The 56,967-nt window shown below is 61.4% G+C and carries 52 protein-coding genes and 1 pseudogene (2 of these 53 only partly in view); 22 read left to right on the top strand and 31 right to left on the bottom strand.

Annotated elements, in window-relative coordinates:
• The 5 genes in view from ACM6UT_RS12395 to ACM6UT_RS12375 are tightly spaced (at most 15 nt apart) and all read left to right on the top strand, a layout consistent with a single transcriptional unit that may run on beyond the window.
• Positions 1-614: the 3' portion of a respiratory chain complex I subunit 1 family protein gene (locus tag ACM6UT_RS12395; RefSeq protein ID WP_416797654.1), read on the top strand. It extends 343 nt beyond the left edge of the window; 614 of the gene's 957 nt are visible here — the last part of the coding sequence; the start codon falls outside the window, past its left edge; the stop codon is at positions 612-614.
• Entirely contained in the window at positions 614-1,279 is a 666-nt protein-coding gene (locus ACM6UT_RS12390; RefSeq protein WP_416797653.1) for a hydrogenase-4 component E, read from the top strand. Before ACM6UT_RS12395 ends, ACM6UT_RS12390 begins: the two co-directional genes overlap by 1 nt.
• Entirely contained in the window at positions 1,276-2,739 is a 1,464-nt protein-coding gene (locus ACM6UT_RS12385) for a hydrogenase 4 subunit F (protein ID WP_416797652.1), read from the top strand. Before ACM6UT_RS12390 ends, ACM6UT_RS12385 begins: the two co-directional genes overlap by 4 nt.
• Positions 2,740-2,751: 12 nt before the next feature.
• A complete protein-coding gene (locus ACM6UT_RS12380) occupies positions 2,752-4,263 on the top strand; it encodes a hydrogenase large subunit (RefSeq protein WP_416797651.1) in 1,512 nt (503 codons plus the stop codon).
• A 15-nt stretch (positions 4,264-4,278) separates the two neighbouring features.
• On the top strand, positions 4,279-4,821 hold the full coding sequence (locus tag ACM6UT_RS12375) for an NADH-quinone oxidoreductase subunit B family protein (RefSeq protein ID WP_416797650.1): 543 nt from the start codon (positions 4,279-4,281) through the stop codon (positions 4,819-4,821).
• Positions 4,822-4,927: 106 nt separating this feature from the next.
• Here ACM6UT_RS12375 and ACM6UT_RS12370 read toward each other — a convergent pair whose 3' ends face one another.
• Positions 4,928-6,178 (bottom strand): D-amino acid dehydrogenase, encoded by a 1,251-nt coding sequence (locus tag ACM6UT_RS12370; protein ID WP_416797649.1) that lies wholly within the window; start codon positions 6,176-6,178, stop codon positions 4,928-4,930.
• 28 nt (positions 6,179-6,206) lie between these two features.
• Complete coding sequence (alr, locus tag ACM6UT_RS12365; RefSeq protein ID WP_416797648.1) at positions 6,207-7,337, bottom strand: alanine racemase; 1,131 nt, start codon at positions 7,335-7,337, stop codon at positions 6,207-6,209.
• Between the two features lie 127 nt (positions 7,338-7,464).
• Here alr and ACM6UT_RS12360 point away from each other — a divergent pair, with 127 nt between their 5' ends.
• The gene (locus tag ACM6UT_RS12360) at positions 7,465-7,935 is read left to right on the top strand and encodes an Lrp/AsnC family transcriptional regulator (RefSeq protein WP_416797647.1); all 471 of its coding nucleotides are present in this window, start codon (positions 7,465-7,467) and stop codon (positions 7,933-7,935) included.
• A 151-nt stretch (positions 7,936-8,086) separates the two neighbouring features.
• Here the strand turns inward: ACM6UT_RS12360 and ACM6UT_RS12355 are convergent, their stop codons facing one another.
• The gene (locus tag ACM6UT_RS12355) at positions 8,087-9,034 is read right to left on the bottom strand and encodes a LysR family transcriptional regulator (RefSeq protein WP_416797646.1); all 948 of its coding nucleotides are present in this window, start codon (positions 9,032-9,034) and stop codon (positions 8,087-8,089) included.
• A gap of 101 nt (positions 9,035-9,135) precedes the next feature.
• On the opposite strand from ACM6UT_RS12355, the gene ACM6UT_RS12350 reads away from it, so the two are divergent.
• The 5 genes and pseudogenes from ACM6UT_RS12350 to ACM6UT_RS12330 form a co-directional block, all read left to right on the top strand.
• Positions 9,136-9,582 carry a cupin domain-containing protein gene (locus ACM6UT_RS12350; RefSeq protein WP_416797645.1) on the top strand — a complete coding sequence of 149 codons (447 nt, stop codon included), beginning with the start codon at positions 9,136-9,138 and terminating at the stop codon, positions 9,580-9,582.
• Positions 9,583-9,611: 29 nt separating this feature from the next.
• The gene (locus ACM6UT_RS12345; protein ID WP_416797644.1) at positions 9,612-10,031 is read left to right on the top strand and encodes a hypothetical protein; all 420 of its coding nucleotides are present in this window, start codon (positions 9,612-9,614) and stop codon (positions 10,029-10,031) included.
• Between the two features lie 43 nt (positions 10,032-10,074).
• Positions 10,075-11,163, top strand: a complete 1,089-nt coding sequence (locus ACM6UT_RS12340; protein ID WP_416797643.1) for a fascin domain-containing protein — start codon at positions 10,075-10,077, stop codon at positions 11,161-11,163.
• Positions 11,164-11,663: 500 nt separating this feature from the next.
• Entirely contained in the window at positions 11,664-11,909 is a 246-nt protein-coding gene (locus ACM6UT_RS12335) for a type II toxin-antitoxin system Y4mF family antitoxin (protein WP_416797642.1), read from the top strand.
• A pseudogene (locus ACM6UT_RS12330) lies at positions 11,891-12,109 on the top strand (HipA N-terminal domain-containing protein); the annotation flags it as partial. The gene ACM6UT_RS12335 and the pseudogene ACM6UT_RS12330, both read left to right, overlap by 19 nt.
• A gap of 57 nt (positions 12,110-12,166) precedes the next feature.
• Here ACM6UT_RS12330 and ACM6UT_RS12325 read toward each other — a convergent pair.
• Positions 12,167-13,489, bottom strand: a complete 1,323-nt coding sequence (locus ACM6UT_RS12325; RefSeq protein WP_416797641.1) for a type II toxin-antitoxin system HipA family toxin — start codon at positions 13,487-13,489, stop codon at positions 12,167-12,169.
• On the bottom strand, positions 13,479-13,763 hold the full coding sequence (locus ACM6UT_RS12320; RefSeq protein WP_416797640.1) for a helix-turn-helix transcriptional regulator: 285 nt from the start codon (positions 13,761-13,763) through the stop codon (positions 13,479-13,481). Before ACM6UT_RS12320 ends, ACM6UT_RS12325 begins: the two co-directional genes overlap by 11 nt.
• Positions 13,764-14,014: 251 nt before the next feature.
• Here ACM6UT_RS12320 and ACM6UT_RS12315 point away from each other — a divergent pair, with 251 nt between their 5' ends.
• From ACM6UT_RS12315 to ACM6UT_RS12305, 3 genes are all read left to right on the top strand, one after another.
• Positions 14,015-14,320, top strand: a complete 306-nt coding sequence (locus tag ACM6UT_RS12315; RefSeq protein ID WP_416797639.1) for a hypothetical protein — start codon at positions 14,015-14,017, stop codon at positions 14,318-14,320.
• Positions 14,321-14,635: 315 nt separating this feature from the next.
• Entirely contained in the window at positions 14,636-15,643 is a 1,008-nt protein-coding gene (locus ACM6UT_RS12310; RefSeq protein WP_416797638.1) for a hypothetical protein, read from the top strand.
• Positions 15,637-16,401, top strand: a complete 765-nt coding sequence (locus ACM6UT_RS12305) for a hypothetical protein (RefSeq protein WP_416797637.1) — start codon at positions 15,637-15,639, stop codon at positions 16,399-16,401. Before ACM6UT_RS12310 ends, ACM6UT_RS12305 begins: the two co-directional genes overlap by 7 nt.
• Before the next feature lie 640 nt (positions 16,402-17,041).
• On the opposite strand, the gene ACM6UT_RS12300 is transcribed toward ACM6UT_RS12305, so the two are convergent.
• From ACM6UT_RS12300 to ACM6UT_RS12280, 5 genes are read right to left on the bottom strand one after another with little or no spacing between them, the layout of a single operon-like run.
• Entirely contained in the window at positions 17,042-18,769 is a 1,728-nt protein-coding gene (locus ACM6UT_RS12300) for an acetyl/propionyl/methylcrotonyl-CoA carboxylase subunit alpha (RefSeq protein ID WP_416797636.1), read from the bottom strand.
• Positions 18,770-18,779: 10 nt separating this feature from the next.
• Positions 18,780-20,411, bottom strand: a complete 1,632-nt coding sequence (locus ACM6UT_RS12295; protein WP_416797635.1) for a 5-oxoprolinase subunit B/C family protein — start codon at positions 20,409-20,411, stop codon at positions 18,780-18,782.
• A 7-nt stretch (positions 20,412-20,418) separates the two neighbouring features.
• Positions 20,419-21,225, bottom strand: coding sequence for a putative hydro-lyase (locus tag ACM6UT_RS12290; protein ID WP_416797634.1), 807 nt, complete (start codon positions 21,223-21,225; stop codon positions 20,419-20,421).
• Between the two features lie 15 nt (positions 21,226-21,240).
• The gene (locus ACM6UT_RS12285) at positions 21,241-22,005 is read right to left on the bottom strand and encodes a LamB/YcsF family protein (protein WP_416797633.1); all 765 of its coding nucleotides are present in this window, start codon (positions 22,003-22,005) and stop codon (positions 21,241-21,243) included.
• An 11-nt stretch (positions 22,006-22,016) separates the two neighbouring features.
• Positions 22,017-23,300 (bottom strand): NRAMP family divalent metal transporter, encoded by a 1,284-nt coding sequence (locus tag ACM6UT_RS12280; RefSeq protein ID WP_416797632.1) that lies wholly within the window; start codon positions 23,298-23,300, stop codon positions 22,017-22,019.
• 366 nt (positions 23,301-23,666) lie between these two features.
• Between ACM6UT_RS12280 and ACM6UT_RS12275 the strand changes: the two genes are divergently transcribed.
• Positions 23,667-24,329: a GntR family transcriptional regulator gene (locus ACM6UT_RS12275; protein WP_416797631.1), complete on the top strand. Its 663-nt coding sequence runs from the start codon at positions 23,667-23,669 to the stop codon at positions 24,327-24,329.
• Between the two features lie 136 nt (positions 24,330-24,465).
• Here ACM6UT_RS12275 and ACM6UT_RS12270 read toward each other — a convergent pair whose 3' ends face one another.
• Positions 24,466-25,173, bottom strand: a complete 708-nt coding sequence (locus ACM6UT_RS12270) for a glutathione S-transferase family protein (RefSeq protein ID WP_416797630.1) — start codon at positions 25,171-25,173, stop codon at positions 24,466-24,468.
• Positions 25,174-25,283: 110 nt separating this feature from the next.
• On the opposite strand from ACM6UT_RS12270, the gene ACM6UT_RS12265 reads away from it, so the two are divergent.
• Both ACM6UT_RS12265 and ACM6UT_RS12260 read left to right on the top strand, forming a co-directional pair.
• On the top strand, positions 25,284-25,643 hold the full coding sequence (locus tag ACM6UT_RS12265) for a winged helix-turn-helix transcriptional regulator (RefSeq protein ID WP_416797629.1): 360 nt from the start codon (positions 25,284-25,286) through the stop codon (positions 25,641-25,643).
• A gap of 432 nt (positions 25,644-26,075) precedes the next feature.
• Entirely contained in the window at positions 26,076-27,245 is a 1,170-nt protein-coding gene (locus ACM6UT_RS12260; RefSeq protein ID WP_416797743.1) for a polysaccharide biosynthesis/export family protein, read from the top strand.
• A gap of 94 nt (positions 27,246-27,339) precedes the next feature.
• Here ACM6UT_RS12260 and ACM6UT_RS12255 read toward each other — a convergent pair whose 3' ends face one another.
• From ACM6UT_RS12255 to ACM6UT_RS12200, 12 genes are all read right to left on the bottom strand, one after another.
• Positions 27,340-28,527 carry a M20 aminoacylase family protein gene (locus ACM6UT_RS12255; RefSeq protein ID WP_416797628.1) on the bottom strand — a complete coding sequence of 396 codons (1,188 nt, stop codon included), beginning with the start codon at positions 28,525-28,527 and terminating at the stop codon, positions 27,340-27,342.
• 148 nt (positions 28,528-28,675) lie between these two features.
• The gene (locus ACM6UT_RS12250; RefSeq protein WP_416797627.1) at positions 28,676-30,298 is read right to left on the bottom strand and encodes a dipeptide ABC transporter ATP-binding protein; all 1,623 of its coding nucleotides are present in this window, start codon (positions 30,296-30,298) and stop codon (positions 28,676-28,678) included.
• A complete protein-coding gene (locus tag ACM6UT_RS12245) occupies positions 30,295-31,134 on the bottom strand; it encodes an ABC transporter permease (RefSeq protein WP_416797626.1) in 840 nt (279 codons plus the stop codon). The genes ACM6UT_RS12250 and ACM6UT_RS12245 overlap by 4 nt, the downstream gene beginning before the upstream one ends.
• Before the next feature lie 11 nt (positions 31,135-31,145).
• A complete protein-coding gene (locus tag ACM6UT_RS12240) occupies positions 31,146-32,114 on the bottom strand; it encodes an ABC transporter permease (RefSeq protein ID WP_416797625.1) in 969 nt (322 codons plus the stop codon).
• A gap of 61 nt (positions 32,115-32,175) precedes the next feature.
• A complete protein-coding gene (locus ACM6UT_RS12235) occupies positions 32,176-33,726 on the bottom strand; it encodes an ABC transporter substrate-binding protein (protein ID WP_416797624.1) in 1,551 nt (516 codons plus the stop codon).
• A gap of 72 nt (positions 33,727-33,798) precedes the next feature.
• Positions 33,799-35,991, bottom strand: a complete 2,193-nt coding sequence (locus ACM6UT_RS12230; protein WP_416797623.1) for a N,N-dimethylformamidase beta subunit family domain-containing protein — start codon at positions 35,989-35,991, stop codon at positions 33,799-33,801.
• A gap of 7 nt (positions 35,992-35,998) precedes the next feature.
• Positions 35,999-36,622, bottom strand: coding sequence for a DJ-1/PfpI family protein (locus ACM6UT_RS12225; protein ID WP_416797622.1), 624 nt, complete (start codon positions 36,620-36,622; stop codon positions 35,999-36,001).
• A complete protein-coding gene (locus tag ACM6UT_RS12220; protein WP_416797621.1) occupies positions 36,619-37,131 on the bottom strand; it encodes a MaoC/PaaZ C-terminal domain-containing protein in 513 nt (170 codons plus the stop codon). Before ACM6UT_RS12220 ends, ACM6UT_RS12225 begins: the two co-directional genes overlap by 4 nt.
• Positions 37,132-37,140: 9 nt before the next feature.
• Entirely contained in the window at positions 37,141-38,430 is a 1,290-nt protein-coding gene (locus ACM6UT_RS12215; protein WP_416797620.1) for a TRAP transporter large permease, read from the bottom strand.
• Positions 38,427-39,050, bottom strand: coding sequence for a TRAP transporter small permease subunit (locus ACM6UT_RS12210; protein ID WP_416797619.1), 624 nt, complete (start codon positions 39,048-39,050; stop codon positions 38,427-38,429). The genes ACM6UT_RS12215 and ACM6UT_RS12210 overlap by 4 nt, the downstream gene beginning before the upstream one ends.
• A 45-nt stretch (positions 39,051-39,095) precedes the next feature.
• A complete protein-coding gene (locus ACM6UT_RS12205; RefSeq protein WP_416797618.1) occupies positions 39,096-40,139 on the bottom strand; it encodes a TRAP transporter substrate-binding protein in 1,044 nt (347 codons plus the stop codon).
• Positions 40,140-40,207: 68 nt separating this feature from the next.
• Complete coding sequence (locus ACM6UT_RS12200; protein WP_416797617.1) at positions 40,208-40,870, bottom strand: TetR/AcrR family transcriptional regulator; 663 nt, start codon at positions 40,868-40,870, stop codon at positions 40,208-40,210.
• Positions 40,871-40,976: 106 nt separating this feature from the next.
• Between ACM6UT_RS12200 and ACM6UT_RS12195 the strand changes: the two genes are divergently transcribed.
• Both ACM6UT_RS12195 and ACM6UT_RS12190 read left to right on the top strand, forming a co-directional pair.
• Positions 40,977-42,665, top strand: a complete 1,689-nt coding sequence (locus ACM6UT_RS12195; protein ID WP_416797616.1) for a class I adenylate-forming enzyme family protein — start codon at positions 40,977-40,979, stop codon at positions 42,663-42,665.
• Entirely contained in the window at positions 42,662-44,239 is a 1,578-nt protein-coding gene (locus ACM6UT_RS12190; protein WP_416797615.1) for a gamma-glutamyltransferase family protein, read from the top strand. The genes ACM6UT_RS12195 and ACM6UT_RS12190 overlap by 4 nt, the downstream gene beginning before the upstream one ends.
• Before the next feature lie 406 nt (positions 44,240-44,645).
• Here ACM6UT_RS12190 and ACM6UT_RS12185 read toward each other — a convergent pair whose 3' ends face one another.
• Both ACM6UT_RS12185 and ACM6UT_RS12180 read right to left on the bottom strand, forming a co-directional pair.
• Positions 44,646-45,797 (bottom strand): amidohydrolase, encoded by a 1,152-nt coding sequence (locus tag ACM6UT_RS12185; RefSeq protein ID WP_416797614.1) that lies wholly within the window; start codon positions 45,795-45,797, stop codon positions 44,646-44,648.
• Between the two features lie 182 nt (positions 45,798-45,979).
• Positions 45,980-46,792 carry an alpha/beta fold hydrolase gene (locus ACM6UT_RS12180; RefSeq protein ID WP_416797613.1) on the bottom strand — a complete coding sequence of 271 codons (813 nt, stop codon included), beginning with the start codon at positions 46,790-46,792 and terminating at the stop codon, positions 45,980-45,982.
• Between the two features lie 117 nt (positions 46,793-46,909).
• Between ACM6UT_RS12180 and ACM6UT_RS12175 the strand changes: the two genes are divergently transcribed.
• Complete coding sequence (locus ACM6UT_RS12175; RefSeq protein ID WP_416797612.1) at positions 46,910-48,421, top strand: class I adenylate-forming enzyme family protein; 1,512 nt, start codon at positions 46,910-46,912, stop codon at positions 48,419-48,421.
• 313 nt (positions 48,422-48,734) lie between these two features.
• Positions 48,735-49,856, top strand: coding sequence for a branched-chain amino acid ABC transporter substrate-binding protein (locus ACM6UT_RS12170; RefSeq protein ID WP_416797611.1), 1,122 nt, complete (start codon positions 48,735-48,737; stop codon positions 49,854-49,856).
• A 159-nt stretch (positions 49,857-50,015) separates the two neighbouring features.
• Here ACM6UT_RS12170 and ACM6UT_RS12165 read toward each other — a convergent pair whose 3' ends face one another.
• Entirely contained in the window at positions 50,016-50,291 is a 276-nt protein-coding gene (locus ACM6UT_RS12165) for a recombinase family protein (protein ID WP_416797610.1), read from the bottom strand.
• Positions 50,292-50,385: 94 nt separating this feature from the next.
• Positions 50,386-51,342 (bottom strand): bile acid:sodium symporter family protein, encoded by a 957-nt coding sequence (locus tag ACM6UT_RS12160; RefSeq protein WP_416797609.1) that lies wholly within the window; start codon positions 51,340-51,342, stop codon positions 50,386-50,388.
• 89 nt (positions 51,343-51,431) lie between these two features.
• Between ACM6UT_RS12160 and ACM6UT_RS12155 the strand changes: the two genes are divergently transcribed.
• Complete coding sequence (locus tag ACM6UT_RS12155; protein ID WP_416797608.1) at positions 51,432-52,292, top strand: LysR family transcriptional regulator; 861 nt, start codon at positions 51,432-51,434, stop codon at positions 52,290-52,292.
• Positions 52,293-52,436: 144 nt separating this feature from the next.
• Here ACM6UT_RS12155 and ACM6UT_RS12150 read toward each other — a convergent pair whose 3' ends face one another.
• The 4 genes from ACM6UT_RS12150 to ACM6UT_RS12135 all read right to left on the bottom strand — a co-directional run.
• Entirely contained in the window at positions 52,437-53,708 is a 1,272-nt protein-coding gene (locus ACM6UT_RS12150) for an ABC transporter permease (protein ID WP_416797607.1), read from the bottom strand.
• The gene (locus ACM6UT_RS12145) at positions 53,705-54,853 is read right to left on the bottom strand and encodes an ABC transporter permease (protein ID WP_416797606.1); all 1,149 of its coding nucleotides are present in this window, start codon (positions 54,851-54,853) and stop codon (positions 53,705-53,707) included. The genes ACM6UT_RS12150 and ACM6UT_RS12145 overlap by 4 nt, the downstream gene beginning before the upstream one ends.
• Positions 54,850-56,361: an ABC transporter ATP-binding protein gene (locus tag ACM6UT_RS12140; RefSeq protein WP_416797605.1), complete on the bottom strand. Its 1,512-nt coding sequence runs from the start codon at positions 56,359-56,361 to the stop codon at positions 54,850-54,852. The genes ACM6UT_RS12145 and ACM6UT_RS12140 overlap by 4 nt, the downstream gene beginning before the upstream one ends.
• Before the next feature lie 74 nt (positions 56,362-56,435).
• On the bottom strand, positions 56,436-56,967 hold the 3' portion of the coding sequence (locus ACM6UT_RS12135; RefSeq protein ID WP_416797604.1) for a BMP family lipoprotein. Its footprint extends 497 nt past the window's final position; 532 of the gene's 1,029 nt are visible here — the last part of the coding sequence; the start codon falls outside the window, past its right edge — the gene reads right to left on this strand; its stop codon occupies positions 56,436-56,438.

Below are 56,967 nucleotides of genomic sequence, written 5' to 3'. Positions count from 1 at the left end.
TCGCGCTGGCAGGCATGGATGTCGGGACAAGCTTCGGCGGGATCGGCTCGAGCCGCGAGATGATGATCGCGACGCTTGCCGAGCCGGCAATGCTGCTCATCATCTTCTCGCTGGCGCTCGTCGCTGGCTCGACGCAGCTTTCCAGCATCGCCGCCTTCGTCAATTCACCGGAGGTCGGCCTGCGCGTGTCGCTCGGTATCGCACTCGTCGCGATCGTCATGGTGGCGATCGCGGAGAATGCCCGCATCCCCGTCGACAATCCGGCGACGCACCTCGAGCTCACCATGGTGCATGAGGCGATGGTGCTCGAATATTCCGGCCGGCACCTTGCAATGATCGAGCTTGCCGCCTCGCTGAAACTCCTGCTCTACGTTTCGCTGATCGCCTGCATCTTCGTGCCGTTCCAGCTTGCCGGCCCCGGCGACGCACCGACGACTTACGTGATCGCGGCGCTCTCCTATCCCGTCAAGCTCGCCGTCGCCGGCGTCCTGCTCGCCGTCTTCGAGACCGCGACCGCCAAGATGCGGGTTTTCCGCGTTCCGGAATTCCTCGGGGCAGCCCTGATGCTCGGGCTGCTCGCGACCCTTCTGCGCTTCGTCTCGAGGAGCCTCTGATGCACGGTCTCGTCTTCGACATCGCACATCTTCTGGCCGGCGGTCTGGTCGTCGTCAGCATGATGATGCTCTACCAGGACCGGCTCTATGCGCTCCTTAACGTCTTTGCGCTGCATTCGCTGGTGCTGACACTCTCGGTCGCCTGGCAGGCCTATATCCAGGATGCGCCGCATCTTTATGTGACGGCAGCGATCGCGCTCGTCTTCAAGGCGATCGTCATTCCGGTCGTATTGCACCGGATGATCCGCCAGCTCGGCATTCACCGTGAGATCGAAACCGTGGTCGGTGTCGGGCCTACCATGCTTGCCGGTATCGGGCTCGTCGCACTGGCCATGTTCGTCATGCTCAGGGTCACCCCCGGGGCCAATCCGCTGGTCCGCGAAGACCTCGCCTTCGCGCTCTCGGTGCTGCTGATCAGCCTCCTGGTGATGGTGACGCGGCGGAATGCGGTCAGCCAGGTCGTCGGCTTCATGTCGCTCGAAAACAGCCTCGTACTGGCCGCGACCGGCGCCAAGGGCATGCCGCTCGTCGTGGAGATCAGCGTGGCGTTCTCGATCCTGATTGCCTTCATCGTCATCGGCGTCTTCCTCTTCCGCATCCGGGAGCGTTTCGACACCGTCGATGTCGCCGCCCTCGACGACTTCAAGGGGAGGATGCGCAAATGAACGCGCTCTCTCCCCTCCTCGCCTTCGACGCCGAACGCGCCGTCCTGGTCATCCCGATCGTCGCCGCGGTCGTGCTCGCGGTCCTGCCCGGCTATCGCCTCACCGCCCGGCTCAACGTGGTCGCGAGCCTGCTTACCCTTCTTTCCGCCCTTTCGCTCTTCATCACGCCGCGACCGGAGGCCGGGCAGTATCTCCTCGTAGACGACCTCAACATCGTCTTCATCGTGCTCAACACCTTCGTCGGATTCACGACCAGCGTGTTCAGCGCGAGCTACATCGCCCATGAGCTGGAGATCGGCCGGCTGACGCCGGCGAATTTGCGCTTCTACCACGCGATGTACCAGATCATGATGTTCGGCATGAACCTCGCCTTCGTCTCGAACAATATCGGGCTGATGTGGGTGGCGGTCGAACTGGCGACGCTGACCACCGTGCTGATGGTCGGGATCTACCGAACCCACGAGGCACTCGAAGCTGCGTGGAAGTATTTCATCCTCGGCAGCGTCGGCATCGCCTTTGCCCTTTTCGGGACGATCCTCGTCTATCTCGCGGCGCAGCCTGTGGTCGGCGAAGGCTATGACGCCATGGTCTGGACGATCCTGATCCAGCACGCCGCCGCCTTCGACCCGGCGCTCCTCAACATCGCCTTTGTCTTCCTCTTCCTCGGCTACGGCACCAAGGTGGGACTGGCACCCCTGCACGCCTGGCTGCCGGACGCTCATGCGGAAGGTCCGACACCGATTTCGGCGGTGCTTTCGGGCCTTCTCTTGAATGTCGCGCTCTATGCCGTGCTGCGCTTCAAGATGCTGCTTTCGGCAAGTCCCGAGGCGCTGGCGCCTGGACCGCTGATGATGACGATGGGGCTCGCCTCGCTGATCTTCGCCGGCTTCATGCTCTACCGGCGCCGCGACATCAAGCGGATGTTCGCCTATTCCTCGATCGAGCACATGGGCATCATCGTCTTTGCCTTCGGGCTCGGCGGGCCGCTCGCGAACTTCGCCGGCCTCCTGCACATGGTCATGCATTCGCTGACCAAATCAGCGATCTTCTTTGCCGTCGGCCATATCTCGCAGATCAAGGGAACGCAGCGGCTTTCGGCGATCCGGGGGCTGACCGAGACGCATCCGGGCCTCGGCTGGGGATTGCTCGCCGGGGTCGTCGCGATCGCCGGCCTGCCGCCCGGCGGCATCTTCATGAGCGAGTTCCTGATCGTGAGCTCGGCCTTCGCCAAGCAGCCCGCACTCGCCGTGTTGCTGGTGTTCGGGCTTCTCGTCGCCTTCGGCGCGCTCCTCCTGCGGCTGACCGGTGCGGCCTTCGGCCGGCCGCGCGGCAGCAGGGCGCCGGCGGAAGCCTCCTACCTGCCGATGTATGCCCATCTGGCGCTCGTGCTGATCGCCGGGATTTATCTGCCGCCACCGCTGGTCGCCTGGTTCCAGCACATCGCCAACCTACTTCGCTGACGGGAGGAGATCGTGACGACACTCGCCGAATTCCTCCTCGAAGGCCAACTGGTCGAACAGCATCGTCCGTTCGCGCGGACCGTCGTCGACGAAGCGGGCTGGATCGCCGCGGCCGAGGCACTCGCTGCGGGGCGCTGGACGCTGCTGGGCCTCTGGGGCGAGGCGACGTCGGTGCACATGGCGCTTTTCGAGGAGCCGGGAACGATCGGGGTGGTAAGCCTTCAAGGCCTGAGTGGGAGCTATCCTTCCGTTGCGCGCCACCATCTGCCGGCGTTGCGTCTCGAGCGTACGATCCGCGACCTGTTCGGACTGGAGCCGGTCGGACTGCCCGACCCACGCCCCTGGGTCGACCACGGCAGGTGGGGCATTCACGCACCTATCGGCGAAGCGGGGCCGGGAAGCGACACCGGCCGTGCCTATGCCTTCCTGTCTGCGGAGGGCGAAGGCCTGCACCAGGTTGCCGTCGGCCCCGTCCACGCCGGGATCATCGAACCGGGGCATTTCCGGTTTACCGTGAATGGCGAGACGATCGTCCGGCTGGAGGCGCGGCTCGGTTATGTTCATAAGGGTATCGAGGGGCTGATGGCCGGCGCGGATATCGGGCGGGCGGAGCAGCTTGCCGGGCGGACGTCCGGCGACAGCACGGTCGCCTACAGTCTTGCCTTTGCGAACGCCCTCGAGGCGGCGATCGGCTTCGAGGTCCCGCCTCGGGCCGTCTGGCTGCGGGCGCTGATGGCCGAGCTCGAGCGGCTGGCGAACCACCTCGGCGACATCGGGGCGATCTGCAACGACGCGGCCTTCGCGCTGATGCTCGCCCATTGCGGCGTGCTGCGCGAAAACGTGCTGCGTGCTGCCGACACCGCCTTCGGCCATCGACTGATGCGTGACCGGATCGCACCGGGCGGCGTGACCGTCGATCTCGAAGGCGCCGGCCTCGCAGCGATCCGGCAGGTCGTGGCGGACATCCGCCGGCGCTTCCCGCCCCTGGTCGAACTCTATGAGAACACCGCCTCGCTCCAGGACCGGACGGTGACGACAGGTGTCCTGACACCGGGACTGGCACGGCAGTACGGCACCGGCGGCTATGCCGGCCGCGCCTCGGGCCGCAGCTTCGATGCGCGCCATGTCGTGCGCTATGCGCCTTATGACCGGCTGATCTTCGACGTGCCGGTCTTTGCCGAGGGCGACGTCAACGCCCGTGTGTGGGTTCGCATCCGCGAAGTGGAGCAGAGCCTTTCGATGGTCGATCAATTGCTCGACCTTCTGCCCGACGGACCGACCGCCGTTCCGGTGCCGGACCTCGGCAGGACCTGCGAGGGCGCGGCCCTCGTCGAGGGTTTTCGCGGCGACATTTTTGTCTGGCTACGGCTTTCGGCGGACGGCACCGTCGAACGGTGTCACCTGCGCGACCCGTCCTGGTTCCAATGGCCAGTGGTCGAGGTCGCCATTGAGGGCAACATCGTCGCCGACTTCCCGCTCTGCAACAAGTCGTTCAACTGCTCCTATTCGGGCTCGGATCTTTAGGGAGGAACGGAGGCCATGCGCAAACTCCTCTTCGAGAGCCTCGTGCGGAAGCCACTGACGGAGAAGGGCCCGGCACCTTCCGATGCGGCGGTCGATGAGCTCGGCCGCGCCGTCGAGGAGCGCGCGCGGCGCAGGCTCGGTCGCAGCCTCTCGATCCGTGTGGTCGACGCCGGATCCTGCAACGGCTGCGAGCTCGAAATCCACGCGCTCAACAACGCCTTCTACGATGTCGAGCGTTTCGGCATCCGCTTCGTCGCCTCGCCGCGCCATGCGGACGTGCTTCTGGTCACCGGCCCCGTGACAAAAAACATGCGCGAGGCGCTCGAGCGGACCTATACCGCAATGCCCGCCCCGAAATGGGTGGTGGCTGTTGGCGATTGCGCCCGCGACGGCGGTTGCTTTGCCGGGAGCTATGCGGTCACGGGCGGCGTGTCGGAAGTCGTTCCGGTCGACCTTCACATCCCCGGCTGCCCACCGTCGCCAACCCGCCTCCTCGAGGGCCTGCTGGCTCTCCTTCAACGGGCAGAAGGAAAGGACGAAGCAGTGGGGAAGGATTGAGGGGCACGCTTTGCCACTCCACTCTGCGTCAGGAGAGGTTTCGGACGTCGCGGCTGTGGGTCGCAGGGACCAGATCGAGTGCCCGGCCTCTCCCGTTGAATGATGTTCAGTGATAGCGCGCAATCGCGAGATCGGTCGCGTCGATATCGGGTTTGCGACCGGACACGAGGTCGGCGATGACACGTGCGGAGCCCGAGCTCATGGTCCAGCCGAGCGTGCCGTGGCCAGTGTTGAGGTAGAGGCCGGAAACCTTGGTCGCGCCGATCACCGGTGTGCCATCCGGCGTCATCGGGCGAAGGCCGGACCAGAAGCTTGCTTTCGAGACATCCCCGCCGGGGAAGAGATCAGTGACGGAGTGCTGCAGCGTCAGGCGGCGGGGCTCGCCGAGATCGTTGGTATAGCCGGAGATTTCCGCCATGCCTCCGACGCGGATCCGGTCGCCGAGCCGCGTGATGGCGATTTTGAAGGTTTCGTCCATCACGGTCGAGACCGGTGCACGTGCCTCGTCGGTGATCGGGATGGTCAGCGAGTAGCCCTTGACGGGATAGACCGGCAGACGAATGCCATGCGGCCGAACCAGAAGCGGCGAGAAGCTGCCGAGTGCGACGACCACCGCATCGGCTTCCAGCCTGCCATGGGCAGTGATGACACCCCGCACACGGCCACCCTCGACATCGAGGCTGCGAATGATGCTGCTGTAGTTGAAGCGCACGCCAAGCTCCGCAGCCTTTGCCGCCAAGGCGTTGGAAAATTGGAAGCAGTCACCGGTTTCGTCCTTCGGTGTCAGCAGGCCGCCAACGATTTTTTCACGCACATGCTTCAGCGCCGGCTCGACGCGAATGCAGCCATCGGGATCAAGCACCTCATAGGGAATGCCGTCGGCCGCCAGCGCCTTGACGTCCTTGGCGGAGGCATCGAGCTGGGCCTCCGTCCGGAACAGCTGAAGTGTACCCTGCATTCGTTCGTCATAGGCAATGCCGGTTTCCTCGCGCAACGCGGCAAGCGAGATGCGGCTGTAGTCCGCCAGCCGCAACATGCGGCTCTTGTTGATGGCATAGCGCTTCGAGGTGCAATTGGAGAGCATCTTCAGCATCCATGAAATCATGGCGGCATCGATCTTCGGGCGCAGGATCAGCGGCGCGTGTTCCATGAACAGCCATTTCAGCGCCTTCATCGGAATGCCGGGGGCCGCCCAGGGTGAGCAATAGCCGAAGGAGACCTCGCCGGCATTGGCAAAGCTGGTCTCCAGCGCCGGGCTGGGCTGGCGGTCTACGACCGTGACCTCATGGCCGGCCTTTGCAAGCTGGTAGGCCGATGTGACGCCGACGATACCGGCGCCAAGAACGATAACTTTCATGATGTCCTCAATTGGGAGTAGAAAAGGTCTAGCGGTATTGCCGCTCGTAGCGCTGGCCGAGGCCGGTCAGAATTTCATAGGAAATGGTGCCGGCGTCGCGCGCGATGTCTTCGAGCGTCTGATTGGGCCCGAGCACTTCCACGAGACTGCCAAGGCGCAGGCGATCTTCCGGCAGAGTGGAGACGTCGACGATGATGCTGTCCATCGAGACGCGTCCGACGATTGGCAGGCGCACGCCGTCGCAATAGACGGCCCCGCGGCCGCCGAGGCTGCGCGGCAGGCCGTCGGCATAGCCGGCAGCAATCGTTGCAAGCCGCGTTTCGCCCGTCGTCACATGGGTTGCGCTATAACCGACCCGTGTTCCGGCAGGTACAGTGCGCACCTGCACCACGGCGACATCGAGGCGAACAACCGGCTCCATGGGATTTTCGGCGCCACTCGTCGGAGCGCTGCCATAGAGCGCGATGCCGGGGCGGGCGAGGATTCCGTGAAAGGTTTTGCCGAGGAAGATGCCGCCAGAATTGGCAAAACTGACCGGGAATTGCGGAAATTCGGCCGCGATGCATTCCATCTCCGCCTGCTGGTCTCCATTCTGGACGCTGTCGGGATCGTCGGCGGAGGCGAGGTGGCTCATGACGAAAAGTACATCGATGCCGTTTTCAGTCTTCAACAGTTCGGCAAGCACCGGCCGGTCTTCGGGCGCCAGGCCAAGGCGCGACATGCCAGTGTCGAACTGTAGCACGGCGGGCAATCGGCGGCCGACTTCCTTTGCCACAGCCGCCCAGCGCCGCCATTGCTCCAACGAATTGATGACCGGGATGATGCCGCCCCTCGCGCATGCCTGTTCATTGCCGGGCTGCAGCCCGTTCAGGACGAAGACCGCGGCATCGGCAGACAGACGTGGCCGCAAGGCCAAGGCTTCTGTGAACTGTGCGACGAAGAAATAGCGGCAACCATGCGCATACAATCTCCGAGCGACACGGTCCGCGCCAAGCCCATAGGCATCCGCCTTGACGACAGCCGCTGCCTTTGCCGGAGCAAGGTCGCCGGACAGCCGCTCGTAATTGCGCGCCAGTGCTGCGAGATCGATGGACAGAATGCCCGATGGGCCTGCGGCATCAGCTTGGCAGCTGGTCGTCTTTCGCAATACGCCGTCCATTTCGACCCCCCCTGTTGATCGCGGAAGCCTAGTGAAATGATCGTAAAATTGCCGACGAAAGAGTGCTTGATTATTGTGCCATTTGCTCGCTATTGAAGGAAATAATCAATTTTTGGAATAATCTGCGATGGCTGCCCTCGACGCAATCGACCGAAATATCCTGCGCCTGCTGAGGCTTGATGCGCGGATGAGCAATGCAAGCGTGGCGGCCGAAGTTGGCCTTTCCCAATCCGCCTGTCTCAGGCGGATCAAGCTCATGGAAAAGGGCGGTGTCATCCGCGGCTATACGGCGCTGGTGGATGCGGGAAACAGCGATGCGACGATCGCCGTGATCATCAACATCACGCTCGAACGGCAGACTGAAGATCATCTCGACCGCTTCGAGGCGGCGGTGCGCAAGCATCCGGAGATCCGCGAATGTTTCCTGATGACCGGCGGATCGGACTACCTGCTACGGGTCGAGGTCGACAATGCCGGCGAATTTGAACGCATCCACAAGGAAATCCTGTCCAAGCTTCCCGGCGTACTCAGGATCCATTCGAGCTTTGCGATCCGCAATGTCCTGGCAACGCGGACAAGATCCAGGCCGTCAAGCTAGCGATCTCTGTCTCATCACCCGCAATGCGTCATCATGGAGGCTGCGGGTCGCGGCCGGAGACCGCCCGCAGGCTTGAGATTGTGATCTCGCCGGTCACGGCACATTCATAAACTCGACAACGGGCAGGTCGTCGCCTTTGTCAAGCGCTGGTCTATGCCTGTCCTTCACCGTCGTTCAGCGGCGCGAGAAGCTCCAGAACCAGGTCCCGCAGCCAGCGGTGGGTCGGGTGATTGGTGTTGCGCCTGTGCCAGATCATGCAGATCAGAACCGGATTGATCGGCATGGGTGGCGTGTAGATGGCAAGGCCCAGTCGGGGAGCCATCTTGCGCGCGAGTTGTTCCGGCAAGAGCGCGACGAGGTCGCTTCCCGCGACCGCATTAACGACGCCTCCGAAGACCGGCATGGTCATCACGACGCGCCGCTCCCGCCCGATCCGGGCAAGTGCGGCATCGCCCATGGCCCTGAGTTTGCCTTCGGGCGAGAACACCACGTGGCCGAGATCGCAGAAGAGGTCGATCGGCACGATCTCGCCTTGCCGGACCTCCGCGCGTGCCAGCCTAGGATGCCCTATCCGCGCAATCATCACGAAGCGGGAGCGGAAGGCCGGTGCATTGTCGGTCCAGGTCGGGAAGTCGATCTTCGGCACAAGGGCGAGGTCGATGCCATGCCTCTCGAGTGTCCCGACATAATTGTCGGGTACCAGATCGACGAGTTGCACCTGGATCTTCGGCGCCAGTTGCGAGAGCGCGTTCGCAAGCGAGGGCATCAGCATTTCCGCGAAGAAGTCAGAGCCGGAGATCTTGAAGCTCTGCTCGGCTTTCGCCGGATCAAAGCTGCCAGGCCCGGCAAGGAGCGTTTCGACATCCTCCAGGATGTGACGGAGGGGGAATTCGAGACTTCTTGCGTATTTCGTCGGCACGAGGCGCTGCCCCTCGCGCACGAAAAGCGGATCGTTCAGGGCGTGCCGAAGACGGCCGAGCGCGGAGGAGACGGCCGGCTGCGAAAGGCCGATGCGTTCGCCGGCCTTCACGGTGGATTGCTCATGCAACAAGGCATCGAGCACCCGCAGAAGATTAAGGTCGAAGCTCGATAAATTCATTAAACGAATTTATTCTATAACAACTATCGATTTCAATTATAGATTCCGATCTGGCACGCTCTCCCGCATCGATCACGATGACACGATGGCGGGAGGCTTCGATGGTTGCGCGTTCGGTACCCTACAGCGTTGAGTGGCTCGGCACGAGCTACAGGATCTCCCTGACGGCGGCGCAGACGCAGGCGCGCGTCGGAATATTCGAAAGCCTCGATCAGCCGGGTTATGGCCCTCCCCGCCACATCCACAATCGCGAGGACGAGACCTTCCACATCCAGTCCGGCGAAGTGGAGTTCTGGATGAATGGCCAAAGACGACTGGAAGGTCCGGGCAGCGTCGTCTTCGTTCCGCGCGGAACGGAACACGCATTTCGAGTGGTCGGCGACCTGCCGGCCCGAATGCTGACCATCATGACCCCCGGCGGCTTCGAAGGCTTCTTTGCTGAAATGGCCGAACACAATTGCCGTATCCCCGAAGACATGGATCAGGTCGCCGCGATCGGTGCACGTTTCGGGCTGACATTCACCGGGCCGCCGCTTGGCACGGCCTGACCCTACCATCGCGAACAGGAGCAACGGACATGCGTGGCATCTCCTTCTGGTTCTTCATGACGGGGGTCATCTACGTGACGCTCGGAATGGTCTGGGGCATCGTCATGGCGGCGACCGGCGATCACAGGCTGGCGGCAGCCCACGCCCACCTCAATCTCGTCGGTTGGGTGACGCTGGCGCTCTTCGGCATCTATTACCACCTCGTTCCCCGGGCCGGCGAACACGTGCTCGCGAAGGTGCATTTCGCCGTGGCCACCGCCGGGGTGGTGCTGATCGTTCCGGGCATTGCCATGGCGCTCTCGGGCGCAGGCGAACTGTTGGCCAAGACCGGTTCGGTTCTCACCCTTGCATCGATGCTTCTGTTTGCGGTCGTGGTCTTCCGCAGTCGGAAAACGGCGGAAGTGCCTGAACGGACGACGGTCGAGCAAGGCCTTGTGCAATCCGCCTGACATGACGTGCGATGAGATATCCTGTTGAACGATGGAGGGACAAATGGTTCTCCGACCCATAGGGGCTGTCGAAGGACAGGTTGAAGGCCGCGGCAATCGCGGTCGGCCGATCGGGCGCGTCGAGGATCGTGTTCCCGATCTCGATCGGTCGCAAAGAGGGCTGCTGCTGCATGGCGGCGCATTCGATATCGACCACTTTCTGGCCGATCCCGAAACCTACAAGGCCATCCACGAGATCGTGCGGGAGGGACCGTCGGCCGGCGAGTTCAAGATGAAGGGTCCGGTGTGGACGCTGATCCTCGATCACGACCAGACGGCGAAGCTGAGCCAGGTTCTCATCGAAGGAGGGGGACCGCTCCTTGCTGCAGCCGGCGTCGCGGCTCCGGTGATTGCCGGCGCCCTCTTCGCCTCCATCGTCTACATCAACTTTGTGGATCGACTGGGCGGCAACAATGGCGTGGAGATCAATGGTGTCGTCGGCGTCCAGGGGATCCTCGTTCATCCCCGCCTGATGGGTGGCCGGTTTGAACTTCTCGCCGACAGCGCAAGGATCGGCGTCGCCGGGGTAACCATCACCGCCTGGCTCGTCGCGGCCATCTCGAAGTCACCGGCGCTTGCGACCGCGCTGCAGTTTGCGCCCTTGGCGGCGATCGCCAATGCGGTCTCGATCGGAACGCCGCTCGGCCTTGCAATTGGCGCGGCACTGGGCCTTGTGCTCGATGGCGAGCCAGACCCCAATACCTTCGGCCCCGTGGTCGCAAACCGCAACCAGGTCGGCGAATGGGAAGCGTTCGAGATCGGAACCTGCCGTGACAGCAGCGAAGTTTCGCTGATGTCGCACATGGGGCATTTCTCTGCCGTCGATGGGGGCGGAAAGGGTGTCTACGCGAACCGCCCGGAGGTGGGAGCGTGGGAGCGCTGGGGTTTGATCAAGCATGGCGACGGGACAGCGAGTTTTCTGACGGCCAACGGGCACCTGCTGACTGCCGAATCGGGAGGCGGGCGCGAGTGCAACGCAAATCGCACCACCATCGGACCCTGGGAGAAGTTCCATATCGAACCCCTTGCCGGCGGCAAGTTTGCGCTCAGGACCTTCGTCACCGGTCATTACGTCTGCGTGGAGCCGCGGTGACATCCACCACGACTTCCCGGATGCGACGGCAGGCTTGGGCGGCTTCGGCGACGGTCTTCTTTGTCATTCACGGCCGCAAGTCAAACCCTATGCGCCGAAGGGCGGCGGTGTCGCTCGCGTTGGCAGCACCACCTCGACCGGCATTACAGGCGTAGCTGCATGCTCGCGCCAGGTCCGTGTCACCCTCAGCCGGCTGAAACGGAAGCGCAACACGCGTCATCCGGGATGCGATGAGAACCCTGAGGAGAATCCGCTGGTGTGACCTGCGGGTTCAGGTTTCTCGATTGGGCGAGCGTTCCAATCAGTTCCAACCTCCGTCCCGTGAGCAGCGATTCCTAAACACGCCTGCAGCGGTGAGGATGTAACCGAGAGTTACCCGATCGGGAAATTTATCCCGCCAGACAACATCCAGCCAGACAACATCCAGCATCAACAATTTTACCGATCGGGAAAATTGACCCCGACAAGGCGCTGACATTTTCCTGAGCGGGAAAGCGATTATGGCAAAAAGGGTAAGAACTCCAGCCGATATCGGCACTTTGGTACGAAGCGCACGTAAGGAGCAACACTTGCGGCAGGACGAACTTGCCGGTGTTGCCGGCGTCGGGCTCCGGTTCATCGTCGGTCTCGAAGGGGGCAAGCCAACGGCGCAGATCGGGACGGTCCTGCAGGTTCTCCAAACGCTCGGGTGTTCCATCGACATTCTAGCTCCTGGCGAGCGCAGACCGTGGCTGACAAGGTTCTGAATGTCTGGTGGGATGGTCGCCTTGTCGGTCAATTCACGCAGGACAGGCATGGCGATATCGCCTTTGCCTATGCTCAGGCTTGGCTTGATGACGGTGAGACACTCCCGCTTTCCGCTTCGCTGCCGAAGCGATCGGACCGCTTTTCACGTCGGGAATGCCGACCCTTCGTCGGCGACCTCCTGCCCGAGGAAAGCCAGCGGCGTGAAGAGGAGCTCCCGGCCATGCGCGTCTTTTGCCCTGCGTGGGCGCCGTCATTTTCAGGCGCCTCCGCTGACAATCAATGTGTTTCGCGCGGTCTGGAAGGCGTCTCGCAGTGGCGTGTGGTTATTAAGCCCTTCGAGGGCATAGCTGTTGAGAAACTGGCGTCCGGCGAACAGTTTGCGTTCGACGGGGCTCAAATCTGCTTCGTCGCAGACCTCCTGCCAGCGCGTGGCGATGGTCGTGACCTGGTGTTCGATCAGGGCAGCGGCATCGGTTTCCTTTAGGTGATAATCCGGCGCGGCGGCAATCAATGTGGCGAGGGTGCTGGCGCGCCCAGCGCCCTTGATCAGCATCGCCTGTGTGGCTTCGTTGCCTGTGCGCGCTTGCGGGCAGATGTCGTAGGCGGGGGTGAGCGTGAGCATCTTGCCATCCCAGAAGGCAGCATGGTTGCGGGCGTGGTCGTCGGTATTGCCGCACAGCACGTTGAAGCAGATCCGCCCATAGAGTTCCTTCAGCGTGTCCTTGGGGTTCGTGAAGCGGTGGCGGATGAGTTCGGCCAAGTCTTCGTAGGAAGCGTAACGGGCCATCATCTCATCGAGCCCGAGCATGGTGAGGGTCGAGACCATGGCCTTGCGCGTCCAACCGTCTTTTGTGTGCGTGCGGTCGAAGCGCTCTATCAGCAGCACATCCTTGTGGGCGGCACGGGTCATTGACACGGGCGCGGCGTTGAGCCCGCAGGCAGATGCCAGCGTCATCGCGATGAATTCGGCCTTCACGACGCTGTAAGTGTCGTTGGCGGCCGAGAATTTGGCGATGAACTTCTTCGTGTCGTCTTCAATCAGCGCCTTGGGGCGCGCGCCGCCGATCGAGGTGGCGTGATTAAGGGCTTGATCGAGCGCCGGAGTAAGAGGGACACCCTTTTCGATGAGTTCGGCCGCTTCGAGGAGTTCATCGAGCGATGCCTGTGCGGGCAGGCGAGGGATATACTCTGTGGCCGATGCCTGGAAATCGAGGGCGCCGATGCGGTCGGAGCCCGACTGGAGCAGGAAGATCAGCTCGCTGATCTCCGGCACGCCAGCAGCGTCGGGCTTCTTGCCCGTCAGCCTGTTGATGATGACACGGCGGCCCCAGGCGTCCGGCGAGCCGTCGCGAATGCAACTGGCCATGGTCAGACCGTTGATCGGCGCAATGACGCCCTCCTGGAGGGGGAGCTCCGGCTCGTAGATGGGAATAGCGCTCTTACGACGGCGGTAGCTAGCGCCGTAGGTAAAGAGCAGGCGCTCGCCATCCTGGTCGAGGCGGCCGGCCACCACCGGTTCCGTCGCCCCGGGCAGCCACATCCAGACAAAGGCTTCTGTCGCATCCGTCTTAGAAGTCATCATCGACCTCCCTTACACTGTGGCGAACGCTCTTGGGCAGCAGGGTCAGTTTTTCGTCGAGGCGCGCATTGTGCAGCTGAAGCGTGCGCTCGTCATAGTCGAACAGGCGCACGCCGACGAGGGAGGCAACCTCGAAGACGATGCCGATTTCAGGACCGGGTGCGCCTTTCTCGATGCTGGACAGGGTGGTGCGGCTGATGCCGGCGCGATCTGCGAGTTCCTGCGCGGTCAGTCCGCGCTCGGCGCGGCCGACGCGGATCAGCTTGCCGAGCATGGCGAGCGCCTGGTGCGTGATTCTGGAGTAGCTTCTTTGACGGGGCACTTCTATACCTTGCTTTGTTCATTTAAGTGGACAGGAGACCTTCTCGCGTCCAGAATTTTGTACATTATGCCATGGCGCTTAAGGCAAAATCAAGTTTTGTTCATTTATTTGGTCGTAGGGGTGATTAATGACCAGAATTTTGTACATATTCGAATTTCAGTAGCCACATTAGTTGATTGCGGCATAAGGAAATTCGGGGCGCCATGAAGGCGGGGTATACGGAATTCTCTTTTAGCTACGCCTTCACGGAAAATCTGATCCGCGGTTCGGCCACGCCCCCCCCCAGCGGCGCGTCGGTCGTTCCCAACCTCGCGCAGGAGGCGACCTTGGGCTATGACGTCCAGATCGGCTTCCCCGCGTTTCCGCTATTCTTTCAGTACAAGCTACCGAAGCTGATGACGCGCGCCAGCGCCTTTGAGCTCGCCAATGGCCTGTGCCCTGGTCTGACGCTTGACTTTTTCAGATCTCGCTCATGCGCAGGGATGTGTCGGACCAGCATCGGCTGCTGATTGACTGGGAGGGACGCTATCCGGGTCAGGTCTTCTATACCGCGCCGTGTCTGCGCGACTATGCGGCGTTTAATACCGCGTACAACACGGCGAGCGTTGTCGGCAATTCCGTCTTGTTTTCGCCTGACGATATTGGGGCCGCTGCCGGACGACAAGGTCCATACAATCGCCTACACGCCCCGCCTGAACTATGGGTATTTTTGCACTGCGACACGGGAACCCCTCGTACCTCGGCCCAAACTCGACGTTTGCAACTGCCTCTTCCCATAACATTAAGATTGCACAATAACGCTATCAATGTTAGCGTGTGGGACAATGTTAAAAAGAGATGCCAACATCAACGATTCGCAGTTTCCGGAAGCGCTGGAGCGCTATCTGGGAGAACTGCTCCATGAGCGCATTGACGTTCGCCCGTTCGAGGGCACGCGCAGCTTGCCGTCCTTTATCGGACGAATCTACACCCTCTATGAAGCTCGCATCCTAGGTCGGCATTACATCATCGTCGCCAGGCTCGGAGACACGGGCACTCCCGCCGACATCGCCAAACACATCGACATCGTCGGTCATGCCACCAATGCGAAGGTGGCTTTCGCCACCATGACTATCAGTGCGCACAACCGGTCGCGGCTCATCGGTCAAGGTGTCCCCTTTATTGTTCCCGGCAACCAGCTCTACATACCCGACCTGGCAATCGACCTTCGCGAGCATTTCCGTGCCCCACGCCACCGGCAGTCGGACGACCTGTCCCCTGCCGCCCAAACCGTCCTTTTTCATCACATCCTGCATCCCAACCGGAACCTGACAACGCCATCCCTCCTGGCTGAACGTCTACATTACTCGGCTATGTCGATCGGCCGAGCATTCGACGATCTGGAAGCCGCCGGCCTCGCTGAAACCGTCAGGCACGGGAAAGAGAGACGCATTCACTTCAAGGCAGAAGGGCGACACCTCCTGGAGGAAGCCACGTCACTTCTGCGCAGTCCGGTTCGATCTCTGAAATTCGTGCGCGGAAACGCCTCCGGCGCGCACCTTAAGTTGGCCGGGGAAACGGCACTATCCCACCTAACGGAACTGGCTAGCCCTCGTATCGACACTTTCGCCGTCGCCGCCAGCGACTGGAAAGCGATTTCGCAAACTGCGAACCTGGCCGAAACCGACCGCGACGAAGCCAACTGCATCATCGAGACATGGTCCTACGATCCGGCCGCCTTGTCCGACACCCACATGGTGGACGTCCTGTCCTTGTACGCACAATTCCGGGGTCATCGCGACGAGCGTGTCGCCATGGCTGCGGATCGGCTTTTGGAGAACCTGACTTGGTAACCGGCATCGATAAATTTCGGAAACACTTCGCAGGCTATGAGGACCACTACGCTATCATCGGTGGCGCGGCCTGTGACCTCCTGTTCGATGAAGCTGGCCTCGATTTCAGGGCCACCAAGGATATCGACATGGTGCTCTGCGTTGAGGTGGTCGATGCCGCCTTCGGCACAGCTTTCAAAGAATTTCTGGAATCTGGCGGCTACCAGGCACGCGAACGTAGCACTGGCGATAAGGAATTCTACCGCTTCCACAAGCCTTCGGACCACGGCTTTCCCTTCATGATCGAGCTGTTTTCCCGCAAGCCCGGCACACTCGACCTTCCGGAAAATTCAGAACTCACCCCCATTCCGGTTGAGGAAGACATCATCAGCCTCTCGGCTATTCTGCTCGACGATGGATATTATGAAGCGTTGCAGTCCGCGAAGCGCACGATCGAGGGCGTGACTGTCATCGACGAAACACTCCTCATTCCCTTCAAAGCGCGGGCATTTCTCGATCTGTCCGCGAGAGCCGAAGCCGGGGAGAAGATCGACAGCAAAAACATCAAGAAGCACCGCAATGATGTGCTGCGCCTGACCCAGCTTCTGCGAAGCGATTCATCGATCACTTTGCCCGATCAAATTCGCAACGACATGCGCCGCTTCCTTGATCTGGCTGAGGCCGACGCAACTCTCGACCCGAAAGCTCTCAACATACCATTTACCCGTGACGAGGCGATCGCCCTTCTCAGGTCAGCTTATAAGCTGGCAGATGCATGAGCCGAACCTCCATCTACAGCTTTACTCCGCCATTGCTGGACCCAGCGCCTGGCGCAACCATGGGGCGGATGTCTCCGAAATCGAAGACGCCGGCATTCGCGAGGTGCTTCAAGCGCCGGGCGTCGCTTACGGAGCATGATCGATCCTAGATGCGCTGCTGTCACCGACCGGCGTGGGCACATCTTTCATCTTCAAACAACAGCCTGGGCGAGCTCGGGAAGTAATGGACGCGTTGTCGGGTCTGTTCGCCAAGTTCGTCGCTCGCGTCTCTCTGCTCATCTTCCGGAACCGGATCGCACATCACGAACCGATCTTATGCCGATACGCTCTTGCGGCACCTTCACCCACGATCTGCATGATCTGGCTGCCTGGTTCAGATCCTGCGGCGTCACGAGCGTGGCGATGGAGTCGACCGGCGTTTACCGGATACCGGCTTTCGAGATCCAAGGCGCTTGCCGAGCGCGTAGGATATATTCGTATCATGTTGAAATGTCTGAGCTATGGTCCCAGATCAATTGCGACTTCGATCTGAGCCCTGGTACAATTCGATCAGCGACCTCGGAAATGACGTGCCGAAGAACCAAACTGTTTGCCGCGATGGACCAGATCGGAGTGGGCGGCCCAAACCGCCGCCGGCCTTCTACTCCTCGTAGCGGCCGAGGGCGGCGCCCGCCTCCAGATAGCTGCCGGTTCCTGCGATGAGCCGGAAGGTGCCGCTGCGGGTCGCCGTCACCTGGGTCTCCATCTTCATCGCTTCCATCACGGCGATGAGGTCACCCTTTTCCACCTCGTCGCCGTCGCCGACCTTCCAGGCCTGCAGCGTCCCGGCGATCGGCGCCGAAAGGACGGCCGGATCCGCGGCCGGCGTGGCCTGAGGGACGTTTCCGGCGACGGGCGTAGCCGCAAGGCCCTGGAAGAGCAGCGCGGGAAGCGCAAGTTCGTGCCGCCGCCCGTCGATCTCGACGTGAGTGCGTATGAGCGCGGGCTCGGCGACCGGTTCCGGCCGGGGTTCGGCTTCCAGCCGCCCGGCGAACTCGTTCTCGATCCAGCGGGTATGGACCTTGAAGCCGTCCTCACCGACGAAATCCGCCGCCTCGATGGCCGCACGGTGGAAGGGAAGCACCGTCGTCACCCCTTCAATCCGGAATTCGGCGAGCGCGCGGCAGGCACGTTTGAGTGCCTCCTCGCGTGTCGCGCCGGTAACAATGAGCTTTGCCACCAGCGAATCGAACACGCCGGGGATCGAGGAACCGGTCTCGACGCCGCTGTCGAGACGAATGCCGGGGCCGGACGGCGGCACGAAGGCGCCGATGCGACCGGGGGTTGGCAGGAAGCCGCGGCCGGGATCCTCGGCATTGATGCGAAATTCGATCGCATGACCGCGCGGCGCCGGCGTTTCCGTCACGCGAAGCGGCAGGCCCTCGGCGACGCGAAACTGTTCAACCACAAGGTCGAGACCGGTCGTCTCTTCGGTCACCGGATGTTCGACCTGCAGGCGGGTGTTCACCTCGAGGAAGGAGATCGTGCCGTCGACGCCGAGCAGGAACTCGACCGTGCCGGCGCCGGAATAGCCGGCCGCGGCACAGATCCTGCGGGAAGCCTCGTGGATCGTCTGCCGCTGGGCGTCGGTGAGGAACGGTGCCGGCGCCTCCTCGACGAGCTTCTGGTTGCGCCGTTGCAGCGAGCAGTCTCGGGTTCCGAGCACGACAACATTGCCGAGCCGGTCAGCGATCACCTGCGCCTCGACGTGGCGCGGGCGGTCGAGGAAGCGTTCGAGGAAGCATTCGCCGCGGCCGAAGGCGGCGGTTGCCTCGCGAACAGCGGATTCGTAGAGTTCGGGGATCTCCTCCATCTTCCAGGCAACCTTCATGCCGCGGCCACCGCCGCCATGGGCTGCCTTGATGGCGACCGGCAGGCCGTGCGCTTCGGCAAAGGCGAGCACCTCCGCCGCCGAGGAGACAGGCCCGTCGCTGCCGGCGACGAGCGGTGCACCGACGCCTGTTGCGATCCGCCGCGCCTCCACCTTGTCGCCGAGCGCCTCGATCACCTGCGGGTCGGGACCGATCCAGGTGAGGCCGGCCTCGATCACGGCGCGCGCGAACTCTGCACGCTCCGAAAGAAAGCCGTAACCTGGATGGACCGCATCGGCGCCGGAGCGGCGGGCGACGGCGATCAGTTTTTCGATGTCGAGATAGGTTTCCGCCGGACGGACGCCGGAAAGCCCGTAGGCCTCGTCGGCGAGCCGCACGAAGAGCGCGTCCATATCGGGATCGGCATAGACGGCGACCGATTGCAGGCCGTAGTCGCGACAGGCGCGGATGATCCGCACGGCGATCTCGCCGCGGTTGGCGATCAGGACTTTTCTCACTTTGGTCTCCTCACTGTCTTTCCGCGGCGTCTCGGCCGGTCGACGGCGTGATCTCGGCAAATTGCGAAACCGGCCGGAATCTTATCTTCGCATTGGCCGGTATCTGTCCGGCGAGATCGAGATGGTATTCGGCGACCGCGCCGATCACCGGATAGCCGCCAGTAAGCGGATGGTCGGCGAGGAAGAGCACCGGCTGGCCGCTATGCGGCACCTGGATTGCTCCGGTTGCCGTCCCTTCGCTCGGGAGTTCGGCGCTGTCCCGACGCTCGATCGGCTGCTCGCCCGAAAGGCGAATACCGACGCGGCTCGACTGCGGGGTCACCGTCCAGAGCTGATCGGTGAGGCTCGCGAGACCGGCTTTCGTGAACCAGTCGGTGCGCGGCCCGAGAACGACGTCGAGCGTCACGATCTCTCCCGGTTTCGGTGCCGCAAAGGCCGGTGTCTCGGTGAGCGAGACGCTCGTCAGTCCCTCGCGATCGTCGGCAAGCGCAAGCACCGCACCTGCACCGACGGGCTCGGGTCCGATGACGGCCAGCGTGTCGGTCGAGGCGCTGCCGAGCACCGGCTTGACACTGAAGCCACCGCGCACCGCAAGATAGCTGCGCATGCCGGCCGGCGGATGGCCGAGGGTGACGACATCGCCCGGTTCGAGCGCGATCGGCTGGTAGCCGACGGCCTCGATCTCCCGGCCGGCGGCGTCGCGGACAAGGATCGGACACGGTGCGCCGGCGAAGGCGACGACGGCGCGGGCCCTTGCCTCGAAGGAGAAGCCGCCGAGCGTGATTTCGAGGCAGGGCCAGCCGGGCGGATTCCCGACGACGCGGTTCGCGGCCTTCAGTGCACCCTGGTCGAGGGCGCCCGACGCCGAAACCCCCTGCCCCGTCTGTCCGAACCGGCCCAAATCCTGTAAGAGCGCAGGGATCGGCGCAGCGAGGACCTTGAACACGGTCACCGTGTGACCGACCTCCCCCGCGTCCGACACGTTCTCCGCCGAGGCCGGCCGCGCCGCTGCGGTTGTGGTCAGCCCGCGCTTTTCGAGATCGACGAAGCGCACGCGGTAGCCGGGCTGGAAGAGTGCCGGCGGGTCGCGGGAAAGGTCCCACATCTTTTCCGGGGTGGTGCCGATGATCTGCCAGCCACCGGGGCTCGCCTGCGGATAGACGCCGGAAAAGGCGCCTGCAAGCGCGACGGAGCCCGCCGGAATGCGCATGCGCGGGCTTTGCCGCCGCGGCACCTGCAAGGCCGGATCGCCGCCGACGAGATAGCCGAAGCCCGGCGCAAAGCCGCAGAAGGCGACGGTGAATTCGCTCTCCGTATGCCGACGGATCACCTCCTCGACGGAGAGCCCGGTCAAGCGCGCGACCTCGTCCAGATCCTCGCCGTCGTAGCGTACGGGGATCTCGACGAGGTGTTCGGACGGCGCCGTGCGAACCGAAAGATCGCGTCCCGCAATCGCCGCGGCAAGCGTAGCCGCGCTCAGCCGCTCCGGTCGGAACCGGATCATCAGCGTGCGCGCGGCCGGCACCAGGTCTTCGACGCCGGGGACCGGATCAGCCTGAAGGGACGCGAAGAGGGCCAGCGTCTCGTCGAGGTCGGCAAGCTCGACCAGGATCGTCGTCAGGCTGACGGGCAGAAAGCGCATGCGGACCTCAGGCGTGATAGGCGGAATCGGGAATATCGGTGATGAACATGTGCCCGGGCGCGTGCGTGATCGCGAACGGCACGACGGAAGCCATGACGGCCGCCTGCGGCGTCACCCCGCAGGCCCAGAACACCGGCACTTCGCCCGGCTCGATACGCACCGGGTCGCCGAACTCCGGCTTCGAGAGATCTCGGATACCGATGAGCTCCGGCGCGCCGACATGCACCGGGGCGCCGTGAACGGCCGGGAAGCGGCCGGAGATCGTCGCGGCGTCCGCAACGCGGGAGGCTGGGATTGGCCGCATGGAGACGACCATGTTGCCCTTGAGCCGACCGGCAGGCCGGCACGGCTGGTCGGTCAGGTACATGGGCACATTGGTGCCGTCGGTGATATGACGGATCTCGATGCCGGCCTCGATCATCGGCGTTTCGAAGGTGAAGCTGCAGCCGATCAGGAAGCTCACGAGGTCGGGATGCTCGGCCCAGGCAGCCGTTGCATCCGGCGTCTCTTCGGCAAGCTTGCCGTCGCGCCAGATGCGGTAGAGCGGAATGTCCGTGCGCAGGTCCGCACCCGGCGCAAGCATGGTGTGATGCGAACCCGGATCGGAAACGTCGAGAACCGGGCAGGCCTTGGGATTGCGTTGCGCGTAGAGCAGAAAATCGAATGCCCAGTCCCGCGGTAGCACGATCATGTTCGCCTGGGTGAAACCGGGTGCCACCCCGGACGTCGACTCGACGGCACCGGCACGATAGCGTTCACGTGCGGCCCGTGCGCGGCCTGCATCGACATGGCGGAGGTATTCGGGAGCGATCATGCCGGTCTCCTCCGGTCAGCCTGCAAGGAAGGAGCGGACGCGAACACCATCGGCCTCGAAGGCACGGCGGATCTCCCGTGCAATGGCGACGGCGCCGGGGCTGTCCCCGTGAACGCAGATCGACTGCGCGTCGATCTTGATCGTCGAGCCGTCGGTCGCTTCCAGTGTACCCTGGTAGGCGAGCCGCAGCATGCGTCGGGCGATCAGTTGCGGGTCATGCAGCACGGCACCCGGCTCCCGGCGCGATACAAGCTGGCCGTCGGGCTGGTAGGCGCGGTCGGCAAAGGCTTCCGCCACGACCTGAAGCCCCGCCTCGCGGGCGAGATCGAGGATCGGGGAGCCGGCGAGCCCCATCAGGACGAGCGAGGAATCGACCGCCTTGATGCCATCGATCACAGCCTGTCCCTGCTTCGGATCATGGGCGATGCGATTATAGAGCGCCCCATGCGGCTTGACGTAGCCCACGGTCGTTCCGGCGGCGGTAGCAAGCCCCTTGAGGGCGCCGATCTGGTAGATGACGTCCGCGGTGAGCTCGCCGCTCGTCACGTCCATGTCGCGCCGGCCGAAGCCGACGCGATCGGGATAGGAGACATGCGCGCCGATCGAAACACCCTTCTCGGCCGCCGCCTTGACGGTATTCAGTATGCCGGCGGGATCTCCCGCATGGAAGCCACAGGCGACGTTGGCACTGGAGACGATGGCGAGCATCGCTTCGTCGTCTCCCATCTTCCAGGCGCCGTAGCCTTCGCCGAGATCGCTGTTGAGATCGATTGCCGTCATCGAAGGTCTCCTTATGCGCTTGCCGTCAGCAGTGCGAAGATCGGACCGATCGACTTGTAGCCCATGTACCAGGTGAGCGCACAGACCGCCGCGCCGAGAACGAGCAGCCAGCGCGGATACCGGTATCCGCCCATGAGGTCGGAACGGGCCCAGGCCGCATAGACGAAGATGGAAAGGCCGATCGGCAGGATGAGGCCGTTGAGGCCACCGACGAAGACCAGCATCTGCGCCGGCGGCGTGGTGATCACGACGTAGAAGAAGAGCGAGACGGCGATGAAGACGACGGTTGCAAGGTTGCGGCCCCGCTCGCTGATGTCCGGCTTGAAGGCGGTGAGGAAGGAGACCGAGGTATAGGCCGCGCCGATGACGGAGGTGATGGCGGCAAACCAGAGGACAGCGCCGAAGATGCGCAGTCCGACATTGCCGGCCGCGGCCTCGAAGGCCTGGGCCGCCGGGTTGGCACCCTTGCCGGAGATGTCGATGACGACACCGCTTGCGACGACGCCGAGGATCGCGAGGAAGAGCACGTAACGCATGAGGCCGGTCACCGCGATGCCGGAGAGTGCGGCCCGGTTCACAGCGCCGAGATTTTCGATGCCGACCGTTCCCTTGTCGAGCAGGCGATGTGCGCCGGAATAGGTGATGTAGCCGCCGACCGTACCGCCGACGATGGTGGTGATGGTGGCAAAATCGATCGTGGCCGGCAGGACAGTCTGGTAGAGCGCGTCGCCGACCGGCGGCCCGGAGACGATGGCGACGTAGAGCGTCAGCAGGATCATCATGACACCGGCGACGATGATCAGCCGGTCGATGGCGACGCCCGCGCGTTTCGAGAGGAAGATGCCGATCGCGATCAGCGCGCTGAGTGCCCCGCCCAGTTTCGGGTCGATGCCGAGCATGGCATTGAGGCCTAGTCCGGAGCCGCCGATATTGCCGATGTTGAAGAAGAGGCCGCCGACGATGACGAGCACCGCGAGCAGGTAGCCGGTTCCCGGAATGGCGGCATTGGCGATGTCGGAAGCGCGCATGCGCGTCAGCGTCACGATCCGCCAGATGTTGAGCTGGACGACAAAGTCGATGATGATCGAGGCGAGGATGGCGAAGGCGAAGGCCGCGCCGAGCTTGGACGTGAAGGTGGCCGTCTGGGTGATGAAGCCCGGACCGATTGCCGAGGTCGCCATCAGGAAGATGGCAGCGGTAAGCGACGCGCGGCGGGATTTGGCCGACTGGGTGGCGGGCGCAGAAGCGTCCTTCGTCGAACCTGCACTGCCTGGGGATATCGAATGCTGTTCCATGAACCCTCTCCTTATGATTGTGGCCCGTCCATGCACGAAGACGGGTCGTTCTGCTGCCTCCGATGGGCGCAGCGTCGCCGCGTTTCACAATTCTGTCAAGATTGTTGAACAATTTTTCTTGTTTGATTCCACCATTCTGTAATCTTGTAGAGCGTTGAAGTGTGGATATGTGCAGAACCTGGCTCCTTGCTGAGCATAATTGCCGCTGCCGCCGCGCGGACCTTGCCTCTCCTCCCGCTTCGGGGATATTGCGCAATGGGGTCGCCCGACGGCGCAGACCAGCAAGACGCGGATGCACGACATCCGGCAAGGGGCGGACTGACGGGGCTAGACGGAGAGACACGGCGCGCGCGCCAAAAGGGGCCGATGACACATCACGATCCAGCACTGACGCTCGCGCAACGGCTTGCCGAACAGATCCGCGCACGCCTGATCGACGGCGAGTTGAAGCCCGGCCAGCGGCTCTCGGAGGCGGCGCTGAGCGGCAATCTCGACGTTTCGCGCAACTCGCTCCGCGAAGCGTTCCGTCTCCTTACCAAGGAAGGCCTGCTGCGGCACGAGCCGAACCGTGGCGTCTTCGTCGCGACGCCGAGCATGGCCTCGATCATCGACATTTACCGGGTCCGGCGCCTGATCGAATGCCGGGCGCTCGAACAGGCCTACCCGCAGCATCCGGCGGTGATGCGCATGCATGATGCCGTCGAGACTGCCCTGAAATGCCGCGAGGCGAAAGACTGGGTCGGCGTCGGCAGCGCCAACATGGCGTTTCATGCGGCGATCGTCGACCTCGCCGACAGCACGAGGCTCAACGCCTTCTACGGCCAGATCGCCGCCGAACTCCGCCTGAGCTTCGGACTTCTCGAGGATCCGGAGTTCCTCCACGCCCCTTACGTCGACCTGAACGCAGCGATACTGGAACAGGTGAAGGCGGGGAAATCCACCGAGGCGGCACGCGCGCTGGAGGCTTATCTCGAACGGTCGGAACGGACGGTGCTGGCGGCATTTTCCAGGCTCGGAGAGATGGGATAAGCCCAGCTTCGCGGGCGTGCGGTGCTTGGGTCGGCATCTTTAGGGAACGACGTTCGGTCCAAGGGCGGCTGGATAATTCCGGGCGCCCGATTGGAACAGGCGAGGAAACAGGCCGGCCGAGGCCGACCTGCTTCGTTCAGCGGCGACCGAAACGGTCGATGACTTCGGCAAGCGGTACATGCCCCTGAAAGGCGCCGGACCCCGCTGCAACCTCACCTTCCTCGAGTGCGCTCGCGAAACGCACCGCCGGATCCGCCTCCAGCCGCCGGCGGAGCGCCTCGATGCGCGGCCAGCGGCTTGCGGGTGCGACCTCGTGAAAATCGAGCCAGCGGGCGACGCCGACGAAGACGCCGTCTGCCAGCGTCGGCCGATTTCCGAGGAGATAGGGACTGTCGCCCAGCATCGCCTCAAGCTTGTCGTGCCGCGCGGTGACGGCCTCTTGCCCAAAGCGCCGCAAGGCATTTTGGAGCACCGGGTCCGACGGATCCATCTCGAACGCAGCCCAGAGTGGGCTGAAGGCCGCCGTGAAACCGGTGTTAATGAAGGCCATCAGTTGGATCATCCGGTCGGAATCGGCTGACCTCGGATCGAAGCTGATGCGCCGCTCCGTATCGCGTGCCGCAAACCAATGGGCGATCGCCATGGTTTCGGTGACGACACGGCCGTCGTCGGTGACGAGGATGGGCGTCTCGTGCCGGGCGTTCAGCCGGGCGTAAGAAGGCTCGCGCATCTCGCCGAGCATGTCGACCCGGCAGAGCCGGTAGGGTTTGCCCAGCCATTCGAGAGCCGCGACGAGCCCCATCGAGCTCCCGAGCGGGAAGCCGTAAACAAGAATAGGTTCCAATGTTCTTCTCCGTGATTTCTGTTGATCACGCTGCGCAGCGATCTGGATCTATGACCTGTCCCTACCCATGTAAATTACGCACATTTTTGTCACCACGTCGGAGCCCCGACATGAAAGACCTCGTTTCGCGCTGCCCGATCGAAGAAGTCATGCAGGTGTTGAGCGGCCGCTGGCCGACGCTCCTGATTTACTATCTGAAGGACGGGACGAAGCGGTTCAGCGATCTGAGGCGCGACAATCCGACTGTCTCGCACCGAATCCTCACGCTAGAGCTGCGCAAGCTCGAAGACGCCGGTATCGTCGAGCGAACGGCCTTCGATGGTTATCCACTGCGCGTGGAATACGACCTGACGCCCGACGGCATGGCCCTAGTTCCGCTGCTCGACGCACTCGGGACCTGGTGGGCTGGGCTGGAGCGCCGTCAGGACACCCCAACCCCGCAGCGGTCGGGTTCGCCGGTGGCGAGATAGAAGACGCCGAGAGACATCGGCGACCTCTGCCTCATGGCGAACACCCCGATGGAAAGCACGGATCCCTGAGACGATCAGCGCTTCGATTCTCGGGATGGCACATGGACGCACGTAGTCTTCACGGTTTCGTAACGGCTTCGGCTGCTACATCCTAGTCGGGATAGACCGGGAACATCGGCGCCGCGCGAGTGGTTGAAAGCAGCTTTGAATTCGGGTGAGGTCCTCGAACTCGACGCAGGCATCGTTGCGCCGGCGAAGGAGCATTTTGACTCATCGGCGAATCCGCTAATGACAAGAGGCTTTGAGGATACGGCCGCTCACAAAATGTTGGTTGTGCATTCTTATTTGTGCTTGCCGGCTGGAAATGGCGAATTTTCCTATGCTATGGGAACGCAGTCTGCCTTCGGGCGGTCTTTGTCGGGAGACTTCAGTTTGAAACGTATTGTCGTGGCGGTTGTTTGTGCGGGCTTGGCAGGTTGTCAGGCTCTTCCCGGCGCAGGTCCTTTGGCAGCGGACATCAATGCACAATCCGGAAGATCCATCGCCGAGTCGCACCGAGCAAACGCTGCCGTGTTTGAAGTGGTCGATGTTGACGCACGCACGGCAAGGACGGTCGCGAACTTCTCCGTAGGTCTCCTCAAGCGGCGTTTCGGAATCGGCGGCGGCGCCAAGAGCGCCGTGATCGGCGTAGGTGATCAGTTGCGCGTCACAATTTTTGAGGCAGGCGCCGACGGTCTATTCTCGACCTCCGATACGAAACAGACAAACATCGATATCGTCGTCCAGCCGGATGGCAAGGCCGCTATCCCCTACGTTGGTCAGGTCGTCTTTGCCGGCCGCACGCTGGAGGAGGCGCGCCAGGCTGTCCTCAGCTCGCTGGTCAACAAAGCTGTCGAACCGGATGTAATCGTAACGAGCGCAAGCACCGCCTCTCGTAACGTGACAGTGTCGGGCGCTGTCGGCAAACCCTCGATGGTGCCGCTCGGTCTCTCGGGAGAGACCATCATGGAGGTGATCGCCAAGGCTGGCGGTCCGGCAGCCCAACCTTATGAATCTTATGTGACGCTCACGCGCGGCAACAAGACCGGCACGGCGCTTCTGCAATCGATCGTCGATAATCCGTCGGAAAACATCTACGTGCAGCCGAAGGACCAGATTTTCGTCACGCAGGATCCGCGCACGTTCACGGCACTCGGGGAAGTCTGGAAGAACGGCCGCATTCCGTTCGGCTCCAACGACGTAAACCTCCTCGAAGCGATTGCGCTGGCCGGCGGCGGAAGCGACGAACGTATCGACGCGAAAGGCTATTTCGTTTTCCGTTACGAAGAGCCAGAAATTGTTTCGGACCTGCTGGGTCCCGAACGGTTCCATGACCTTCTCTCGAAGGGCATGGCACCGAACAAGGAAGGCAAATACCCGATCGTCTATCGTTTCGACATGTCGGTTGCCGATAGCCTCATCATTGGACAGAACTTCCCGATCAAGAGCCGCGACGTGATCTACGCGTCCCGCCATCCGGCCGTCGATTTCCAGAAGTTCATGAGGCTTGTATCCGGTCCCGTGACCACAGCACGGACCGCGCAGCTCATGATGAACCAGTGACGGCACACACCCACTCATAGCCAAATCGATCTGAAGCGCCGATATCACAGCAGCCCGGACTAGAGCTGCAATGCGACACAGCGGTCGACATGGATCACTTCGGCAAGACCCTCGCTGCAAGTTCGCTCCAATACGCGACTCCATAGCCAATGGCGTCATCGGCGAAGTTGTATCCGGGGTTGTGAAGAGCGGCGGAGTTTCCGTTACCGAGAAGAACATAAGCACCCGGCACCTGCCGCAAGATGAAGGCGAAATCTTCGGAGCCCATAACTGGTTTCAGATCGTCCCTCACCTTGTCGGCACCGGCCACTGCGCGCATGGCGTCGAGCGCGATCTCTGTCTCCGTCGTGTGATTGATTGTTGGAGGATAGGGCGTGAGGGGTGGTCTCGAGACTGTCACTTTGACGCCGAGCGCTTCGCCGGTCTTCTCGCAGATCCGCCAAAGCTCTTCTTCGATGGTGGCCGCAACCTTCTCCGAGAAACACCGGAATCCGCACTTCATCTGCACCTTGTCGGGAATGACGTTGAAGGCGTCGCCACCATTGATCGCCGTGATAGAAACCACCGCCTGCTCAAATGGATCCACCACGCGACTGACGATCGTCTGTACGGCACTGATGATGTGGCCGGCAGCCACGATCGGGTCGCGCGTCGTGTGCGGCTGCGCCGCATGTCCGCCCTCACCTTGAACGGTGATAAAGACACCATCGGCCGACGCCATCGCCGGGCCGCGCATGACACCGAATTCACCGACCGGCATCCCCGGCCAATTATGGAGCGCGTAGGCTCCTTTGACCGGGAAACGCTCGAGCATGCCGTCATCGATCATGGCCTGCGCGCCTGCCTGGCCTTCCTCCGCCGGCTGGAAACAGAAGATGAGCGTCCCATGGAAGGCGCGTGTTTCAGCGAGATACCTTGCGGCGCCCAACAGAATGGCGGTGTGTCCGTCATGGCCGCAGGCATGCATCCGTCCCGGAGCAGCGGACGAATACGCCGCGCCCGAGGCCTCTTCAATCGGAAGAGCATCCATGTCCGCCCGGAACAGGACGCGCTTATCCTTCGATGCCGCCGGCCCGCTCGAGCCATGCAATATGCCGAGGATGCCGGTTTTGCCGATCCCCTCGATCACCTCATCGAATCCGAATGAGCGAAGCCGCTCGGCCACAAGTCCCGCGGTGCGCGGTAAGTCATACATCAGCTCAGGATGGCGGTGAAAATCTTGTCGCCACTCGATCAGGTCAGGGAGCATCGCCGCAATCGAATTTCTAAACGAGGTGTTCATTTCGTCAGGTTCCCGTATTTGTTGCAGATTTGCCCTACCTGGGTGGCGGAACAATAATGATTGGTCTGCGGACCTTTGGCGCGCTGTGGAGTGTCAGGCTACAGCGCCGATTGTCGGTGGAAGGCAACTCCGTGATCAACGCCGACCATCAGGTGCATACAAGGTCCGGCCGAGGATCACCGGACGAAATCGAGCCGACTGGAAACCAGTCTTGGCCCGGTATCGCTGCCAGAAGCTCATCGACATATGGATGCCGACCCGCCATCATGACCTCCAAGGGCGTACCCCTAGCCACGGCCTTGCCATTTTGCATCACGACGACGTTGTCGCAGATCTCGGCAGCAACTCTGAGATCGTGTGTGATGAAGAGGATCGCCAGACCGCGTTTCTTCCTCAGTTCGTCGAACAAGACCAGTATCTCCCGCTGCATAGATACATCCAGGGCCGACAAAGCCTCGTCGGCGATCAATACCTCTGGGTTGGCAGCGAGGGCGCGGGCTATGCAGACGCGTTGGCGCTGGCCTCCCGAAAGTTCGTGAGGAAACCGGTCGAGAAACCTGCGGTCAAGCTTCACGTCGTCGAGAAGACAAAGAGCCCTCTCCCGTTCTGCGCTTCGCGCGGAACCGTTCACCCGGGCGACATCCATGAGCGTCCGACCGATCGTGTGACGCGGATTAAGGGCTGCCGTGGGGTCCTGAAACACCATCTGCATGCAATGCCGATACCGGCGCTTCAGGGACCGCGGAAGCGGCACGATGTCTGTCCCATGGACGGCAATCGCCCCGGAATCGGGTTCCTCCATACCGATCAGGCACTTCGCGAAGGTCGATTTTCCCGACCCGCTTTCACCGACGATGCCAAGCGTCTCTCCGGCGGCCAGCTCAATCGAGACATTGTCGAGCGCGGTGAAATGCCCTTTGAATGTCTTGTGCAGAGCGCGGGCGGATATGATCGGCGCAGCTTGCAGCCCACCGGATCGCGGCCTCCACGCCGGTACCGCGCCGATGAGCGCCCTCGTGTAATCGTGCCGGGGGTCCTTGAGCACATCTCCGAGCCTTCCCTGCTCGACGATACGGCCATGGCGCAGGACCACGACATCATCGGCAATTTCGGCGACGACACCGAAATCATGGGTGATGAAGAGGACCGCCGTCGAGAAACTCCTCTGCAATTCTTCAATCAAGTGAAGAATTTGCGTTTGCGTCGTCACGTCGAGTGCGGTCGTCGGCTCGTCTGCGATCAGGAGATCCGGATTGAGCGCCATTGCCATTGAGATCATGATGCGCTGGCGCTGGCCTCCGGACAGCTCGAACGGGTAGGAATCGAGGATGCGGCGAGGGTCCGCCAGATGCGCCAAATCGAGTAGTTCACGCATGCGACGTTCGCGCCCACCCTGCGGCTCGATGCAATGGGCCGAGAACACCTCGTCGAACTGCGTCCGGATATTTCTCACCGGATTGAGCGCGGACATCGGATCCTGGAAGATCATACTGATCCGCTTCCCACGCAGGTCGCGCATCGCGGACTTGGTCAGCCCGAGCAGGCTGTCGCCTCGGAATCTAATATCGCCTCCGGTGATCCTCAATTGTGTGCTCGGCAGGAGGCCAAGCACCGCGTTGGCGATCATCGACTTGCCCGACCCACTCTCACCTACAAGGCAAACCGTCTTCCCAGCCTCGACAGAGAAGCTGACATTTTCGACAATGGGCGTCTCTTGCTGCCCGAGGCTTACGACGAGTTCGCGAACGTCAAGGACGAGGCCAGGCATCATTTGGATTCCCTCCGCTCGAAATACGGATCCTGGCTGTCGCCAATCGCATCACCCAGGGTCGTGATCGAGACGATCGTCGACATGATCGCAAGTCCTGGCAGGAAGGTGAGCCACCAGCTCTGCGACATGACCCCACGCCCGGCACTGATCAGATATCCCCAACTGACGACCTTCGGGTCCCCGAGACCTACGAAGCTCAGCGCACTTTCGAACAGTATCGCCATCGACACCATCAGAGCTGCCATGACGGTCAGTGAAGACAGGATGTTTGGGAGTATCTGAGACCACGCGACGCGGAGGCTCGATTGCCCGGAGAGCAAGGCCGCCTGAACGAACTCGCGTCTGCGCATGGAGAGAAACTCGGCGCGCGCCAACCGGGCAACGGGCGGCCAACTGACGACGCTGATTGCGATCATGATGGAAAGAGTCGACGGCGCATAGATGGCGACCAGCAAGATTGCAAGCGCAAAGCTCGGCACGGTCTGGAACATCTCCGTGCTGCGCATCAGGGCACTGTCGACGCGACCACCAACGAAACCAGCAACAGCCCCAATGCTGGTGCCGACGACGATTGCCACGCAAGTCGAAACGAGGCCAATCACCAGCGATGTTCTCGCCCCAAACATGAGCGACGCCATTAGATCTCGCCCAAGTGCATCGGTTCCAAGCGGGTGCGTCATGTCCGTGAATGGTGCAATCAGGGGACGAGCGACCATGCGCCAAGGCCCGTCGGGGAAAACGATCGGCGCAGACAGCGCCGCTAGAGCGATTGCAATCAAAATTGCGAGTGCAAGCACGGCGTCGAGCCGTGAAAACAGTGATTTCCAGATCGGCATCGGCTCAGTCCTCAGGCGCTGCGGGTTCGCGGGTCGACAAACCGGTAAAGGAGGTCGACCAGAAGATTGGCCAGGATCACGATTGCCGAGGTGACGATGAAGACCCCGATCACGACATTGTAGTCCCGTGAACCCAGTGCCTCGTACATCAGACGGCCGATGCCGGGCCATGCAAATACCGTCTCTGTCAGGATCGTTCCGGCGACAAGCTGTCCAGCCTGAACGCCCGCCATCGTCGTGATCGGCAGCAACGAGGTGCGCAGCACATGCCGAAACCAGATTTTTGCCGGCGCCATACCTCTGGCATGCGCTGCCTTCACGAAGAGGGCATTGGCTGTATCGATCATCGATGCTCGAACGAGGCGCGTATAGAGTGCCATGGTAAACAGCGCCGAAGCCATGGCCGGCATGACGAGGTGATGCAGGTAGTCGAGAATTGCTGCGATCCCGGTATAGCCCGCCCCGATCGTCTCGGTGCCATGCGACGGGAACCATCCCAGCTTGCCCGAAAAGAGAAGGATCGCCATGAGGGAAACCCAGTAATACGGCGAGGAGAAGAACAGAACGGAGCCTAGGCCGATCAGCCGATCGATCCACCGGCCGCGGTGGATCGCGGCGACAAAACCTGCCGCCGTGCCCATGAACAGCGCAAGGATAAAGGCCGCACCCGCAAGGATGAGTGTATTGGGAAGACGTTCGGCGATCATGTCGAACACGGGCCGACCCTCGCGATAGGATTTGCCCAAGTCGAGGCTCGCGACGTCCCTCAGATAATAGCCGAGCTGAACAGGCAACGGCTGATCAAGGCCCATCTGGGCACGCAGGTGCTCGATGTATGCGGGATCACCCGAAGCTGCCTCACCGGCGATGAAAGCCGCTGGATCGCCTGGCGCCGCCCTGACGAGCAGGAACGTTCCGGTGATTACGACAAGGATCACGACAATGCGCTTGGCGAATTCGGACAGGACAGTTCTGAGCATGGCCTCAACTCCGGGCGCGACCCGGCGGACCGGCTGACGCGCCGGTCCGCCGAACTGGCACCTATTTTTCGATCCAGACATTCTCGAAGCTGTCGCTGAGACCAAGTGCTGTCGTGATCAGGTCCCGGACCTTTGCACGGTATAGCGTGGGAAACTGAAGCTCCGCCGTCCAAACCTGGACGGCATCGTCGGCAATGATCTTCTGGGCCTGGGCGTAGAGTGCGGAGCGATTGGCGGCGTCACCCACGGCGTCGGCTTTCGCGAGCAACTCGTCCAGTCGGGGATTGGAATAGCGGCCAACATTGTTCCATGGCGAACCGATAACGTCGTTGCGCGAATAGAAGTTTCGCGTCACACCGACCGCAGGGTCACCATACTGGTAGAGATAGATATTACCGAGATCATAAGTGCGCTCGCCGAGCTTTTTCAGATAGCCACCCACGTCATTGGTGTCGAGTTCGACATTGAGGCCGATTTCCTTCCAAGCCTGCACTTCATATTCGGCAAGGCGCGCCCAGGCGGAGCCGACGGGTGCGGTGCTAAGCCTCAGCACCTCGCCCTTGTAGGACGACGCGGCAATGAGGGCCTTCGCTTTCTCAACATCGAATTCGTATGCGTTGACGGACGGATCGAAGAAAAGCGTCCTTGAATCAAATGCACCGCGTGGCGGTGTAGCAAGGCCGCTGAAAACCACGTCGCGAACGAAGTTCTTGTCCAGTGCATAATTCAACGCCTGGCGCAGTTTGACATCGTCAAGGGGCGCCTTCTGCGTGTTGATCCACAAGAAGGCGTGCGGAGCCAGCATCTCCCAGCCCTTTGTGGTCGATTTGACACCATCCAGGCCTGCGAGTCGCGAAACGTCGAAACCTTCGAGGTTGGATGCCGAAACGACATCCACGCTGCCTTCTTCAAAGGCGACCGCGCAGCCCTGAGCGTCCGGAATGATCACAAAGTAGAGTTCGTCCAGATAGGGTTTTGTTCGGTCGCGGTATTCGTTGAAGCGGGCCAGATGGATGAAGCTGCCCTTCTTCCATTCCTTGACGAAGAACGCCCCCGTTCCGATCGGCGTCGCATTGGCCGGATTTTCCCGAAAACTTCCGCCCGCATAAAGGTGAGCAGGTATGATCGGCAGGTTGCCGTAGTTCAGCATGTGGATGAAGGAGGGAATGCTCTCCGCGAGCGTAAACCGCACCTGGTGTTCCGACGTCGCCTCGACCTTCTTCACCTTGTCGGCGATCAGTTTCAGGCGATCATTCTCCACCGAGAACACCTGGTACGAGGCCACAACGTCAGCGGCGGTAAACGGTTTTCCGTCATGCCATTTGGCGTTTTCCACGAGGTTGAAGGTCCAGATCAGTCCGTCGTCGGACGTCTCCCACGAACTGGCAAGCCAGGGCTGCGGCTTCAGCTCGAAGTCGAACTTGACGAGCGCCTCATAGATCTTGCTGGAAACAATGCTGGCGGAGCCAAGGCCGGACAGACCGGCCACTGCCGTCGGCGGTTCGGGAAACAGCGCAATTTTCAGCGCCCCGCCTCTCTCCTGTGCCGCAAGCGGCGCTGCAAATGCCAAGCCCACCGCGACGGTAATGGCAACCAATGATCCAAGTTTCATTTGTCTTCTCTTCCAACTGTTCATCTTTGGGCTCCGGCTGCGAGACCCGCCGTTCAATCAACTTGCTCTTGCCTACCGGTTCGCGCGAAATGGTGCCGGATCGAGAAATCGGTTAATGACATTCGCCGTCATCCGGACGACGTCGTTACGGCCAGTCGCGTCACCACCATCGAGCAACGCCCCGACCCAGGTCATGGATCCGACGGAAAAGACCGCGCCAGATCGGCCGGCAAACCTGATCGCGATGTCCGACCGCGCTTTGGGATCGGTAAAGGGAAGTACGGTCGACAACATTTCTTCCTTGGTACGAAGCATGGACTGGGGATGGCCCAAACTGCTCGCGATCAGGTGAACATCTGCATCGGGCGCAAGACGGCGCTCGACCCGGTCAACTTCCTGACCGGCCGCGCCGTTGCCGAGCCAGCCGTGGCGTCCGAACGTGTCGCCCACTCCGTCGAGTGCAAAGGCGGCTGGCCCTGAACGGGCATCCGGATTGACCTTGTAATACCCGCTCTCGTCGAACCCTTGCGCGGCGAAGCCTACTCCGGCCAGCCGGTTCGGCGGCCGGCCAAGTCGCCTCCAGAGCCCGCCATAGCCTCCGTCCATCATGTGGTGACCCTCGCCCGGCTCGGCGATCCATGCACGGGTGCCGTCTTCGGTGCGGCGCACCTCGATCTGGCCGGGGACACGGTCCGAGACGCTCACACGCCAGTAAAAACCGTTGCCGCCGAGATAGAGCAGCCGGCCGCCGCCGTCACAATAGGCGTCGAGCGCATTCAGCATCTCTGCCGAATAATATTCGGGATGGTTCCCGGTAACGACAACCCGATGTCCGGCCAGGGCTTCGGTCCCTTCGCGGTGCAGGTCTTCGTCAGTGAGCACGTCGACCTGGCCGAACTGCTGCGTAAGCCAGCTAAGCAGCCATGTGTCGGGCACTATACCCCACGGCAGGCTCGCAAAGCGCATCGACAACACAGGTCGCAGGCGCGAGGATAGCATGACCGGCGAACCGTCCTTGTGCCGGTCATAATGCGACCGACCAAATCCCTGATGTCCGTCGATAGGTGACTCGTCGGGATAGCAGGTGATCCCGTGGTCCGGCCCGCGCATCGCTTTCGGCGCATTGCCGTAGGACAGATAGGTAAACGTCGGAAGGAGGAGGGCGACAGGTGCCTTGGAAGCATGACGCGCACGGACCACGAAGGGGACCACGTCCGACCCGCTATCGGTCTCGAGCGAGATACCATAGAGCCCTGAGGCGCAACCCTCAGGGATATCCAGCGCCAACGCGTCCGGCCACCCGCAATCGGCCAAGTCGTCGGAATGGAAATGAACGGCGTTGTAGTGCCCCGGCCGCTGACGCCAGTCAAAGACGCTGCCATCCCAAAATGGGCCCGTGATTGCACGGGTCGGTGTGTTAACCAAGACGGCATCGCAGCGCGCAGGTCCGACGTCGATGACGCGATCGCTTTCCGGGAGCAGCGAGAAGTCCCATCGCGAATGGATCGCCGCCGCGCCATGGGCGCGTGTGACACGTCGCCACCCCTCAGGGCCGCCGGCCAGTGCCGATGCGATATCCCGGGCGTCGGCGGACGCGAGCACCGGGTCGGCGACACGCCCGTCGACAACCTCACACGGCAGACTACCTGACATGCGCGCGCCGAGCGACAGGGAATATGCCGTTTCCAGTCCTCCAAGCCCGCATTCCGCGGTGTCGATGCTGACATTCCCGAAAAGCGGGGCAATTGCTAGAACGGCCCCTCCAGTCGGCTGTGCGAAGGTGACAGCAATTGCCGTCCAGCGCCCGCGTTGAAGAGCAGACCCGGCGCGCAAAATTGCAGAATCCGTAGCATCGACGACTGCGACATGTCCGTCTTCTTCGACGCGTACGCCGCCGAGATCGGCTCCATTCGCGTCATAGAACCGCGCGATTGTCTGCCGCCGCCCCATGAGGGTCGGCATGAACAGGAGACCGAATGTCTTGGTCGCGGAAACCCGCACGGCCTCCGCCACCGGAGCCGTCGCATAGGAGCCAAGCGGCGCCTTGTGATACTCCCCCGCCAAGACCGTGTCTTGGAAACCTTCGGCATTCCCGAGGCTCACCTTCGGCCCGGCCTCGGACGACCAGAAGGCGCCCTCGATCCTGCGGACGCCGAGACGCACCTGCTTGGCAGTCGTAGAAACCTTGATCCGTAACGTCTCTCCCGCCATCACGGCGATCGGGTCCGTGTAACCGACGACATTCTTGGTAGGCGACGTACTCATGACGACCTCACAGGGTTTTCATATAGGCGGGCATGCCCGAAGAAAGGTGCGCCGACCCGTAGAGCCTGCGCGTGGGGTAATATTCTGCGTTATGCTGGACTTCGCCGGCAGTATCCGCGCCGGCTGTCTCGGCGATGAAATGCAGCATCAGATCCATCCCGGCAGACACCCCACCGCTGGACCAGACGTTGCCGTCACGGACGAAACGTTCCTCGACCACGTCGACACCGGCCTCACGCAGCCGGTCCAGGACCTTCCAGTGCGTCGTCGCCCTGCGGTTCTTGAGGAGACCGGCGGCCAGCAGAATGAAGCTGCCGGAACAAACCGACAGGATATTCTTGCCCTCGCCACCGTTATCCCGAACGAAGCCGATGAGGCGCTCGTTGCGCATCTCATCGAACGCGGAAAACCCTCCGGGAACCACCAGCGCATCGAGCGACGGACAGGTCGCGAAATCGTATTCCGCACCGATCACGAGGCCTTTCGCACACCGCACCGAGCCTTTGCCTGCCCCGACAACCAGGCAATCGGGGCCGCCGGCATATGTCTGCCACATCGTGGCCATTTCCCACGGCCCCACCAGGTCGAGCTCCTCGACGCCCGGATAGGCAAGAAAGCCGATCCGCTTCATCGGTTCTGACCGTCCGCCATTTGGGGGCGGCGTTCGGATTCGTCGCCGTTGACCACCATGAACAGCCAGTCGGCGACTGCGGCAGGCTTTTCCTTTCCATCGACCTCCACCGTCATCTCGATCGTGACCAGGAACCGGCCCTCCCCGCGATCTTCGGTCTTCTTAAGTTTCGCGATACCACGGATCGAGGATCCCGCCGGAACTGGCGCCATGAGCCTCACCCGGTCGAAGCCGTAGTTCAACTTGTAGGCCTCGGTGGAACCCCGCTTCAGAATCTCATTGATCATCGCGGTCATCATGGAAATCGTCTGAAAGCCGTAGACAATCGTCACGCCGTAGGGGCTGTGCTCGCGCGCCCAGCCAGGATCCATATGCATCGCATCAACGTCCTTGGTCAGACGGCCGAATGCGTCGATGTCCATCTGGTCGATGACATACCAGCCAGACCGGCCGATTTCCTCACCGAGGTGCTTTTGGAGTGATGTCCTGTCGGAAAGATCGATACGCATGAGTTTCTCCTAAGAATCAAAGGCAATTGACGGCAGCCACAAGGCCAGGTTGGGAAAGGCCATCAGGATCAGGATCATGAGAAAAATGATGGCGACGAACGGCAGCGACCCCATGATGACGTCGCTGAGCGGCCCGCCTTTGCGTACCCCCTGCACAACGTAGAGGTTCATGCCGATCGGCGGCGTGATCAGCGCTGCCTCCAGCAGCAGGGTCAGGACGACACCGAACCAGATCGAGTCATAGCCAAGCGAGACAACGATCGGGACGATGATCGGTACCGTCACGAGGAGGATTGAAAAGCCCTCCATGAAACAACCGAGCACGAGGTAGAAGGCAACGATGGCAAGCATCAGCATCGTCGGGCTGAGATCGAGGGCGACCACGACGTCGACAATCTGCCGGGAGATGCCGAGGAAGGTCATGACGAAATTCAGCAACAATGCGGTCATGATGATTGCGGTGACCATGGCAGTCGTGCGCATGGTGCCCTCAATTGCTTCGGTCAGCATGGCGACCGTCACTCGGCGATGCATGGCGGCAAGCCCCAAGGCTCCCACGACACCGAACGCGGCGGCCTCCGTCGGCGTTGCAATTCCGACATAGATCGTGATGACGACCAACCCGAAGATGAACAGCGGCGGGAACAGATCGGGGATCGCACGAATGCGCCTCTTCCAAGAGGTTTCGACCGGCCTTCCGCCCGCAGCCGGGCGCATGATGCAAATGCCGGCAATCAGCAGCATGAACAATCCGGCCAGAACCACTCCGGGAAGCATGCTTGCCATGTACAGTCGCGGGATCGAGGTTTCGGTGAGTGCCCCGTAGACGATAAGCGAGACGGAGGGAGGAATAAGTATCCCGAGCGTCCCGCCGGCCGTGAGCGAGCCGAGGAAGAGCCGCTGGCTGTATCCATGCTTCTCGATTTCCGGAATTGACACTGTCCCTATCGTCGCGGCGGTCGCGACGCTTGAGCCTGACGATGCGGCAAAGAGGGCGCAGGCCCCGATATTGGCATGCATCGTCCCTCCCGGGAGCCAGGACAACCATTCGACCAGAGCGCCGTACATACGTTCGGCAATACCCGCGCGCAGCAGGAGTTCGCCGAGCAGAATGAAGAATGGGATGGCGACAAGAGTATCCGAGGACATGGATTGCCACGCGACCTCGCCGACCATCCTGTCGAGTGGCGCCGACGTAAAGAACCACATCAGTGCGAAGGCGACGATACCCAGCGAAGCCGCGACCGAGATCGACAGGGCAAGCGCGCCCAACAATATGGAAATAGTGGCGGTGATCATGACATTTCTCCGATCGCGCGGCTGCCGGTTGAAGTCGCGGCAGGTGCGGAGATGTGGGATAGCTCCTGTTCGACTTCATCGGCAGGCGACAGTAACGCCGCGGCGTCCTGTGTCTTTCCGGCTCGAACCAGCCCGATGAAACGAACTGCCACTGACAGCGACGCGATCAGTGCGGCAACCAGCCCCAGAGCCCAAAGCCCCTGGGGAATAGCCAGGTAGCTGCGCAAAGGCGTAATCGACCGGGCTCCCTCCTGCCAGGATTCCCACGCAAGGCCGCAGGCGCGATAGGCGATGAGACCAAAAACGAAGGTAAACGAGACCCAGGAAAGAACGTCCATTCCAGCGCGCACAGATGCGGGAAAGAAGTTGCGCAAGATATCAATCCGGATATTCGCGCGCTGCAGGATTGCGAGTGGAAATGCGAGAGTCGTCGTGACGGCGAAGACATAGGCAGTGATTTCGTCCACGCCGCCGAAAGACTGACTTAGATACTTCCGCAAAAGGGCTTCGACCGTGATGACGAAAGACATCACGATGAGGGCGCCCCCGCACGCCCAGACAAGAATGCGGGCGCCGCGCTCAAGCGTGCCGTGCCCGCGAAGCAGGATTCGGTCCAACATCACTGATGTTCCCAATTTGTGGTTTTTGGATTGTGTCTGGCGCGATTACGGTTTCGCGTCGACGCCGACCACCGCACCGGCGGTTTCATTCCAGCGCGCGGTGCATTCGTCACCACAGCGTTCGGCGTAGCGCTTCAGGACAAACCCGGCGAGCAGTTGCTTCCTGATCGTTTCGTCGGCGTCCGTCGCCTTCACGAGTTGCATCTTGGCAGGCTCGCCGTAGCGGCATTTCTCGCCCTGGCCCGTGAGGCAGGCCACCCCCTGGATCTGCGAGTCCTCCAAAGCGGCCCAAGCGCCATCCACGAATTTGGCGACTTCCGCTTCAATCAGCGCCTGCGTTTCGGGATTCAGCTTGTTCCATCTGTCCTTGTTCATGGCAAGGAAGGCGACGCCGGCGGAGACGGGCGTCTCGTACACGTACTTCACGACGTCCTGCCATTTGGCGGTGTACATGCTGATACCGCTGGAAATGCCGCAATCGACTACGCCGCGCTGGAGTGCTGGCACGACATCACCAAGCGGGATCGTGACACTCACACCACCCAGTCCTTCGGCCATGTCGCCAAGCGTCGTGGAGTAGACGCGGATCTTGCGCCCCTTCAGCTCCGCCAGACCGCTAAAGGCGTCACGGCAAACCAGGATCTGCGCTGGGAACGGATAGCTCGCCAAAAGCTTCACGCCATGGATACGCTCAAATGCCTCGGCGACGACTGGCTCATAGGCCTCGACAAGCCGGCGGTTCTCCTCACCACTTCCGGACGCAAGAGCGAGGTCGATTCCCTCGAATACGGGATTTCCCGAGGCGATGTAGGAATAGGCGCCAAAGCCAGCGTCATAGACGCCGGTCTGGAGCAATTTGACCGTTTCGAAGCCTTTAAGACCCAGATCAGTCATGGGCTGAATCTCGGCGGAAAGCTTACCACCCGAGGCGTCGGGCAACGCCTTGCTCCACAGCGGCGCCTCGTGCTCCTGATACATGGCGCCCGTGCCCCAAGTACCCACGACCTTAAACTTTCCTTCCTGGACCTCCGCAAGCACCGTGCTTGCAAGGAGGCTGAATGCACTAGCGGTTATGAGCAGTCGCTTCATGGTAAGGTTCCCCTTTTTTTGCTTCCACGATGCGATCAGTTTCTCATTTTTTACACGCTTGTCAATATCTATCCGAGCGGTTCGGAACTGACCTGCCCTTCCGCGTCGACAAGTCGGCTGACTGAACGTACGGCCTGGGCTGCAACAACCTCGGCGACCGCCTCGGCGCTCATCTGACCGTCGGGTTGGAACCAGAAGACGGTGTAGGACAAGATGCCGAGAATGCCGAACGCCGCCATGGTCGGCGAACCTGGTGCGAATTCACCGGACTTCTGTCCGGCGACGACCACATCCCGGTAAAGACCGACGATGCGCCGTTGCAGCCTGAGGATATCAGCGCGCTGCTCCTCACTCAGTTTTGCGGCATTGCGGAGCGGACCGTATAGAAAAGCATTCACGAAGGGAATGTAGGCACGATCGTCCAATTCATGGAAAACCTGTGCGCGAGCAAGGGAATAGAGTTGCAGTGCGGGATGTGACGGGAGATTTTCTACTGCCTTTTCCATCGCGGCAATCTCATCGAGAATTGCCTTTTCCACCGCCTCGTAGACAAGTTGTTCCTTGGACGAGAAATAGTGGTACAGCGCCGGATGCGTCAGACCCAGACTTGTCGCGATTTCCTTGATCCCGGTGGATTCCAGCCCACGTTCCGAAAAAACACGAAGCGCCTCGGTCAATATATGCTCGCGTCGCTTTGAATAGCGTTTGGACTGGTTCACTTCGGTCGACATGGTGTTGCTCCTAGCCCTTGGCTTCCATGGTCTGGTTATCACGGCACATACCGCAAAACGCAATACGTGTACCTTTAGCGATAAGGTAATCCCATACATTTGACAAATGTGTCAATTTCGATCGATACTGCGCGGCGCGTTGTGCGAACAGATAACAGGCGGCCCAATGACCCACAGCAGCTCAATTCCGGAAACCCGAATCGCCGCGGCGATAAGTCGAACGCATGAAATCGGAGAAGCCATTCCGCGCACGACTATCGGAGGCGCGGTAACGAATGCATGCACTCGCTTTGCCGACCGGGTGGCGATTGAGGTCTTCGATCGACAAGAACGCATAACCTTCGCACAGTTTGAGGCGCTGACCCACCAATATGCCCGCGCTCTTCTTAAGATGGACATAGGCCCAGGTGACCGCGTGGCGGTCATGCTCCCCAATCGACTTGCCTATCCAGCGCTCTTTGTCGCCATTGCCCGCATCGGCGCGGTCCATGTGCCCGTCAACACGCGCTACACGCCTCACGAGATCGCCTATGTCGTCAATGATGCCGGCGCACGCATCCTTCTTCACGACACCACTTTCAGCAAGACAATCGACGGTTTGTCAGTCGAACTGGAAGGGACGACAAGGATCGTCGATCTCGGAACCGGGGAAGGTGAATTCGAGCGTGTCGTTGCACTCTGCTCGTCGGAGCCTGTCACGAGTGATGACGTGGCTCCCGACAGTCTCGTGAACATCCAGTATACGTCGGGGACGACCGGCTTCCCGAAGGGTTGCATGTTGACGCATGACTATTGGCTGGTTCTCGCCAATGCGGCCATCGCATGGGATTTGAAACCTGCCCGCCGCATCCTATCCGCCCAGCCCTACTTCTACATGGATCCGCAATGGATCACACTGAAGGCGTTGATCACGGGCGCGACGCTGGTTATCGCGCCAGGTCTTTCGTCCTCGCGCTTCCTGGGCTGGATCCACGATCATTCGATCGAATGGTGCATGTTTCCGCTACTGATGACGCGGCAGCAGCCGTCGCCGAGGGATTCGGAAACGAAGTTGAAACAGGTCGCAACCTTCGGCTGGCCGCCGGAAACCTGCCGCGACTTCCACGAGCGCTTCGGAGTCATTGCGCGCGAAGGGTTTGGAATGACCGAAATCGGACTCGGAACCTGGATGCCGCCGGAGCTTGACGAGATGTATGATTCAGGGAGTGTCGGCATTGCGGCGCCGTGTCGTGAAACATCGATCCGCGATTCGGAAGGCCAACCTGTCGCGCGCGGGGAGCTCGGCGAGCTCTGGGTCAGAGGACGCGCAATCTTCAAGGGATATTGGAACAGGCCGGACGCGAATGACGAGGCCTTCCGTAGCGGCGGCTGGTTCCGCACCGGCGACCTGTTTCGCGAGGACAATGAGGGATTTTTCTACGTCGTCGGCCGGCTGAAAGACATGATCCGCCGCTCGCAGGAAAATATTGCAGCGCGCGAAGTCGAAGCCGCGATCTGCATGCTGCCGGAGGTCGAAGACGCCGCCGCAGTCCCGGTTCCGGATCCAGTGCGCGGCGAGGAAGTGAAGATTTACGTCCAGCTCAAGAACGGTGTCTGTCGCGACACGCTGCCGGTGGAAACGATCCTCGAGCACGCACGCAACTACCTGGCAAAATTCAAGGTTCCGCGATATGTCAGCTATGTCGACAGCTTCCCGCGCACCGCATCCAACAAGATCGAGAAGAAGACATTGATCACCGGTGTCGGCGACTTGCGCAGCGGCGCCTACGACGCCGAGGAAGGAGCCTGGCGATGAGCCTCGACACGCGTTTCCCCTACGCTTCCCGGCGGGTTGCGCAGTTCGGCACCGCCTCCGTTGCCACCAGCCAGCCGGTGGCTGCACAGGCCGGCATAGCCGCTCTTGCCGCCGGCGGTAACGCCGTCGACGCCGCGCTTGCTACCGCGATAACCCTGACGGTGGTCGAGCCGACGATGAACGGACTCGGCGGCGACTTGTTCGCCCTCGTCCATGACGGAGCGAAACTCCACGGCCTCAACAGTTCCGGGCGGTCGGCGAAGGCCTGGCAGCCCGAGCGTCTCGCCGCAGCAGGCACAATGCCGATGACAGGCTGGGATACGGTCACCGTGCCCGGCCAGGTACGCGGATGGGAGGCGCTGCATTCGCGTTTCGGACGTCTGGCTTGGGCAGATCTGTTCGAAACCGCGATCCGTTATGCAACGGACGGCTTCCTCGTGCCGCACGTTGTTGGCCTGCACTGGGCCATGCAGGCCAACTGGTTCCGTGACGTGCCGGGCTTTGCCGAGATGTTCCTCCCCAATGGCCGCCCGCCAGAGCCTGGCGCGCGTTTCCGCAATCCGTACCTCGCCTCTTCGCTACGGTGCCTCGCGCAGGAAGGAGCGGACGCGTTCTATCGCGGCCGTCTTGCAAATCAGATCGTGGCGTTTGCCGAAGAAACCGGCGGGTCGATGCGCAAGGGCGACTTGGAGGACCACGCTGCCGAGTGGGTCGAACCGATGTCCGTCGATTTCGCGGGCGCGACGATCCACGAGCTTCCGCCCAACGGACAGGGGCTGACGGCCCTCATCGCGCTCGCCTTGATCGAGCGCATCGGCTTTGGTCGGAACGCTGCAACCGACCTCCATGTCGAGATAGAAGCGACACGGCGTGCGCGCGAGGTCGTCGCCCGAACGGTGGGCGACCCACAATCGATGCGGATGGAACCTGCAGCACTTCTCGACGGCGCGGTCCTCGACAGGCTTGCCGGCGGCATCGATCCGGAGCGGGCACGGCCGGCCGATCCCATCGCGAACGAAGGATGGGGTACTGTCTACCTTTGCGCCGCCGATCACGAGGGAATGATGGTTTCACTGATCCAGTCGAACTACCGCGGCTTCGGGTCTGGCCTTGTCGTGCCCGGCACGGGCATCACGCTGCACAACCGGGGCTCCTGCTTTGTTTTCGAAAAGGGCCATCCGAATGAGGCGAAGCCATGCAAGCGACCGTTCAACACCATCATTCCGGGGTTCATGACACGCAACGGTCGTCCGCTGGCGGCCTTCGGCGTCATGGGGGGCGGAATGCAGCCGCAAGGCCATGTCCAGATCGCCGCCCGCCTCCTCGCACGCGGCGAGAACGTGCAGGCGGCGATCGACGCGCCGCGCTGGCGCATCGCAGACGATGGAACGCTCATGGTCGAGGAAGATCTGCCGGAGGCACTGGTCTCGGACCTCTGTCGGCGCGGACACCAGGTCGTCCGGCAACCACGTTGGGACTATCAGTTCGGAGCCGCGCAGGCCATCGTGCGACGTGACGACGGTTATGAGGCGGGAACGGAATCGCGCCGCGACGGCTGCGCTGCTGTAATCTGACGGTGCGGGCAACTTGTTCGTCCCCGGGCGAGACCTCGGGGACGACGCTTCATCATGAACCCTGCCGGTTCGCCTGAGCTTTCCGAAGTCGCAAGTCAAAGCGCGTCGTTTTGAACCTACATCACCAATGCGGCGCCGTTACCGCCGTGTGCGCCCACGGCGGTGCTGTTGCGCAGTTCGTCCAGCGGGGCAACCGCGCCTGCGCATGCCCTACCGCCCTTATCGAGAACGATGGTTGCCACGTCCGATTTCACATCCTCATAACCCCGAGGAGCGTAAACCACAGCATCGGCGCCGAAGGCCTGGTCCAGCAGGAAATCCTGTCCTCGTTGGACGATTTAGGATGACAGACTGCTCTATTCCCCGTGTCTGTCGTTCAGTGGCGAGCAGGATGGCGGGCGATTCGTCAGCCAAGCATGCCCCGCACGACTCGGTCGAAGATGCGCGCACCGATGCCAATGAGGTCATCGGGGAAGTCGTAATCTGGATTGTGAAGATGGGGGCGGCTCTCTCCGGCGCCGAGAAGAAACATCGCGATCTTCGTTCCGTCCTTTCCGAAACCGCCGAAGTCTTCGGACCCCCTGAGCGGAAGGTCACCCGCATCGTAAGCGATGTGTTCATCGTCCAGTGCGCGCCCGAGATAGTAGACGGCATCCGGATCGTTGACGCAATCGGCGAAGATGTTGTCGTAGTTGATCTCCAGGACAAGACCGGTGGCCGCCGCCACATCGTGCGCAAGCCTTTCGGCGTCCAGCCGAAGTTTTTCCATGCGGGCGTCTGCGAGCGTGCGAAGCGTCAGCCAGATTTCGCCGGAGCCGGGCGCTATGCCGAACACGCGTTCGCCGGCCTCGATGTGGGTGACCGTCGTCATGGCGAAATCGGGGGAGTGAGGCTCGCCGGACGACAGACCCTCGAGCGCCGGCAACAACCGCAGCAAGGACGGCACCGGCGAAAGTCCTGTTTCCGGCATGGAAGCATGCGCGGTCCGCCCGGTGAAGGCAATACGCATTCCCCGCGAGGCGCAGGTAATGGGACCATCAACCAGGGCTACCCGCCCCAGCGTCATTCCCGGCATGTTGTGATAGGCGAAAGCGAAATCCGGCTTGATCGTGGCGTAGCGCTGGTCCGCGACGACGGCAGCGGCGCCGGCGCCGTTCTCCTCCGCCGGCTGGAACATGAGAATTACGCGGCCTCGCTTCGGACGTTTGCGAGAGAGGCCGCGCGCCAGCGCCATCAGCGTCGCCATGTGGCCGTCATGGCCGCATTGGTGTCCCCGCCCCGGAATGCGCGACCGGTAAGGGACATCCGACATATCCTCGATCGCCAGGCCATCGAGTTCGGCCCGGAACATCACCGCCGGTCCCGGTTCGAAACCACCATAGATGGCAGCGACGCCATGCCCGCCCAGATCGGTGACGATGCGATCCGGACTGGTCGCCGCGAGGGCGATTGCGACCTCCCGTGCGGTCTCGGTTTCCTCGCCGGATATTTCCGGCGTCATATGCAATTTCCGTCGCCACTCCACGAGTTCGATCAGATCCTGGTTCGTTAAATGCATCGACTTCTCCGGTCAAAGAAGCGGCCCAGAAACGCGTCGGGCCTGACAGTCTGCGCTGGCCGCCTGCGCTTCGGCATGTCCGACAGGCCCGGGGGTTCCGCCTCGAGGTCGATCTCGACGACGCGCGATTGTGTCGTGCCCGTCGCGAAGCGGTGGATAATCCTCGGTGCGACGCGCGCGGTCTAGGGCGTTCCTCCTGAAACCCGATCGAGATGCGCAAGCAGCCGATCGGCGAGAAGCTCCGGGGCTTCGACATTGGGCTGGTGACCGACGCCGTCGAATACTTCAAGAAGGCTTCCGGAAATCCCAGCGGCGATTGTCCTCGACTTCTCAGGGGGATTCGCCCCGTCGAGCGCGCCACAGAAGACGTAGGTTGGACTGCCGACATGCGGCAGCATGTGGCGGATATCGACCCGGCGCAGGATCGGTGCGGATGCGCGGGCAACGGCCGGGCCGTCATTCGACAGAATCAGCTGGCGCTCGCGGGCCAGCAGGTCGGCGCGCGCCGGATCCGTACGGAAGGGCTCGCCGTAGAGAATGGGGAGTAGCCCATCGACGACGCTCGTCGGGTCTCGCGCAAAGCCGTCGAGGAGCAGCTTTTCGTATTTCACGACCTTCTCGATCGGTTCAGCCTCGGCGGACGCACCGCCGATCGCCAGCGATCTGATCCGCTGCGGCATCTGGGCGGCGATCCTGATGCCCGTCACGCCGCCAACCGACATGCCGACCCAGTGGAAGCGATCGAGGCCCAGCCTGTCGGCGACGCCGATCACGTCGTGACAGAGGTTGTCGACGTCATAGCCGCCAAGCGGCTTGCTGCTGCGGCCCATGCCGCGCCAGTCGACCGTTATGCACCGGTAGCGCGCCGCGATACGTTCGATCTGACGTTGGTACATGCGGCCGCTGAAAAACAAGGCGTGTGTAAAGATGACCGGGTCGCCGGTCCCGAATTCCTCAACGAACAGATCCGCGCCATTGATATGCATCAGAGACATCGCCACCTCCTCAATCAGCCAGACAATACGGCTTGTATGAATTTTACAACTATGTTAATTATCGAAAGCAGTCAATCGGAAACTCCAATCGAACGTAGTCAATAAGGTTGATCATCAATGCCCTCTTCTCTCCCCGGCTTCGGTACACTTGATGCCGTTCTCGATCATTATGCCACCTCCAATCCCGGGGCCAAAATCGCCGTCGAGGGCGACCGGACACTGACATATATCGAAACAAATCAGCTGGTTGATCGATATTGCGATTGGCTTGAGGGCAAGGGAGTTCAACAAGGCGACCGCGTCGCCCTCCTCGCCGCCCCGGGGATCGACTATCTCCTGTTGCTGATGGCGGCATCGCGTCTCGGTGCAATTTACGTAGGTGTCAATCCGCGCTATTCTTCCGATGAGATCTCTCACGTTCTCAAGGTAACCGAGCCGAAGCTCCTGCTTCATGCCGAGGTACCCAACGAATACGATCTAGCCGGCCGCGCGCATGCCGCCGCAGGACGCGTAGCCGCCCTTTCCGCACCCGATGTCGCCGCCATGCCGGTGTCGGCAGCTGCGCGAAAGAGTCCTGCCGGTCGCATGGACGTCGCCGTCATCGTCTTTACATCCGGATCTACGGGGAAGCCAAAAGGGGCTGCCCTCCATCATGACGGGCTGATTGGGGCGGCAATTGGTCAATACCACCACCTCGACGGCGAACCGCGACGATACATTTCGAACCTGCCGATCAATCACGTTGGCGCCATCATGAACACGACGATGGGATGCCTGGTGGGCGGAGGCACACTGGTCTTCCAGGCGAAGTTCGATCCCGCCGGCGTCCTCGCATTGATCGAGCGTGAGCACGTCCAGACATGGCTGCAGGTGCCCGCAATGTTCACGCTGGCGGTGAATCATCCGGATTTCCAGAACCGCGACCTTTCCTCCCTGCGTTCGATCTGCATCGGCGGGGGCGCGGTATCTGCTCCGACGCTTGCCGCACTGCGGTCGATAGGCGCTAAAATATTCGTCGAATATGGGCAGACTGAGGTGATGAGCTCAGTTGCCTATTCGGATGACGCCGACCCGGATGAAGTCCTTCTCAACACGATCGGCAAGTTCGATCCCCGGTTTGAGACGCGAATCGCCGACGAAAGCGGCGGGATCTGCACGATAGGCGAGACCGGCGAAATCCAGGCGCGCGGCACCTGCGTGCTACGATCCTACTGGGGGGATGAGAAGGCAACCCGCGAGGCCTTCACGGCCGACGGTTGGCTCAAGACGGGTGATCTTGCGGCCCGACGACCCGACGGCAATATCTCGCTCAAGGGTCGCTTGCGCGAAATGATCAAATCCGGTGGCTACAATGTCTACCCGCGCGAAGTCGAGGCAGTAATCGAGACGCATGAATCAGTCGCCGAGGTCGTCGTCTATGGCGCACCTGACGATGTCTATGGGGAGACGGTACGCTGCGCGATCGAGTGCAAGCCGGGTGCCATGGTCACGGCTGAGGTCCTCAGGCAGCATTGCGCGGCGTCGCTCGCCAACTACAAGATCCCGAAATCATTCGACATCGTCCCCATGCTACCGCGTCTCAACAACGGAAAGGTGGACCGAGCATCGGTGCGGAGCCATGTGGCGTGATGCCGGCCGATATCGGCACACGATTACGAATGCTTGGTGGCCTGATGTTTGATCTCTGGGCCGCGAGGCGGACAGGTGAGGCCGTCCCCGAAGGCTGGCAGCACGATTTGTCGTGTTTTCGACAATTGCCTTTCGCCAATGCCGCACCAGCCAATTGCACAATAACTACTACTGACGACACCAGCAGACTCCACCGTTCACGTGGGGAAATATTAGCTAGTTGCTTGGTTGCGCCAACGAATGCTCAACCCAATACGGCGACACAGTGGGCGCGCCATTTTTTCGACTTACGTCCACTTCATGGGAGGAAGAAATGAAAAGAGGACTATTTTCGACAGCGTCATTGATGGTGATGATGATGATCGCCGGAGGAGCACGAGCCGAGATTCTCGTGGGCATCGGAGCTCCAATAACAGGTGCGAACGCTGCTTTCGGCGCCCAGATGCAACGGGGAGCTGAACAGGCCGCCGCGGACATCAACGCGACCGGCGGCATCAATGGCGAGCAGATCAAGATCGTGCTCGGGGATGACGTCGCCGATCCCAAACAGGGCATCTCAGTTGCCAACAAATTCGTCGCCGATGGGGTCAAATTTGTAATCGGGCATTTGAATTCCGGCGTGTCGATCCCGGCGTCCGAAGTCTATGCAGAAAATGGGATCCTCGAAATCACTCCGGCTGCCTCAAATCCCGTTTATACGGAGCGGGGCTTGTGGAACACATTTCGTGTTTGCGGTCGTGACGATCAGCAGGGCGCAGTCGCTGGCGGGTATATTGCCAGTCACTTCAAGGATGCTCACGTCGCCATCGTCCATGATAAGACCCCTTATGGGCAGGGACTCGCTGACCAGACAAAGAAGGTCATGAATGACGCGGGCCTCGTCGAAGTGATGTACGAAGGCGTCAACGTCGGTGATAAGGATTTTTCCGCACTTATCGCGAAGATGAAGCAGGCCGACGTTTCGATCATCTTCTGGGGTGGTCTACATACGGAAGCTGGACTCATCATCCGGCAGGCGAAGGATCAGGGACTGAAGACAACGCTTGTCGCCGGTGACGGTCTCGTATCGAACGAACTGGCTTCGATAGCGGGTGATGCAGTCGCGGGAACGATGAACACTTTCGGGCCAGATCCGACGCTGGATGCGGCCAACAAGGACCTTGTTGCGAGGTTCAAAGCGAACGGTTTCAACCCTGAAGCCTATACTCTCTATTCGTACGCTGCTCTGCAGGTCATAGCGGGCGCCGCTGAGGCAGCAGGTAGCAGCAATCCTGAGGAAGTCGCGGAAGCAATGAAGGCAAAGGGGCCGTTCCCGACCGTCCTTGGCAGCTTGTCCTTCGACCAAAAGGGCGATCCTAAGGTACCAGGCTACATTATGTATGAATGGGAAAAGGCGGCTGACGGTACCTATAGCTTTGTGCCCAAAGTCGATTGAGACGTAGACAGACATTCAGAAAAGAACTGAGAGGCCCTCATCGAGGGGCCTCTCACCACCGTACAGATGGACCTCACACATATCTTAACGGAGGCTGGCCGGCGTGTTGTCGCTGAACACAACGCCGATCTCCTCTACCCGTTCGAACTGAGGTGACCTTCATGTGCATCCGGGATCAGGCCAACCGTTCATAAACGCGTCTTGCATCGAATTCCAGATCGCCATCGTATCGGGCACTGAGCGACTCTTTCCGCAAGCGTACGCTCCGCCGTAGATCGGGTTCGCGATCATCTGGAGGATGGTTGCACACGTCGGCCTGCGCCAGACGGCGTCGCCATTGGTGTATCTGGCGGTAAGGTCCAAACCCTGATCAGGTGGCCATGCCACGACCTGCCGCGCACTCCCGAGTTTGGCAACCTTGTTGAAGACGAACACAGCGGCTTCCTGGATACAATGGATGGAACTCCACTGGAGGCGTCACACAGCCAAATACTGCGTGGGGACGTGCAACCGCCACGCCGATCCACCGTCAGGCCGATCGCGCAAAGCGCTGCGCGATGACGGCACATACCATCAACTGGATCTGGTGAAACAACATGAGGGGCAGGACGACGGCGCCAATGCTCTGGTCGGCGAAGATCGCACCGGCCATCGGAACGCCACTGGCGAGACTCTTCTTCGAGCCACAAAAGGTGATGGTGATTTCGTCCTCTCTGGAAAATCCGAGGAAGCGGCTGCCGAACATGGTGACCGCGAGCACCGTTGCGAGGAGGACAACGTCGACGATAGCGACAATGCCGAGATCTTGAAGCGAAAGCGTCCGCCACAAGCCCTCGACGACAGCGGAGCTGAAAGCGAGGTAGACGACCATCAGGATCGAACCGCGGTCAATCGGCGACAGCAGCCTTTTGCGGGCGCGGATCCAGTCGCCGATCCACGGTTGCAGGATCTGCCCAAGAATGAAGGGCGCCAGCAATTGCAGCAGGATCTGCTCGAGCACCGTCATTGAAAATCCACCCCCGCCTGACGCCGAAAGCAGCAAGCCGACGAGGAGCGGCGTCAGAAACATGCCAAGGATATTCGAGGCGGACGCAGCGCAGATGGCGGCCGGCACGTTTCCACCGGCCATTGACGTAAATGCAATCGATGACTGCACCGTCGAAGGCAAGACGCAGAGAAACAGTAGACCGGTATAGAGCGCCGCGGGAAGCGATGACGGCAGCAGCAGGCCGGCGGAGAGCCCGAGAAGTGGAAAGATGGCGAAGGTTACAAACAGGATCACGCCGTGCAGCCTCCAGTGCAGCAGGCCAGCGATCACCACATCGCGCGAGAGGCGCGCGCCGTGCAGAAAGAACAGCAGCGCGATGGCGAGCTTCGTCGCAAGCGCCATCCACACCTGCACCCCGCCGGTGACCGGCAGGACCGAGGCCAAGAGAACTGCCGCCAGAAGCAGCATTGTGAAGGTATCAGGGAGGAAACGGCGCATCTTCTTATTCCGGTGGACGTCACCCCGCTCAATCCTTTATCGTGATATGAGATGCAACAAATAATACTCATCACGAAATGCGATAAAAGATGCTCGATCTCGTCCAATTGCGTAGTTTCCTCGCGATTCAGCGGACAGGCAGTTTCACCCGCGCCGCGGAATATCTCCGGCTTGGGCAGTCAACGGTGAGCCAGCATATTCAGAAGTTGGAGGCCGCCCTTGATCGCCGTCTCATCTTTCGCGACACTCATCGCGTCGGCTTGACACCCGACGGCGAAGTCCTGGCGGGCCACGCCCGCGCAATGCTTGCGATCGACGCTCAGGTCATCGACCTATTTGCGGCGAACAAGCTGCGCGGGCAGTTGCGACTTGGCGTCTCCGAAGACTTCGCAACCAGCCGCCTGACGGCGGTCCTTGAAGATTTCATCCGTGCGTATCCCTCCGTGGATCTGCAATTGACCGTCGCATTGAGCGGCGCGTTGTACGAAATGCAGGATCTAGGAGAAATCGACCTTGTTTTCGCCAAGCGACGCCTTGGCGACCAGCGCGGTCGTCTCGTCTATCGCGAGCCGCTGGTCTGGTTGGCACGCGACCCACTGCAGCTGCCAGCTCAGTCGGCACCTTTGCCTTTGATCGCATTCCCGCCACCAAGCATTACCCGCAAGCTTGCTCTCGAAGCGCTGGATGCAGGCCGGATTTCCTGGCGCATTGTCTGCACATGCGGCAGCCTCAGCGGACTGACGGCCGCAGCGCGCGCGGGCATGGGCGTCCTGGTGCAGCCTCGCAGCATGGCGCCCGCCGGACTGAAAGAAGTCCCCCAAGATATTTTGCCACCGCTCGAGGACGTGGAGTTCGTCCTGGTTCCGCGCAACGGAGCCGACCAGGCGCTCATCACAGCCCTGTCGGACCAGATCTTCTCCAAGGTCGGAGGCAATCTAGAAGTCAGCTGAAAAACGGAACAAGCGTTCTCATTCTTGATCGGCGGCGCGACGCGGTCAGGCTCCCCCTCAGCGGGAAAGGAGACACACGTTTCCAGCAAATCTGATTCGTACTTTGATCGACACAGTCGCCAGCCAGGCCAGCCGGCTCCCGGGCTATTCCTTGATGTAGGGTTTGCCATCCGCAGCGGGAGGCCTTGCGCGGCCGATCAGTCCCGCGACGACAATGATCGTCGCGATATAGGGCGCCATGGCAAGAAATTCTGAGGGAATCGGGGTCTGCAGCAAGGCGAGCTTTTGCTGCAATGAATCCGCAAATCCGAATATCAACGCGGCCATCAACGCGCCAACCGGATGCCAACGTCCGAAAATCATTGCGGCCAGGCCGATGAAACCACGCCCGCCGGTCATGTTTTCATCGAAGCGCCCAACGGTGCCGAGGGTGAACCATGCTCCACCAAAGCCCGCGACCATGCCGGCGAGGATGACGTTCACATAGCGCGTTCGATAGACATTTATCCCAAGCGTATCGGCCGCGCGCGGATGCTCGCCCACCGCACGAGCCCGCAAGCCGTGTCGGGTGTAGAAGAGATAATAGGTAGCAAGGGCAACCATAACCAAGGCGCCATAGACGAACACATTCTGCTGAAAGAGCATGGGGCCGATCACGGGTATGTCGCCGAAAAGGGGGATCTTGACCGCGCGGAACACCGGGGCGTCGTTCAAGAAGCGGTATTCCTGAAAGACCTGGCTGCTGACATAGGATGTCAGGCCGAGCACAAACAGGTTTATCACGACGCCGGCAATAATCTGATCCATGCGATAGGTTACAACAAGAGCAGCCAGGATAAGCCCGAAGAGACCGCCGACGATGACGGCAGAGATCAACCCACCGACCCCGCCTATCAAGGATCCGGTCAGCGCCGCCGTGAATGCACCGGCGAGCAACATTCCCTCGATGGCGATGTTGACGACAGCGACCCGCTCGGACAGGACGCCAGCCAATCCACCGAGTGCGATTGGGACGGCCCTCACCATTGTGGCCTGCAGCATTCCGGTGAGCGAAAAGGATTTGCCCGCAGTCGCCCATACCAGAAAGGCAAAGACAGCAAGAACCAGTCCGAAGCCGATGGAGAGCGCTGTCCACCTCGCCCCGCCACGGAAGAACTGGCGCACCCCAAGGAAGGCCAGAACCGCGGCCACCAGATAGTTGAATGGGGCAGCGGCGACCACGAGGTCCGGAAGAGCCCAGGTATCGGTGGGACGCGACAGTCGAAACACCGCGTCGCCCGTCGTCCCTGAGCCGAAGACGATTGTCACGAGAATGGCAAGCGCGATGAGCGCGGCTCCCGATATCCACGCCTGACGGCTCTTGCGCATGTCGATGTCGGGCGCGGAGGACGTTGAATGCGGCGCTGCTATGGTCATGACGCGCTGTCCTTCTCATCCGTCATGGATTTCCGGAACCCCCAGGGGAAGATCGCACGCACCAGCAGGGGCGCCGCTATGAAGACGATGATCAAGGCCTGAATGATGCCTATCAGATCGATGCTGACGCCGGCATCGACCTGCATTTGACGCCCTCCAGCCTTCAACGCACCAAAGAGCAGCCCGGCGAACAGGACACCGATCGGATGGGAGCGACCGAGCAGAGCAACCGAAATCGCATCGAAACCGATACCGGCGGAAAAACCCGGCGTCGCGCGACCGAGAACGCCCAGCACCTGGTTCGCGCCGGCGAGACCCGCAAGTGCGCCTGCCGACCCCATCGCGGTGACGATGATGAGGGGTGCGCGGATACCGGCGTAACGTGCCGCGTCGGCATTCTCGCCGCTTGCGCGGAATTCGAATCCCAGTTTTGTCCGAAACAGCAGCCAATAGATCAGGATGACGGCCGCGACCACGAGGAAGAGGCCGGCGTGGACGCGGAGGTTCGCATCAATCCATGCGAACAACCGTGGAAGTTGCGCGCTTTCCAAGACCGATTTGGAAATCGGATCGGCACGTTCGGCCTTTTGGACCCAGGATAGTCGTAGCATGTAGTCAAGCAGGCGGTACGAGATCAGGTTCAGCATGATTGTCGAGATGACTTCATGTGCGCCCGTGGCAGCCCGCAACCATCCCGCGATCGAAGCATAGGCGGCACCGGCAAAGGCTCCAGCCAGAAGTGTCAGTGGCAAATGCACGCCCAATGGCAAACCTTCGAAACTGAAGCCCACGATTGCCGCGACGAGCCCGCCGACGATGATCTGTCCCTCGGCTCCGATATTGAAGAGGCCGGCCCGAAAACCAAGTGCAAGGCCGAGGCCGGCCAGGATCAGTGGCGCAGCTGCCGTCAACGTCTCTGAGACAGCATTGAGCGAACCGATCGAGCCTTCCAGCAGAGCGATGTAGGATCGGCCGATGGTCACCGGGTCGACCGCGGTTGCCAGCATGACCAGGGCCCCAATGATCAGGGCGACGATGACCGCGAAGATCGGCACGACCACGAGGTCCTCGTATTCGGCACGACTGGGTGCTGCTCGCTGCAGAAGTTTTTCAGATAGCGTCTCACTGGTGGTTTGAACGGTCATGCCTGTGCTCCTGCCATGGCGAGCCCGACGGCGTTCTTGTCGACAGGACCTTTGGTCGCATCGAATTCCGCGACAAAGCGACCCTTGAACATCACAAGGATCCGATCAGACAGGGACAGGATCTCATCCAGTTCCGAGGAGACGATCAATACACCGTCGCCTGTGTCGCGCGCATGCATCAGGCGGCTATGGATGTATTCGACGGAACCCACATCGAGGCCGCGTGTCGGCTGCGCGGCGACGACGAGACACGTCTCCCGTTCCAGTTCGCGCGCCACGATGAGCTTCTGCTGGTTACCGCCCGACAGGCTGCCTGCCCTGGTGAAAACCGAAGGCGTGCGCACGTCGAAATCGGCAGCGTACTTCGCTGCGCTCTTGAACACGTCAGGCCAGCGGATACTTGGGCCGGATGCATAACGTTCGTCGTAATAGGTGTTGAGCACCATGTTCTCGGCAACGGTGAAATTCGTGATCATTCCGCTTCGTTGCCGGTCCTCCGGAATGTGCGCCATACCCATACGGTGGCGTTCGCGAACCGACGCACGCGTAATATCCTTGTCGAGGAACAGTATCTTGCCGCCGGCGGCATGATGGAGACCGGTCACCGCCTCGATCAGCGCCGACTGGCCATTGCCCTGGACGCCGGCGATCCCGACAACTTCACCGCTTTTGACTTGAAAACTGACGCGATCGACAGCGATCTTGTCGTCCTCGCTCAGTACTGTCAGTTCACTGACATCGAGAAGGATGCGGCCCGGCGCATAGGGTGCCTTCTCGACATCGAAGACGACCGGCCTGCCGACCATCATTTCCGCAAGCTGCGCCTCCGTCAGCGTCTTGGGGTCGCCCTCGCCGACGATCTGGCCATCTCGCAACACGCTGATACGGTCGGCGATGTCGAGAATTTCGTTCAGTTTGTGCGTGATGAAAACGAGGGCCTTGCCGGCGTCGCGCAATGACCGGACGATTTCGAAGAACTCGGTAACCTCTTGCGGGGTCAGAACTGCTGTCGGCTCGTCCAGAATGAGGACATCGGCCGAGCGGAACAGGACCTTGATGATCTCGACACGCTGCTGAAGTCCGACCGGAAGGTCTTCGACGCGGGTGCCAGGATCAACCTCGAGACCAAATTTTCGATTGATCTCGTTGACCTGGTCGCGGGCGGCTGCCAGATCGAGCCAATCGAATTTGCCGATCGGTTCGACACCCAGAATGACGTTTTCCGCGACGGTAAATACAGGAACCAGCATGAAGTGCTGATGCACCATTCCGATCCCGGCCGCGATCGCGTCCCCGGGACCGCGGAAAACAGCCGGTTTGCCATCGAGCAGGATCTGGCCCTCGTCGGCGGCATAGAGCCCGCTCAAGATATTCATCAACGTCGATTTGCCGGCGCCGTTTTCGCCGAGGAGCCCAAGGACCTCTCCCGCGCGGATCGTCAGATTCACATTCGAATTGGCAATTACCGGACCGAAGCGTTTGGTGATCCCCTTTAGTTCGATTTCCACTGCCGCTCTCCCAAGGCCGATGCAAGAGACCGTGCCCGCCGCCTGTGAAGGCGGCGGGCACCGTGCGAGCCGGATTATTCATTGACCTTGATTGTCCCGTCGATGATCGCCTTGCGAATGTCGGCGAGCTCCTGTTTCATTTCGTCCGAGACTTCATTTTCCATGTCATGGAACGGGGCAAGCCCGACCCCGTCGTTTTCAAGCGAGCCGACGAGAACGCCGCCTTTGTAGGTGCCCTTCATTGCCGCTTCGATGACCGCGTAAACGGTCGAATCCATGCGCTTGGTGATCGACGTGAGGTAGACGTGCTTCTTTTGCGGGTCGGTCAGATAGAGGTCCGCGTCGACACCGATGATCTTCAGCTTGTCTGTCCCGAGCTCATCGGCGAGCGCCGCTGAACCAAGGCCCACGGGACCTGCGACCGGCAGCACGATGTCTGCGCCTTCATCATAGAGGTTCTGAGCGAAGGCGCGTCCATCATCGAGGGAATCGAAATTGTTCGTGAACAGACCTTCACGCGTCTCGGGGTTCCAGCCGAGAACGGCAACCTTCGTTCCCTTCTGCTTGTTGTAGTAGTTCGCTCCGCGGTAGAACCCGTCCATGAAG

It is taken from the genome of Ciceribacter azotifigens, assembly GCF_048159625.1.
Taxonomy (GTDB): domain Bacteria; phylum Pseudomonadota; class Alphaproteobacteria; order Rhizobiales; family Rhizobiaceae; genus Allorhizobium; species Allorhizobium azotifigens.
This window is presented reverse-complemented; position numbering and strand designations above follow the sequence as displayed.

Bases quoted from the DNA above. Each gene is read 5' to 3' on its own strand.
- ACM6UT_RS12390 (WP_416797653.1), top strand. From the start codon at position 614: ATGCACGGTCTCGTCTTCGACATCGCACATCTTCTGGCCGGCGGTCTG.
- ACM6UT_RS12385 (WP_416797652.1), top strand. From the start codon at position 1,276: ATGAACGCGCTCTCTCCCCTCCTCGCCTTCGACGCCGAACGCGCCGTC.
- ACM6UT_RS12375 (WP_416797650.1), top strand. From the start codon at position 4,279: ATGCGCAAACTCCTCTTCGAGAGCCTCGTGCGGAAGCCACTGACGGAG.
- ACM6UT_RS12370 (WP_416797649.1), bottom strand. From the start codon at position 6,178: ATGAAAGTTATCGTTCTTGGCGCCGGTATCGTCGGCGTCACATCGGCC.
- alr (WP_416797648.1), bottom strand. From the start codon at position 7,337: ATGGACGGCGTATTGCGAAAGACGACCAGCTGCCAAGCTGATGCCGCA.
- ACM6UT_RS12360 (WP_416797647.1), top strand. From the start codon at position 7,465: ATGGCTGCCCTCGACGCAATCGACCGAAATATCCTGCGCCTGCTGAGG.
- ACM6UT_RS12355 (WP_416797646.1), bottom strand. From the start codon at position 9,034: ATGAATTTATCGAGCTTCGACCTTAATCTTCTGCGGGTGCTCGATGCC.
- ACM6UT_RS12350 (WP_416797645.1), top strand. From the start codon at position 9,136: ATGGTTGCGCGTTCGGTACCCTACAGCGTTGAGTGGCTCGGCACGAGC.
- ACM6UT_RS12345 (WP_416797644.1), top strand. From the start codon at position 9,612: ATGCGTGGCATCTCCTTCTGGTTCTTCATGACGGGGGTCATCTACGTG.
- ACM6UT_RS12340 (WP_416797643.1), top strand. From the start codon at position 10,075: ATGGTTCTCCGACCCATAGGGGCTGTCGAAGGACAGGTTGAAGGCCGC.
- ACM6UT_RS12335 (WP_416797642.1), top strand. From the start codon at position 11,664: ATGGCAAAAAGGGTAAGAACTCCAGCCGATATCGGCACTTTGGTACGA.
- ACM6UT_RS12325 (WP_416797641.1), bottom strand. From the start codon at position 13,489: ATGACTTCTAAGACGGATGCGACAGAAGCCTTTGTCTGGATGTGGCTG.
- ACM6UT_RS12320 (WP_416797640.1), bottom strand. From the start codon at position 13,763: ATGCTCGGCAAGCTGATCCGCGTCGGCCGCGCCGAGCGCGGACTGACC.
- ACM6UT_RS12315 (WP_416797639.1), top strand. From the start codon at position 14,015: ATGAAGGCGGGGTATACGGAATTCTCTTTTAGCTACGCCTTCACGGAA.
- ACM6UT_RS12310 (WP_416797638.1), top strand. From the start codon at position 14,636: ATGTTAAAAAGAGATGCCAACATCAACGATTCGCAGTTTCCGGAAGCG.
- ACM6UT_RS12295 (WP_416797635.1), bottom strand. From the start codon at position 20,411: ATGCGCTTTCTGCCCGTCAGCCTGACGACGATCCTGGTCGAGCTTGCC.
- ACM6UT_RS12290 (WP_416797634.1), bottom strand. From the start codon at position 21,225: ATGATCGCTCCCGAATACCTCCGCCATGTCGATGCAGGCCGCGCACGG.
- ACM6UT_RS12285 (WP_416797633.1), bottom strand. From the start codon at position 22,005: ATGACGGCAATCGATCTCAACAGCGATCTCGGCGAAGGCTACGGCGCC.
- ACM6UT_RS12280 (WP_416797632.1), bottom strand. From the start codon at position 23,300: ATGGAACAGCATTCGATATCCCCAGGCAGTGCAGGTTCGACGAAGGAC.
- ACM6UT_RS12275 (WP_416797631.1), top strand. From the start codon at position 23,667: ATGACACATCACGATCCAGCACTGACGCTCGCGCAACGGCTTGCCGAA.
- ACM6UT_RS12265 (WP_416797629.1), top strand. From the start codon at position 25,284: ATGAAAGACCTCGTTTCGCGCTGCCCGATCGAAGAAGTCATGCAGGTG.
- ACM6UT_RS12255 (WP_416797628.1), bottom strand. From the start codon at position 28,527: ATGAACACCTCGTTTAGAAATTCGATTGCGGCGATGCTCCCTGACCTG.
- ACM6UT_RS12250 (WP_416797627.1), bottom strand. From the start codon at position 30,298: ATGATGCCTGGCCTCGTCCTTGACGTTCGCGAACTCGTCGTAAGCCTC.
- ACM6UT_RS12245 (WP_416797626.1), bottom strand. From the start codon at position 31,134: ATGCCGATCTGGAAATCACTGTTTTCACGGCTCGACGCCGTGCTTGCA.
- ACM6UT_RS12240 (WP_416797625.1), bottom strand. From the start codon at position 32,114: ATGCTCAGAACTGTCCTGTCCGAATTCGCCAAGCGCATTGTCGTGATC.
- ACM6UT_RS12235 (WP_416797624.1), bottom strand. From the start codon at position 33,726: ATGAAACTTGGATCATTGGTTGCCATTACCGTCGCGGTGGGCTTGGCA.
- ACM6UT_RS12230 (WP_416797623.1), bottom strand. From the start codon at position 35,991: ATGAGTACGTCGCCTACCAAGAATGTCGTCGGTTACACGGACCCGATC.
- ACM6UT_RS12225 (WP_416797622.1), bottom strand. From the start codon at position 36,622: ATGAAGCGGATCGGCTTTCTTGCCTATCCGGGCGTCGAGGAGCTCGAC.
- ACM6UT_RS12220 (WP_416797621.1), bottom strand. From the start codon at position 37,131: ATGCGTATCGATCTTTCCGACAGGACATCACTCCAAAAGCACCTCGGT.
- ACM6UT_RS12215 (WP_416797620.1), bottom strand. From the start codon at position 38,430: ATGATCACCGCCACTATTTCCATATTGTTGGGCGCGCTTGCCCTGTCG.
- ACM6UT_RS12210 (WP_416797619.1), bottom strand. From the start codon at position 39,050: ATGTTGGACCGAATCCTGCTTCGCGGGCACGGCACGCTTGAGCGCGGC.
- ACM6UT_RS12205 (WP_416797618.1), bottom strand. From the start codon at position 40,139: ATGAAGCGACTGCTCATAACCGCTAGTGCATTCAGCCTCCTTGCAAGC.
- ACM6UT_RS12200 (WP_416797617.1), bottom strand. From the start codon at position 40,870: ATGTCGACCGAAGTGAACCAGTCCAAACGCTATTCAAAGCGACGCGAG.
- ACM6UT_RS12195 (WP_416797616.1), top strand. From the start codon at position 40,977: ATGTGTCAATTTCGATCGATACTGCGCGGCGCGTTGTGCGAACAGATA.
- ACM6UT_RS12190 (WP_416797615.1), top strand. From the start codon at position 42,662: ATGAGCCTCGACACGCGTTTCCCCTACGCTTCCCGGCGGGTTGCGCAG.
- ACM6UT_RS12185 (WP_416797614.1), bottom strand. From the start codon at position 45,797: ATGCATTTAACGAACCAGGATCTGATCGAACTCGTGGAGTGGCGACGG.
- ACM6UT_RS12180 (WP_416797613.1), bottom strand. From the start codon at position 46,792: ATGTCTCTGATGCATATCAATGGCGCGGATCTGTTCGTTGAGGAATTC.
- ACM6UT_RS12175 (WP_416797612.1), top strand. From the start codon at position 46,910: ATGCCCTCTTCTCTCCCCGGCTTCGGTACACTTGATGCCGTTCTCGAT.
- ACM6UT_RS12170 (WP_416797611.1), top strand. From the start codon at position 48,735: ATGAAAAGAGGACTATTTTCGACAGCGTCATTGATGGTGATGATGATG.
- ACM6UT_RS12160 (WP_416797609.1), bottom strand. From the start codon at position 51,342: ATGCGCCGTTTCCTCCCTGATACCTTCACAATGCTGCTTCTGGCGGCA.
- ACM6UT_RS12155 (WP_416797608.1), top strand. From the start codon at position 51,432: ATGCTCGATCTCGTCCAATTGCGTAGTTTCCTCGCGATTCAGCGGACA.
- ACM6UT_RS12150 (WP_416797607.1), bottom strand. From the start codon at position 53,708: ATGACCATAGCAGCGCCGCATTCAACGTCCTCCGCGCCCGACATCGAC.
- ACM6UT_RS12145 (WP_416797606.1), bottom strand. From the start codon at position 54,853: ATGACCGTTCAAACCACCAGTGAGACGCTATCTGAAAAACTTCTGCAG.